The organism is Pseudomonas oryzagri, from assembly GCF_020831405.1.
Lineage (GTDB): Bacteria > Pseudomonadota > Gammaproteobacteria > Pseudomonadales > Pseudomonadaceae > Geopseudomonas > Geopseudomonas oryzagri.
Map to the genome: position 1 here is coordinate 56335 of NZ_JAJHPU010000039.1, position 55178 is coordinate 111512.

Annotated in this window: 54 protein-coding genes, 7 tRNA genes and 1 pseudogene (2 of these 62 only partly in view); 48 read left to right on the plus strand and 14 right to left on the minus strand. The window is 67.0% G+C overall.

Features of this window, described 5'->3' with window-relative positions; all coding sequences use genetic code 11:
- Positions 1-420 (minus strand): annotated as a pseudogene (locus LMJ29_RS13565) (cold shock domain-containing protein membrane protein) (it extends 263 nt beyond the left edge of the window).
- A gap of 412 nt (positions 421-832) precedes the next feature.
- Here LMJ29_RS13565 and aspS point away from each other — a divergent pair.
- The 17 genes from aspS to nadA all read left to right on the plus strand — a co-directional run bounded on the left by aspS (position 833) and on the right by nadA (position 14206).
- Positions 833-2608 carry an aspartate--tRNA ligase gene (gene aspS, locus LMJ29_RS13570; protein ID WP_229606051.1) on the plus strand — a complete coding sequence of 592 codons (1776 nt, stop codon included), beginning with the start codon at positions 833-835 and terminating at the stop codon, positions 2606-2608.
- Positions 2609-2699: 91 nt separating this feature from the next.
- Positions 2700-3449 (plus strand): YebC/PmpR family DNA-binding transcriptional regulator, encoded by a 750-nt coding sequence (locus tag LMJ29_RS13575; protein WP_229606052.1) that lies wholly within the window; start codon positions 2700-2702, stop codon positions 3447-3449.
- 209 nt (positions 3450-3658) lie between these two features.
- Positions 3659-4183, plus strand: coding sequence for a crossover junction endodeoxyribonuclease RuvC (gene ruvC / locus LMJ29_RS13580; RefSeq protein ID WP_229606053.1), 525 nt, complete (start codon positions 3659-3661; stop codon positions 4181-4183).
- 17 nt (positions 4184-4200) lie between these two features.
- Positions 4201-4806 (plus strand): Holliday junction branch migration protein RuvA, encoded by a 606-nt coding sequence (gene ruvA, locus LMJ29_RS13585; RefSeq protein WP_229606054.1) that lies wholly within the window; start codon positions 4201-4203, stop codon positions 4804-4806.
- An 18-nt stretch (positions 4807-4824) separates the two neighbouring features.
- Complete coding sequence (gene ruvB, locus LMJ29_RS13590; protein WP_229606153.1) at positions 4825-5874, plus strand: Holliday junction branch migration DNA helicase RuvB; 1050 nt, start codon at positions 4825-4827, stop codon at positions 5872-5874.
- 52 nt (positions 5875-5926) lie between these two features.
- Complete coding sequence (gene ybgC, locus LMJ29_RS13595; protein WP_229606055.1) at positions 5927-6370, plus strand: tol-pal system-associated acyl-CoA thioesterase; 444 nt, start codon at positions 5927-5929, stop codon at positions 6368-6370.
- A 2-nt stretch (positions 6371-6372) separates the two neighbouring features.
- Positions 6373-7068: a protein TolQ gene (gene tolQ, locus LMJ29_RS13600; RefSeq protein WP_229606056.1), complete on the plus strand. Its 696-nt coding sequence runs from the start codon at positions 6373-6375 to the stop codon at positions 7066-7068.
- 69 nt (positions 7069-7137) lie between these two features.
- A complete protein-coding gene (tolR, locus tag LMJ29_RS13605) occupies positions 7138-7590 on the plus strand; it encodes a protein TolR (RefSeq protein ID WP_229606057.1) in 453 nt (150 codons plus the stop codon).
- Positions 7587-8648 (plus strand): cell envelope integrity protein TolA, encoded by a 1062-nt coding sequence (tolA, locus tag LMJ29_RS13610; RefSeq protein WP_229606154.1) that lies wholly within the window; start codon positions 7587-7589, stop codon positions 8646-8648. Before tolR ends, tolA begins: the two co-directional genes overlap by 4 nt.
- On the plus strand, positions 8645-9943 hold the full coding sequence (tolB, locus tag LMJ29_RS13615) for a Tol-Pal system beta propeller repeat protein TolB (protein WP_229606058.1): 1299 nt from the start codon (positions 8645-8647) through the stop codon (positions 9941-9943). Before tolA ends, tolB begins: the two co-directional genes overlap by 4 nt.
- A gap of 58 nt (positions 9944-10001) precedes the next feature.
- On the plus strand, positions 10002-10502 hold the full coding sequence (pal, locus tag LMJ29_RS13620; RefSeq protein ID WP_229606059.1) for a peptidoglycan-associated lipoprotein Pal: 501 nt from the start codon (positions 10002-10004) through the stop codon (positions 10500-10502).
- A 6-nt stretch (positions 10503-10508) separates the two neighbouring features.
- Positions 10509-11315, plus strand: coding sequence for a tol-pal system protein YbgF (gene ybgF, locus LMJ29_RS13625; RefSeq protein WP_229606060.1), 807 nt, complete (start codon positions 10509-10511; stop codon positions 11313-11315).
- Between the two features lie 119 nt (positions 11316-11434).
- Complete coding sequence (gene queE / locus LMJ29_RS13630; protein WP_229606061.1) at positions 11435-12082, plus strand: 7-carboxy-7-deazaguanine synthase QueE; 648 nt, start codon at positions 11435-11437, stop codon at positions 12080-12082.
- A gap of 1 nt (position 12083) precedes the next feature.
- Positions 12084-12758 (plus strand): 7-cyano-7-deazaguanine synthase QueC, encoded by a 675-nt coding sequence (gene queC, locus LMJ29_RS13635; RefSeq protein WP_229606062.1) that lies wholly within the window; start codon positions 12084-12086, stop codon positions 12756-12758.
- 56 nt (positions 12759-12814) lie between these two features.
- Positions 12815-12889: transfer RNA gene (locus tag LMJ29_RS13640), tRNA-Lys, on the plus strand.
- Between the two features lie 71 nt (positions 12890-12960).
- Positions 12961-13035, plus strand: a tRNA-Lys gene (locus LMJ29_RS13645).
- Between the two features lie 112 nt (positions 13036-13147).
- Entirely contained in the window at positions 13148-14206 is a 1059-nt protein-coding gene (gene nadA, locus LMJ29_RS13650; RefSeq protein WP_229606063.1) for a quinolinate synthase NadA, read from the plus strand.
- 63 nt (positions 14207-14269) lie between these two features.
- Here nadA and LMJ29_RS13655 read toward each other — a convergent pair whose 3' ends face one another.
- Complete coding sequence (locus tag LMJ29_RS13655) at positions 14270-15703, minus strand: M48 family metalloprotease (RefSeq protein WP_229606064.1); 1434 nt, start codon at positions 15701-15703, stop codon at positions 14270-14272.
- Positions 15704-15810: 107 nt separating this feature from the next.
- On the opposite strand from LMJ29_RS13655, the gene LMJ29_RS13660 reads away from it, so the two are divergent.
- Entirely contained in the window at positions 15811-16062 is a 252-nt protein-coding gene (locus tag LMJ29_RS13660; RefSeq protein ID WP_229606065.1) for a sulfurtransferase TusA family protein, read from the plus strand.
- A 26-nt stretch (positions 16063-16088) separates the two neighbouring features.
- Here LMJ29_RS13660 and LMJ29_RS13665 read toward each other — a convergent pair whose 3' ends face one another.
- Both LMJ29_RS13665 and LMJ29_RS13670 read right to left on the minus strand, forming a co-directional pair.
- Complete coding sequence (locus tag LMJ29_RS13665; protein WP_229606066.1) at positions 16089-16562, minus strand: peroxiredoxin; 474 nt, start codon at positions 16560-16562, stop codon at positions 16089-16091.
- Between the two features lie 29 nt (positions 16563-16591).
- Positions 16592-17149: a glycine cleavage system protein R gene (locus LMJ29_RS13670; protein ID WP_229606067.1), complete on the minus strand. Its 558-nt coding sequence runs from the start codon at positions 17147-17149 to the stop codon at positions 16592-16594.
- Between the two features lie 168 nt (positions 17150-17317).
- Between LMJ29_RS13670 and dapA the strand changes: the two genes are divergently transcribed.
- The 5 genes from dapA (at position 17318) to LMJ29_RS13695 (ending at position 21414) form a co-directional block, all read left to right on the plus strand.
- Complete coding sequence (gene dapA, locus LMJ29_RS13675) at positions 17318-18196, plus strand: 4-hydroxy-tetrahydrodipicolinate synthase (protein ID WP_229606068.1); 879 nt, start codon at positions 17318-17320, stop codon at positions 18194-18196.
- A 17-nt stretch (positions 18197-18213) separates the two neighbouring features.
- Entirely contained in the window at positions 18214-18924 is a 711-nt protein-coding gene (bamC, locus tag LMJ29_RS13680; RefSeq protein WP_229606069.1) for an outer membrane protein assembly factor BamC, read from the plus strand.
- A gap of 87 nt (positions 18925-19011) precedes the next feature.
- Positions 19012-19884 (plus strand): phosphoribosylaminoimidazolesuccinocarboxamide synthase, encoded by an 873-nt coding sequence (locus tag LMJ29_RS13685; protein WP_229606070.1) that lies wholly within the window; start codon positions 19012-19014, stop codon positions 19882-19884.
- A gap of 96 nt (positions 19885-19980) precedes the next feature.
- Positions 19981-20070: transfer RNA gene (locus LMJ29_RS13690), tRNA-Ser, on the plus strand.
- Between the two features lie 282 nt (positions 20071-20352).
- Positions 20353-21414, plus strand: a complete 1062-nt coding sequence (locus LMJ29_RS13695; RefSeq protein ID WP_229606071.1) for an extracellular solute-binding protein — start codon at positions 20353-20355, stop codon at positions 21412-21414.
- A gap of 147 nt (positions 21415-21561) precedes the next feature.
- Here the strand turns inward: LMJ29_RS13695 and LMJ29_RS13700 are convergent, their stop codons facing one another.
- The 3 genes from LMJ29_RS13700 to LMJ29_RS13710 all read right to left on the minus strand — a co-directional run bounded on the left by LMJ29_RS13700 (position 21562) and on the right by LMJ29_RS13710 (position 24849).
- Positions 21562-22752 carry a YbfB/YjiJ family MFS transporter gene (locus tag LMJ29_RS13700; RefSeq protein WP_229606072.1) on the minus strand — a complete coding sequence of 397 codons (1191 nt, stop codon included), beginning with the start codon at positions 22750-22752 and terminating at the stop codon, positions 21562-21564.
- Positions 22753-22928: 176 nt separating this feature from the next.
- Positions 22929-24512: a glycoside hydrolase family 17 protein gene (locus LMJ29_RS13705; protein WP_229606073.1), complete on the minus strand. Its 1584-nt coding sequence runs from the start codon at positions 24510-24512 to the stop codon at positions 22929-22931.
- A 109-nt stretch (positions 24513-24621) separates the two neighbouring features.
- Positions 24622-24849, minus strand: a complete 228-nt coding sequence (locus tag LMJ29_RS13710) for a DUF2061 domain-containing protein (protein ID WP_229606074.1) — start codon at positions 24847-24849, stop codon at positions 24622-24624.
- Positions 24850-25120: 271 nt separating this feature from the next.
- Here LMJ29_RS13710 and LMJ29_RS13715 point away from each other — a divergent pair, with 271 nt between their 5' ends.
- From LMJ29_RS13715 to LMJ29_RS13725, 3 genes are all read left to right on the plus strand, one after another.
- Positions 25121-25435 carry a DUF485 domain-containing protein gene (locus LMJ29_RS13715; RefSeq protein WP_229606075.1) on the plus strand — a complete coding sequence of 105 codons (315 nt, stop codon included), beginning with the start codon at positions 25121-25123 and terminating at the stop codon, positions 25433-25435.
- On the plus strand, positions 25435-27093 hold the full coding sequence (locus LMJ29_RS13720; RefSeq protein ID WP_229606076.1) for a cation acetate symporter: 1659 nt from the start codon (positions 25435-25437) through the stop codon (positions 27091-27093). The genes LMJ29_RS13715 and LMJ29_RS13720 overlap by 1 nt, the downstream gene beginning before the upstream one ends.
- Positions 27094-27245: 152 nt before the next feature.
- Positions 27246-27674, plus strand: coding sequence for a hypothetical protein (locus tag LMJ29_RS13725; protein WP_229606077.1), 429 nt, complete (start codon positions 27246-27248; stop codon positions 27672-27674).
- Positions 27675-27701: 27 nt separating this feature from the next.
- On the opposite strand, the gene LMJ29_RS13730 is transcribed toward LMJ29_RS13725, so the two are convergent.
- The 4 genes from LMJ29_RS13730 to mnmC all read right to left on the minus strand — a co-directional run bounded on the left by LMJ29_RS13730 (position 27702) and on the right by mnmC (position 30883).
- Positions 27702-27932: a YheU family protein gene (locus LMJ29_RS13730; RefSeq protein ID WP_229606078.1), complete on the minus strand. Its 231-nt coding sequence runs from the start codon at positions 27930-27932 to the stop codon at positions 27702-27704.
- 59 nt (positions 27933-27991) lie between these two features.
- Positions 27992-28258, minus strand: coding sequence for a metal-sensing transcriptional repressor (locus LMJ29_RS13735; protein ID WP_090349244.1), 267 nt, complete (start codon positions 28256-28258; stop codon positions 27992-27994).
- On the minus strand, positions 28251-28808 hold the full coding sequence (locus tag LMJ29_RS13740; protein WP_229606079.1) for a Tll0287-like domain-containing protein: 558 nt from the start codon (positions 28806-28808) through the stop codon (positions 28251-28253). The genes LMJ29_RS13735 and LMJ29_RS13740 overlap by 8 nt, the downstream gene beginning before the upstream one ends.
- Positions 28809-28921: 113 nt before the next feature.
- Positions 28922-30883, minus strand: a complete 1962-nt coding sequence (gene mnmC, locus LMJ29_RS13745; protein WP_229606080.1) for a bifunctional tRNA (5-methylaminomethyl-2-thiouridine)(34)-methyltransferase MnmD/FAD-dependent 5-carboxymethylaminomethyl-2-thiouridine(34) oxidoreductase MnmC — start codon at positions 30881-30883, stop codon at positions 28922-28924.
- A 124-nt stretch (positions 30884-31007) separates the two neighbouring features.
- Between mnmC and pap the strand changes: the two genes are divergently transcribed.
- Positions 31008-32498 carry a polyphosphate:AMP phosphotransferase gene (gene pap / locus LMJ29_RS13750; RefSeq protein ID WP_229606081.1) on the plus strand — a complete coding sequence of 497 codons (1491 nt, stop codon included), beginning with the start codon at positions 31008-31010 and terminating at the stop codon, positions 32496-32498.
- Between the two features lie 44 nt (positions 32499-32542).
- Here pap and LMJ29_RS13755 read toward each other — a convergent pair whose 3' ends face one another.
- A complete protein-coding gene (locus tag LMJ29_RS13755) occupies positions 32543-32770 on the minus strand; it encodes a DUF6316 family protein (protein ID WP_229606082.1) in 228 nt (75 codons plus the stop codon).
- Between the two features lie 137 nt (positions 32771-32907).
- Here LMJ29_RS13755 and LMJ29_RS13760 point away from each other — a divergent pair, with 137 nt between their 5' ends.
- Entirely contained in the window at positions 32908-33834 is a 927-nt protein-coding gene (locus LMJ29_RS13760) for a DMT family transporter (RefSeq protein ID WP_229606083.1), read from the plus strand.
- 4 nt (positions 33835-33838) lie between these two features.
- Here the strand turns inward: LMJ29_RS13760 and LMJ29_RS13765 are convergent, their stop codons facing one another.
- Entirely contained in the window at positions 33839-35233 is a 1395-nt protein-coding gene (locus tag LMJ29_RS13765) for a class II fumarate hydratase (RefSeq protein ID WP_229606084.1), read from the minus strand.
- Between the two features lie 171 nt (positions 35234-35404).
- On the opposite strand from LMJ29_RS13765, the gene LMJ29_RS13770 reads away from it, so the two are divergent.
- The 20 genes from LMJ29_RS13770 to mgtE all read left to right on the plus strand — a co-directional run bounded on the left by LMJ29_RS13770 (position 35405) and on the right by mgtE (position 55074).
- Positions 35405-35719: a BolA family protein gene (locus LMJ29_RS13770; protein WP_229606085.1), complete on the plus strand. Its 315-nt coding sequence runs from the start codon at positions 35405-35407 to the stop codon at positions 35717-35719.
- A 61-nt stretch (positions 35720-35780) separates the two neighbouring features.
- Entirely contained in the window at positions 35781-36416 is a 636-nt protein-coding gene (locus LMJ29_RS13775; protein WP_229606086.1) for a DsbA family protein, read from the plus strand.
- Complete coding sequence (locus LMJ29_RS13780; protein WP_229606087.1) at positions 36409-38199, plus strand: ABC transporter ATP-binding protein; 1791 nt, start codon at positions 36409-36411, stop codon at positions 38197-38199. The genes LMJ29_RS13775 and LMJ29_RS13780 overlap by 8 nt, the downstream gene beginning before the upstream one ends.
- A gap of 126 nt (positions 38200-38325) precedes the next feature.
- The gene (locus tag LMJ29_RS13785; RefSeq protein WP_229606088.1) at positions 38326-39636 is read left to right on the plus strand and encodes an MFS transporter; all 1311 of its coding nucleotides are present in this window, start codon (positions 38326-38328) and stop codon (positions 39634-39636) included.
- Between the two features lie 97 nt (positions 39637-39733).
- Positions 39734-40039: an antibiotic biosynthesis monooxygenase family protein gene (locus tag LMJ29_RS13790; protein ID WP_229606089.1), complete on the plus strand. Its 306-nt coding sequence runs from the start codon at positions 39734-39736 to the stop codon at positions 40037-40039.
- A gap of 390 nt (positions 40040-40429) precedes the next feature.
- Positions 40430-41929 (plus strand): malate dehydrogenase (quinone), encoded by a 1500-nt coding sequence (mqo, locus tag LMJ29_RS13795; protein WP_229606090.1) that lies wholly within the window; start codon positions 40430-40432, stop codon positions 41927-41929.
- A 341-nt stretch (positions 41930-42270) separates the two neighbouring features.
- Positions 42271-43245, plus strand: coding sequence for a GlxA family transcriptional regulator (locus tag LMJ29_RS13800; protein ID WP_229606091.1), 975 nt, complete (start codon positions 42271-42273; stop codon positions 43243-43245).
- A 211-nt stretch (positions 43246-43456) separates the two neighbouring features.
- Complete coding sequence (locus LMJ29_RS13805) at positions 43457-44677, plus strand: aspartate aminotransferase family protein (protein WP_229606092.1); 1221 nt, start codon at positions 43457-43459, stop codon at positions 44675-44677.
- A gap of 40 nt (positions 44678-44717) precedes the next feature.
- Positions 44718-45734, plus strand: coding sequence for an arginine/ornithine succinyltransferase subunit alpha (gene aruF, locus LMJ29_RS13810; protein ID WP_229606093.1), 1017 nt, complete (start codon positions 44718-44720; stop codon positions 45732-45734).
- A 64-nt stretch (positions 45735-45798) separates the two neighbouring features.
- Positions 45799-46827 (plus strand): arginine N-succinyltransferase, encoded by a 1029-nt coding sequence (gene astA / locus LMJ29_RS13815; protein ID WP_229606094.1) that lies wholly within the window; start codon positions 45799-45801, stop codon positions 46825-46827.
- Positions 46828-46924: 97 nt separating this feature from the next.
- Entirely contained in the window at positions 46925-47224 is a 300-nt protein-coding gene (locus LMJ29_RS13820) for a GTPase (protein WP_229606095.1), read from the plus strand.
- A 68-nt stretch (positions 47225-47292) separates the two neighbouring features.
- Entirely contained in the window at positions 47293-48288 is a 996-nt protein-coding gene (locus LMJ29_RS13825) for a succinylglutamate desuccinylase (protein WP_229606096.1), read from the plus strand.
- Positions 48289-48441: 153 nt separating this feature from the next.
- The gene (gene alaS / locus LMJ29_RS13830) at positions 48442-51066 is read left to right on the plus strand and encodes an alanine--tRNA ligase (RefSeq protein WP_229606097.1); all 2625 of its coding nucleotides are present in this window, start codon (positions 48442-48444) and stop codon (positions 51064-51066) included.
- 91 nt (positions 51067-51157) lie between these two features.
- Positions 51158-52393, plus strand: coding sequence for an aspartate kinase (locus LMJ29_RS13835; protein WP_229606098.1), 1236 nt, complete (start codon positions 51158-51160; stop codon positions 52391-52393).
- Between the two features lie 182 nt (positions 52394-52575).
- Positions 52576-52761 carry a carbon storage regulator CsrA gene (gene csrA / locus LMJ29_RS13840; protein ID WP_090312814.1) on the plus strand — a complete coding sequence of 62 codons (186 nt, stop codon included), beginning with the start codon at positions 52576-52578 and terminating at the stop codon, positions 52759-52761.
- A gap of 72 nt (positions 52762-52833) precedes the next feature.
- Positions 52834-52924: transfer RNA gene (locus LMJ29_RS13845), tRNA-Ser, on the plus strand.
- A 65-nt stretch (positions 52925-52989) separates the two neighbouring features.
- Positions 52990-53066: transfer RNA gene (locus LMJ29_RS13850), tRNA-Arg, on the plus strand.
- Between the two features lie 68 nt (positions 53067-53134).
- Positions 53135-53211, plus strand: a tRNA-Arg gene (locus tag LMJ29_RS13855).
- Between the two features lie 64 nt (positions 53212-53275).
- Positions 53276-53352 (plus strand) — tRNA-Arg (locus tag LMJ29_RS13860).
- 279 nt (positions 53353-53631) lie between these two features.
- Positions 53632-55074, plus strand: a complete 1443-nt coding sequence (gene mgtE, locus LMJ29_RS13865; protein ID WP_229606099.1) for a magnesium transporter — start codon at positions 53632-53634, stop codon at positions 55072-55074.
- A gap of 56 nt (positions 55075-55130) precedes the next feature.
- Here mgtE and LMJ29_RS13870 read toward each other — a convergent pair whose 3' ends face one another.
- Positions 55131-55178, minus strand: partial view of an Arc family DNA-binding protein gene (locus LMJ29_RS13870; protein WP_229606100.1) — the final stretch only. 276 nt of this gene lie beyond the right edge of the window; the window shows 48 of its 324 coding nt (coding positions 277-324); its start codon lies beyond the right edge, outside the window — the gene reads right to left on this strand; its stop codon occupies positions 55131-55133.

Here is a 55178-nt window from a genome sequence, read left to right on the forward strand (position 1 = left end):
CGGCGTGGCGCTGGCCGCCACGGCCGGCGCGGCACGCGGCGCCGCCGGCGCCTTGGCCGGTTGGCTGGCGGCTGCCGGGGCACTGGCCGGCTGGCCGGGCAGGAGCTGGATCAGCGCGGCGGCGGCAACGGCCAGCAGGGTGAGCAGCGGTACCGGCAGGCCGGCCAGGCTGTCCAGTGGCACCAGCAGGGCGAGACACTGCACGGCCACGGCGAGCACCAGCAGGGCGCTGGCCAGGCGCTGCAGGCGACGGTTGGCGGCGTCGGCCAGCGGTGCGATCAGCAGGTTGGCCAGACCGGTGAAGGCCAGATAGAGCGCCTCGGGCTGCTGCAGCCAGGGCAGGGCATCGGCGCGCAGGCTGGGCACGAAGGACAGCAGCAGGGCGGCCGCGCCCGAGAGCAGATGGACGGTTTTCAGAATGCTCAAAGAAATCACCTTGGTAACGATCGGATACGTGAAGAACGCGTCCGGGCTTGACGGCGGCGAAGCGGAGGGGAGAAACGCCCTGGCGAACAGGTCAGGCTGGACGGTGCGGACACAGGCTCGGCGGATGGATGCGCCAGCGGTCGGATGCACCGGCTATTTAACCGCAAAAGCCCGTGCGCCCTCAATTCCACCGTGTTCCGCGGCAATTCGACCATGGTCGCGTGCCGGCCCGGTGGACGCTGCGCCGGGGGGATTTTTCAGGCTATAATCCCCGCCCTTTGTCACGGCATGACGCGTGTGCACCCGCAGCGGGCGCGCCGTCTGCGCCAGGGCCGGTCGTCGTGCGAGAAGCGCGCTGCGACCGCCGTCAGGATTTCAAGACCGACCTTCGAGAAGCGAACCGACCATGATGCGCAGCCACTATTGCGGCCAACTCAACGAAAGCCTGGACGGCCAGGAAATCACCCTGTGCGGCTGGGTCCATCGCCGTCGTGACCACGGTGGCGTGATTTTCCTCGACATCCGCGACCGCGAGGGGCTGGCCCAGGTGGTGTTCGACCCGGATCGCGCCGAGACCTTCGCCGCGGCCGACCGCGTGCGCAGCGAGTACGTGGTGAAGATCACCGGCAAGGTGCGCCTGCGCCCGGCCGGCGCGGTCAACCCGAACATGGCTTCCGGCGCCATCGAGGTGCTGGGCTACGAGCTGGAAGTGCTCAACCAGGCCGAGACCCCGCCGTTCCCGCTGGACGAGTACAGCGACGTCGGCGAGGAAACCCGCCTGCGCTACCGCTTCATCGACCTGCGCCGCCCGGAAATGGCCGCCAAGCTGAAGCTGCGTTCGAGCATCACCAGCAGCATCCGCCGCTATCTGGACGACAACGGCTTCCTCGACGTCGAGACGCCGATCCTCACCCGCGCCACCCCCGAAGGCGCGCGCGACTACCTGGTGCCCAGCCGCACCCACGCCGGCAGCTTCTTCGCCCTGCCGCAATCGCCGCAGCTGTTCAAGCAGCTGTTGATGGTCGCCGGCTTCGACCGCTACTACCAGATCGCCAAGTGCTTCCGCGACGAGGACCTGCGTGCCGACCGTCAGCCGGAATTCACCCAGATCGACATCGAGACCAGCTTCCTCGACGAAGCGGACATCATGGGCCTGACCGAGACCATGATCCGCAACCTGTTCAAGGAAGTGCTGGGCGTCGAGTTCGGCGAGCTGCCGCACATGACCCTGGCCGAAGCCATGCGTCGCTTCGGTTCCGACAAGCCGGACCTGCGCATCCCGCTGGAGCTGGTCGATGTCGAAGACCAGCTCAAGGACGTGGACTTCAAGGTATTCGCAGGTCCCGCCAACGATCCCAAGTGCCGCGTCACCGCGCTGCGCGTGCCGGGCGCTGCGTCCATGCCGCGCAAGCAGATCGACGACTACACCAAGTTCGTCGGCATCTACGGTGCCAAGGGTCTGGCCTACATCAAGGTCAACGAGCGTGCCAAGGGCGTCGAAGGCCTGCAGTCGCCGATCGTCAAGAACATCCCGCTGGACAACCTGAACGTGATCCTCGACCGCGTCGGCGCGGTCGATGGCGACATCGTGTTCTTCGGTGCCGACAAGGCGAAGATCGTCTCCGAAGCCCTGGGTGCCCTGCGCATCAAGCTCGGCCATGACCTGAACCTGCTGACCTGCGAATGGGCCCCGCTGTGGGTGGTCGACTTCCCGATGTTCGAGGAAAACGACGACGGCAGCCTGACCGCCATGCACCACCCGTTCACCGCGCCCAAGTGCACCCCGGCCGAGCTGGAGGCCAATCCGGCCGCTGCGCTGTCGCGCGCCTACGACATGGTGCTCAACGGCACCGAGCTGGGCGGGGGTTCGATCCGTATCCACCGCAAGGAAATGCAGCAGGCGGTGTTCCGCATCCTCGGCATCGACGAGGCCGAGCAGCAGGAGAAGTTCGGCTTCCTGCTCGACGCCCTGAAGTTCGGCGCGCCGCCGCACGGTGGCCTGGCCTTCGGTCTGGACCGTCTGGTCATGCTGATGACCGGCGCCAGCTCGATCCGTGAAGTCATCGCCTTCCCGAAGACCCAGAGCGCCGCCTGCGTGATGACCCAGGCGCCGGGCGTGGTCGACGCCAAGCAGCTGCGCGAACTGAACATTCGCCTGCGCGAGCAGCCCAAGGCCGAATAAGCCGCCTGCCAAGGAGCCTGGTCATGCCAGGCTCTTTCAGTTTCGGCGCGGCAAACGTAGCAGATCCACCAGTAACACGACGGAGAGAGTCATGGCAGGTCATTCCAAATGGGCCAACATCAAACACCGTAAGGAACGTCAGGACGCCAAGCGCGGCAAGATCTTCACCAAGCTGATCCGCGAGCTGACCGTCGCGGCCAAGCACGGTGGCGGCGTGCCGGCGGACAACCCGCGTCTGCGTCTGGCGGTGGACAAGGCGCTGACCGCCAACATGACCCGTGACACCATCGAGCGCGCCATCGCCCGCGGCGCCGGCTCCACCGAAGCCGACAACATGGTCGAGCTGAGCTACGAAGGCTACGCGCCGAGCGGCGTGGCGATCATCATCGAAGCGATGACCGACAACCGCAACCGCACCGCGGCCGAAGTGCGCCATGCCTTCAGCAAGTGCGGCGGCAACCTCGGCACCGACGGTTCGGTGGCCTACATGTTCGACCGCAAGGGGCAGATCAGCTTCGCTCCGGGCGTCGACGAGGAAGCTCTGATGGAGGCCGCGCTGGAGGCCGGCGCCGACGACGTGGTCGCCGAGGGGGACGGTTCGGTCGAGGTGTACACCTCCTTCGCCGATTTCCTGGCGGTCAACGAGGCGCTGACCGCCGCCGGCTTCAAGGGCGACGAGGCGGAAATCGCCATGATCCCCTCGATCACCGCGCCGATCGCCGATCTGGAAACCGCCCAGAAGGTGCTGAAGCTGATCGACATGCTGGAAGACCTCGACGACGTGCAGAACGTCTACCACAACGCCGAGATTTCCGACGAGATCATGGAACAGCTGGGCTGAGTCCCACGCTGCAGGTCTCGGGAGCCGGAAGGGGCTGGGCCTCTTCCGGCTTTTTTTCTGCCACCGGTTTTGCGCGCGGCGTCATGCTCTGGCGGCAGCCGGTCCGTCGTCGCGTGACGGGGCAGGGCGCCCGGCCTATACTCCCGGCTGGATAAATAGACAGTGAGCCAGGGCGGCGGCATTGTCGAACAAGTTCGGATGACCTCGGCATGACCCTTATTCTCGGTATCGACCCCGGTTCGCGCATCACCGGCTATGGCGTGGTGCGCGACACCGGGCGTGGTTGCGAGTACGTGGCCTCCGGCTGCATCCGCACCGGCGAGGGGCCGCTGGCCGAGCGCCTGCAGAAGGTCTATCGCGGCGTGCGCGAGGTGATCCGCCTGCACGGCCCGGTGATGCTGGGCATCGAGCAGGTATTCATGGCGCGCAACGCCGACTCGGCGCTCAAGCTCGGCCAGGCGCGCGGTGCGGCGATTGTCGCCGCGATGGAGGAGGGCCTGAGCGTGGCCGAATACACCGCCAGCCAGGTCAAGCAGGCGGTGGTCGGTACCGGCGGCGCCGACAAGCAGCAGGTGCAGCTGATGGTCATGCACTTGCTCGGCCTGGTGCAGAAGCCGCAGATCGACGCCTCCGATGCCCTGGCCATCGCCCTGTGCCATGCCCATCACCGGCAGAGCCTGCTGCCCCACGGTCTGGGCGCGGCCCGGCGGCGCGACGGGCGCTTGCGTTTGTAACCTGAGGATTAGCAATCTTGATCGGACGTTTGCGCGGAACCCTGGCGGAAAAACAGCCGCCGCACCTGCTGGTCGACGCCGGCGGGGTCGGCTACGAGCTGGAAGTGCCGATGACCACCCTCTATCGCCTGCCCAGCGTGGGCGAGCCGGTGACCCTGCATACCCACCTGGTGGTGCGCGAGGACGCCCATCTGCTCTATGGCTTTGCCGAGAAGCGCGAGCGCGAGCTGTTCCGCGAGCTGATCCGCTTGAATGGCGTCGGCCCCAAGCTGGCGCTGGCGCTGATGTCGGGCCTCGAGGTCGATGAGCTGGTACGCTGCGTGCAGGCCGGTGACACCAAGGCGCTGACCCGGGTGCCTGGCGTAGGCAAGAAGACCGCCGAGCGCCTGCTGGTCGAGCTCAAGGATCGCTTCCAGGCGTGGGAAGCGCTGCCGGGCATCGCTCCGCTGGTCGTGGAACCTGCGCGCGTGGCGGCAGTCTCAAGCGCTCAGGGCGATGCGATCAGCGCCCTGCTGGCGCTGGGCTTCAAGCCGGCGGAGGCCAGTCGCGCCGTCAGCCTGGTGGAGGAGGACGGCCTGTCCAGCGAAGAACTGATCCGCCGCGCCCTGAAGGGCATGGCCTGAACCCGTGAGTGATGCGTGATGATTGAAGCCGACCGTCTGGTCACCGCCAGCCCGCGCGAGCGCGAGGAGCAGCAGGATCGCGCCATCCGCCCGCTCAAGCTGGCCGAGTACATCGGCCAGCCGGTGGTGCGCGAGCAGATGGAGTTGTTCATTCGCGCCGCGCGCGGGCGCAGCGAGGCGCTGGACCACACGCTGATCTTCGGCCCGCCGGGCCTGGGCAAGACCACCCTGGCCAATATCATTGCCCAGGAAATGGGCGTGTCGATCAAGAGCACCTCCGGCCCGGTGCTGGAGCGCCCGGGCGATCTGGCCGCGCTGCTGACCAACCTGGAGCCGGGCGACGTGCTGTTCGTCGACGAGATCCATCGCCTGTCGCCGGTGGTCGAGGAGGTGCTCTATCCGGCGATGGAGGACTACCAGCTCGACATCATGATCGGCGAGGGGCCGGCGGCGCGTTCGATCAAGCTGGATCTGCCGCCCTTCACGCTGATCGGCGCGACCACCCGTGCCGGCATGCTGACCAACCCGCTGCGCGATCGCTTCGGCATCGTCCAGCGCCTGGAGTTCTACAGCACCGCCGATCTCTCGACCATCGTCGGCCGCTCGGCCGGCATCCTCGGTCTGCCCATCGACCCGGACGGCGCCTACGAGATCGCCCGCCGCGCGCGCGGTACCCCGCGCATCGCCAACCGGCTGCTGCGCCGGGTGCGCGACTATGCCGAGGTGCGCGGTCAGGGGGTGATCAGTCGCTATATCGCCGATCGTGCGCTGGACATGCTGGATATCGACGCCCACGGTTTCGACCATCAGGACCGTCGCCTGCTGCTGACCATGATCGACAAGTTCGACGGCGGCCCGGTGGGCATCGACAACCTGTCGGCGGCCATCGGCGAGGAACGCCACACCATCGAGGACGTGCTGGAGCCCTATCTGATCCAGCAGGGCTACATCATGCGCACGCCGCGCGGGCGGGTGGTGACCCGCCACGCCTATCTGCATTTCGGCCTCGACGTGCCGGGCCGGCTGGGCGAAGTCGGCGTCGCAGGGCTGTCGGCAACCGATGAGTGACGGAAAAATAGTTGCCATGGCCGTTGGCAACCGGGGGAGCCGGGACTAGAGTATGCGCGCGCAAAACAAGAGCCAGCCGTTCACCCACCGTTGTCGGGTCTATTACGAGGACACCGATGCCGGTGGCGTTGTCTATTACGTCAACTATCTCAAGTTCATGGAGCGGGCCCGCACCGAGCGGTTGCGTACATTGGGCGTCGCCCAGTCGCAACTGGCCGAGCAGGGCCTGCTGTTCGTCGTTCATTCGGTCGAGGCGCGCTACCTGGCGCCGGCGCGGCTCGACGACGAACTGGTGGTCAGTGCCGAGGTCGACGAACTCAATCGGGCCAGCCTGGTCTTTGCCCAGCAGGTTCGCCGCACGGCTGACGATGCACTGCTCTGTGAAGGACGGATCACGGTGGCCTGTGTGCGCGCCGACAGTTTCAAACCCCGGGCCATGCCCGAAGCGCTGCGCGCAGCCTTCGCTGGCGCGGGACAAATCCCTGCAGGAGAGTAAGCGTGGAAGCCAACGCCGTTGACCATATGTCCATGTGGAGCCTGATCAGCAATGCCAGTTTCGTAGTGCAACTGGTGATGCTGGCCCTGGTCGCCGCTTCGGTCACTTCGTGGATCATGATCTTCCAGCGCAGCACCATGCTGCGTGCCGCCAAGCGCGGGCTGGACAATTTCGAGGAGCGCTTCTGGTCGGGCATCGACCTGTCCAAGCTGTATCGCCAGGCCGGCAGCAGCCCCGACCCGGATTCCGGCGTCGAGCAGATCTTCCGCGCCGGCTTCAAGGAGTTCTCGCGTCTGCGCCAGCAGCCGGGCGTCGATCCGGACGCGGTGATGGACGGCGTCAACCGCGCCATGCGCGTCGCCATCTCCCGCGAGGAGGAGAAGCTCGAGCAAAGCCTGCCGTTCCTCGCCACCGTCGGTTCGACCAGCCCGTACGTGGGCCTGTTCGGCACCGTGTGGGGCATCATGAACTCCTTCCGCGGCCTGGCCCAGGTTCAGCAGGCCACCCTGGCCACCGTGGCGCCGGGCATCGCCGAGGCGCTGATCGCCACCGCCATCGGTCTGTTCGCCGCGATTCCGGCGGTGATCGCCTACAACCGCTTCTCCGCGCGCGGCGAGCTGCTGATCGGCCGCTACTACACCTTCGCCGACGAGTTCCAGGCCATCCTGCACCGCAAGGTGCACACCAGCGACGATTGATGCCGTCCTCCGATGCGCCAGGCCTTGCCCGGCGCATCGGACCAGGTTCTCCGACAGGTTCGATAAGACATGGCCAGAATTCGCAACAGACGCAAGCCGGTCGCCGAGATGAACGTCGTTCCCTACATCGACGTCATGCTGGTGCTGCTGGTGATTTTCATGGTGACCGCACCGATGCTCAACCAGGGGGTCAAGGTCGACCTGCCCAAGGTCAGCAGCGAGGCGCTGCCGCAGGACAACAATGCCCAGGTGCTGACCATCTCGATCAAGGCCGACAAGACCTACTACTGGAACATGGGTAGTGAAGTCGACGTCGATACGGTGCAGGACAAGGCGCTGACCCTCGAGGAAATGACCCGCGCGGTCTCCGCGATCATGAACCAGGGGCGCAGCCAGGGTAAGCAGATCCAGGTCTTCGTCCGTGGTGACAAGGCGGTGGACTACGGCGCGGTCATGGCGGCCATGGGCGGCCTGCAGCAGGCCGGCGTGGGCAATGTCGGGCTGATTACCGAGGCGCCCTGATGCAGCAACACGAGCGCTCCTCCTCGGAAAGCTACTTCTGGCCGGTCGTCTGGGCCGTGGCTCTGCACGCGCTGATCTTCGCCATGCTGTTCGTCAGCTTCGCCATGACGCCGGAGCTGCCGCCGTCGCGGCCGATCGTCCAGGCGACCCTCTATCAGCTGAAGTCGCAGAGCCAGGCGACGGTGCAGACCAACCAGCGCATCGCCGGCGAGGCCAAGAAGACCGCCGCTCCGCAGTACGAAACCGAGCAGATGGAGCAGAAGAAGGCCGAGCAGCAGCGCCTGGCCGCGGCCAAGGCAGCGGAGCAGAAGAAGGCTGCAGAGGCCAAGGCGGCCGAGCAGCAGAAGGCTGCGGAGGCCGAGCAGGCCAAGGCCGCCGAGGCGCAGAAACAGAAAGAGGCGGCCGCCGCCAAGGCCAGGGCGGATGCCGAGAAGAAGGCCGCCGAGCAGAAGCAGCAGGCCGATATCGCCAAGAAGAAAGCGGCCGAGGAAGCAGCCAAGAAGAAGGCTGCCGAGGAAGCCGCGAAGAAGAAAGCGACGGAAGAGGCCGCGAAAAAGAAGGCCGCCGAGGAACTGGCGAAGAAAAAAGCTGCCGAAGAAGCCAAGAAGAAGGCCGCCGCCGAGGAGGCGAAGAAGAAAGCGGCAGCCGACGCTGCGCAGGCGCGCAAGTCGCAGGAAGACAAGAAGGCTGCCGCGCTGGCCGAACTGCTCGCCGACGACGTGCAGCACCAGCAGGCGCTGGCCGACGAGGTCGGCGATCAGGTGGCCGGCAACCTCGACGACCTGATCATCAGTCTGGTCAGTCAGGAGTGGCGGCGCCCACCGTCGGCCCGCAAAGGGATGAGCGTGACCGTAACCATCCAGATGCTGCCCGATGGCACCATCACCAGCGCCAGCGTGAGCCGCTCCAGCGGTGACGTGGCCTTCGACAATTCGGCGGTAGCTGCGGTACGCAACGTCGGCCGCATCCCGGAAATACAGCAATTGGACCGCCCGACCTTCGATCGCATGTATCGACAGCGAGCGATGATCTTCAAACCGGAGGACTTGAGTCTGTGAACATCCTGATCCGCGTGGCCCTGCTGGGCCTGACGCTGCTCGCCGGTGTGGCGAGCGCGGCCGACCCGCTGGTGGTCTCCAGCGGCACCGACCGGGCGATCCCGATTGCCGTGGTGCCGTTCGCCTCCCAGGGCGGCGCCGTGCTGCCCGAGGACATGGCCGACATCATCGGCAAGGACCTGCGCAATTCCGGCTACTTCGAGCCGATTCCGCGGCAGAACATGATCAGCCTGCCGGGCCAGGCCAGCGAGGTGATCTATCGCGACTGGAAGGCCCTCGGCGCGCAGTACGTGCTGACCGGCAGCATGGTGCCGGGCGGCGCCGGCCTGCAGATCCAGTACGCGCTGTTCAACGTCACCACCGAACAGCAGATGCTGACCGGCACCGTCGGCGGCACCACCGCCCAGCTGCGCGACATGGCGCACTTCATCTCCGACCAGGCGTTCGAGAAGCTCACCGGCATCAAGGGCGCCTTCTCCACCAAGCTGCTGTTCGTTACCGCCGAACGTTTCTCGGTCAACAACACCCGCTACACCCTGCAGCGCGCCGACTACGACGGCGCCCGCGCGGTGACCCTGCTGCAGTCGCGCGAGCCGATCGTTTCGCCGAGCTACGCGCCGGACGGCCGCCGCATCGCCTACGTGTCCTTCGAACAGCAGCGCCCGCGCATCTTCGTGCAGAACATCGATACCGGCCGCCGCGAGCAGGTCACCAACTTCGAGGGCCTCAACGGTGCCCCGGCCTGGTCGCCGGACGGCAATCGCCTGGCCTTCACCCTGTCGCGTGACGGCAACCCGGAAATCTACGTGATGGACATGGGCAGCCGTCAGGTGCGTCGCGTGACCAACAATGCGGCGATCGACACCGAGCCGTTCTGGGGCAAGGACGGGCAGACCATCTACTTCACCTCCGACCGTGGCGGCAAGCCGCAGATCTACAAGACCAACATCGCCTCCGGTGCGGCCGAGCGGGTCACCTTCGTCGGCAACTACAACGCCAACCCGAAGCTGTCCGCTGACGAGAAGACGCTGGTGATGGTGCACCGTCAGGAGGGCTTCACGGTGTTCAAGGTGGCCGCCCAGGACCTGCAGCGCGGCAACCTGCGCGTGCTTTCGGAGACCAGTCTGGACGAGTCGCCCACTGTCGCACCCAATGGCGCCATGCTAATCTACGCCACCCGTCAGCAGGGTCGGGGCGTGCTCATGCTCGTGTCCACCAATGGACGCGTCCGCCTCCCGATCCCCGCAGCCCAGGGCGAAATTCGCGAGCCTTCCTGGTCACCCTATCTGAACTGAGGGCGGCCTCGCTTTGTTGTGTGTTTGATCTTATCTATGGGGTTTTAGGAGTAATACAATGGAAATGCTGAAATTCGGCAAGTTCGCCGCTCTGGCTCTGGCCATGGCCGTTGCAGTGGGTTGTTCCTCCAAGGGCGGCGACGCCGCTGGCGAAGGTGCCGTTGATCCGAACGCCGGCTACGGTGCCAACGCCGGCGCCGTCGACGGCAGCATGGGCAGCGAAGAGGCCGCTCTGCGCGCCATCACCACCTTCTACTTCGAGTACGACAGCTCCGACCTGAAGCCGGAAGCCATGCGCGCTCTGGACGTCCACGCTCGCGACCTGCAGGCCAGCGGCCAGCGCGTCGTCCTGGAAGGCCACGCCGACGAGCGCGGCACCCGTGAGTACAACATGGCTCTGGGCGAGCGTCGTGCCAAGGCCGTTCAGCGCTACCTGGTGCTGCAGGGCGTGTCCCCGGCCCAGCTGGAACTGGTTTCCTACGGCGAAGAGCGTCCGGTGGCCATGGGTAGCAGCGAAGAGAGCTGGACCCAGAACCGTCGCGTCGAGCTGAAGAAGTAAGACGCCATGCGCAAGCACTCCCGTCTCCTGACCCTGCTGGCCCTGGCCGCGCCGCTTTCGACCTGGGCCCAGGTGCCCGTCATGGAAGGTAGCAGCGGTTATCCGCCGTCCGGTTATGGGGCGACGGGAGCTGCCTATGCCGGCGGCGCAACCAATGCGGCTGCGCCGGCCTCGGCACAGGCTGAACTCTTCCTGCAGCTGCAGCAGCTGCAGGAAGAGGTCGCTCGCCTGCGGGGCACGCTGGAAGAGCAGCAGTACGAGATCCAGCGCCTCAAGCAGGAAAGCCTGGAACGCTACCAGGACCTGGATGGCCGTCTTTCCTCCTCCGCCCAGGCGCCCGCGCCGGCTCCGATGGCCCCCGCCGCTGCGCCGGGCGATGCCTCGCAAGCCCAAGCTCCCGCGGTCGCACCGGCCGGCAACGGCACGCCGGGCGATCCGGCCAAGGAAAAGCTGTTCTACGACGCTGCCTTCGATCTGATCAAGGCCAAGGATTTCGCCAAGGCCGACCAGGCCTTCACCGCCTTCCTGCGCAAGTACCCGAACAGTCAGTACTCCGGCAATGCCCAGTACTGGTTGGGTGAGGTCAAGCTCGCCCAGGGCGACCTGCAGGGCGCCGGCCGCGCCTTCGCCCAGGTCAGCCAGAGTTATCCGCAGCACCAGAAGGTGGCCGATTCGCTGTACAAGCTCGCCGACGTCGAGCAGCGCCTCGGTAACGCCGCCAAGGCCAAGGGCATTCTCCAGCAGGTGATCGCCCAGTATCCCGGTACTTCGGCAGCCCAGTTGGCCCAGCGCGATCTGGCCCGCCTGCCCTGACGAACTGCCGCTGACGAAGGAACCCGCGCCCGGCGCGGGTTTTTTCGTTAAAATCGCCGCCCTTTTCCACTTTCTGCAACGGAGGCGGATGGCCTGTTTCGCTATCACGCCCGTGGCTTATGACCCAGACACTGCGAATCACCGAAATCTTCTTTTCCCTGCAGGGGGAAGCGCGCACCGTTGGCCTGCCGACCGTATTCGTGCGCCTGACCGGCTGTCCCCTGCGTTGCGACTACTGCGATACCGCCTATGCCTTCAGCGGCGGCGAGCTGATGACCCTCGAGGCGATCCTCGATCAGGTCGCCGCCTACCGGCCGCGCTACGTGTGCGTGACCGGCGGCGAGCCGCTGGCGCAGCCCAACTGCCTGCCGCTGCTGAGCGCCCTGTGCGATGCCGGCTATGACGTTTCGCTGGAAACCAGCGGAGCGCTGGACATCGCGGCGGTGGACCGCCGGGTGAGTCGGGTGGTCGACCTGAAGACTCCGGGCTCGGGCGAAGTCGGCCGCAACCGCTACGAGAATATGGCCGAGCTGACCGGCAACGATCAGGTCAAGTTCGTCGTCTGCTCGCGCGAGGACTACGACTGGGCGGTGTCCAAGCTTATCGAGTACCGCCTGGACGAGCGTGCCGGCGAGGTGCTGCTGTCGCCCAGCCATCACCAGCTGGAGCCGCGCACCCTGGCCGAATGGATCATCGCCGACAACTTGCCGGTACGTCTGCAGCTGCAGCTGCACAAGTACCTGTGGAACGACGAGCCGGGGCACTGAGATGAGCGACAAGAAAGCGGTAATCCTGTTGTCCGGCGGCCTCGACTCGGCCACCGTGCTGGCCATGGCGCGCGCCGAGGGCTACGCCTGCTACACCATGAGCTTCGACTACGGCCAGCGCCATCGCGCCGAGCTGCAGGCCGCCGAGCGGGTGGCGCGCCAGCTGGGCGCGGTCGAGCACAAGGTGGTCGGCATCGATCTCAACGGCATCGGCGGCTCGGCGTTGACCGACAGCTCGATCGCCGTGCCGGAGCAGCCGGGCGAGGGCATTCCGGTGACCTACGTACCGGCGCGCAACACCCTGTTCCTGTCCCTGGCGCTGGGCTGGGCCGAGGTGCTCGGCGCCGCCGACATCTTCATCGGCGTCAACGCGGTGGACTACTCCGGCTATCCCGACTGCCGCCCGGAGTTCATCGACGCCTTCGAGCGCCTGGCCAATCTGGCGACCAAGGCGGGCGTCGAGGGCAACGGCTTCCGGATTCGCGCACCGCTGCAGTACCTGTCCAAGGCCGAGATCATCCAGGCCGGCATCGCCCGGGGCGTGGATTTCGCGCTGACCGTGTCCTGCTACCAGGCCGATGCCGACGGTCGCGCCTGCGGTCGCTGCGACAGCTGCCGCCTGCGTGCCGAGGGTTTTCAGGCCGCCGCCGTTGCCGATCCGACCCGCTATCGTTGAATGAATGCAGAATAAGGTTGAAATTCTGAATTAAATCAGTATGATGCGCAGGCGTTGGGTCGTTAGCTCAGTGGTAGAGCAGTTGGCTTTTAACCAATTGGTCGTAGGTTCGACCCCTACACGACCCACCACTTTTTTCGTCAGCCTCATGAAGGTCGAGAATTCTTGATTTGCTGAGGCTGATTAGTAGCATGCATCACCTGGGTCGTTAGCTCAGTGGTAGAGCAGTTGGCTTTTAACCAATTGGTCGTAGGTTCGACCCCTACACGACCCACCACTTTCCCCGCTCCTGTTTCTCCCCGTTCCACCTCCCGCTTGTTATCCCGTCTGGTGCTCTGGAACGGGGTTATACTCCGGTTCCCGCACCCAACCTTTCAGGTGCAGCGAACATGACGCAGATTTCCGAACGACTCCTGGTGCAGGCCCATCTGGATGCCAAGCAGCCGCGCGCGCTGACCGCGCAGGAGATCGCCGACTACCGCCAGGCCATCGCCGCCGAGCTCAAGGCCCGCGACGCCGTGCTGGTCGCCCACTACTACGTCGATCCGATCCTCCAGGCGCTGGCCGAGGAGACCGGCGGTTGCGTGGCCGACTCGCTTGAAATGGCCCGCTTCGGCAGCCAGCATCCGGCCTCGACCATCGTCGTCGCCGGCGTGCGCTTCATGGGCGAGACGGCGAAGATCCTCAATCCGGAGAAGCGCATCCTGATGCCGACCCTGGAGGCGACCTGCTCGCTGGATCTGGGTTGCCCGGTCGAGGAGTTCTCGGCGTTCTGCGATCAGCATCCCGAGCGTACCGTGGTGGTCTACGCCAACACGTCGGCGGCGGTGAAGGCGCGTGCCGACTGGGTGGTGACCTCCAGCTGCGCGCTGGAGATCGTCGAGAGCCTGATGGACAACGGCGAGAAGATCCTCTGGGCGCCGGACCAGTACCTCGGTGGCTACATCCAGCGCGAGACCGGCGCCGACATGCTGATCTGGCAGGGCGCGTGCATCGTCCACGAGGAGTTCAAGGCCAAGCAACTGCACGACCTCAAGGCGCTGTATCCCGAGGCGGCGGTGCTGGTACATCCGGAATCGCCGGAGTCGGTGATCGCCTTGGCCGACGCGGTGGGCTCCACCAGTCAGCTGATCAAGGCGGCGCAGACCCTGCCCAATCAGATCTTCATCGTCGCCACCGATCGCGGCATCCTCTACAAGATGCAGCAGCTGTGCCCCGGCAAGTCGTTCATCGAGGCGCCGACCGCCGGCCAGGGAGCGACCTGCCGCAGTTGTGCGCACTGCCCGTGGATGGCGATGAACACCCTGGAGCGCACCCTCGACTGCCTGCGCCGCGGCAGCAACGAGATCCACGTCGATCCGGCGCTGATCCCCAAGGCGGTCAAGCCGCTCAAGCGCATGCTCGATTTTACCCAGGCGGCGCGCCTCAAGCAGGGCGGCAACGCCTGACTCAGGCGGAGCAAGTCGAAGGCCCGGCCAGCAGCCGGGCCTTTTGTTTTCTCGGCTGCCGGCTCACTTGAGCAGGTCTTCGACCATGCGCTGCTCTTCCTTCAGTTCGCTGTAGCGGGCATCGATGCGCGCGGCCAGCTGGAAGTTGCTGCTGGCGCGGCGGCGGGCGAAGTCGAGTTGTTCGATGGCCTGCTTGTAGTCTCCGGTCAGTGCGAAGTACTCGGCGCGTGCCTGGTGCACGCCGATGATGTTGCCCGAAAGGCCGCGGGTTTCCGCCTGCTGGCGCCACAGCTCGGCGTCGCGCGGACGCTCCTTGAGCAGCGCGTCGAGCAGCTTCTCCGCCTCGGCCGGGCGGCCCTGCTTGATCAGCAGCTCGCTGCGCGCCTGGCGTGCCGGGTAATTGCCCGGGTATTGGTCGAGCAGGCGCTTGAGTCGCCGGTCGGCGGCGTCCAGCTGGTTGCCGGCGACGTCCAGTTCGACCTGCGCCAGGTTGTAGATGGCGTCGTTGGGCGCCTTGTCGAGCAGCGGCTGCAGCGTGGTGGTGGCGTTCTGCAGCTGGCCGCTCTTGATCTGCGCCAGCGCCAGGCCGTAGCGCGCCGCATCCAGGCGGGGATTTTCGTCGAGCAGGGCGCGGAAGCGCTTGGCGGCCATGCCCGGGGAGTTCTCGTAGGCCAGTTGCGCGCGCGCGCGCATCAACTGGTAGCGCAGGCTGTCGGTATTGCCGCCGGCGCCGAACTGGGCGGCGCGGTTGCGGGTGTCGGCCACCCGCGATTCGCTGAGCGGGTGGGTCATCAGGAATTCCGGCGGCACCCGGGTGTAGCGGTACTGGCGTATTAGCCGCTCGAACATGCTCGGCATGGCCTGCGGATCGTAGCCGGCCTGTTGCAGGTTGAGGATGCCGATGCGGTCGGCCTCCTGCTCGTTCTGCCGCGAGAAGCTGCGCTGGGCCTGAATCGCCGCCGCCTGGCTGGAGGCGATGGCGGCGATGCCGGCGTCGCCGGCACCGGCCGCAGCGGCGACCACGCCGGCGAGCATGGCGGCCATCATCGGCACCTGCAGGCGCTTCTGCTCCTCAAGACCGCGGGCGAAGTGGCGCTGCGACAGGTGGGCCAGTTCGTGGGCGAGTACCGAGGCATACTCCGCCTCGGTGTTCGCATGCAGGAACAGGCCGGCGTTGACGCCGATGACCCCGCCGGGAGCGGCGAAGGCGTTGAGCTCGGGACTGTCGAGCAGGACGAAGACCAGGCGGCGGTCCTGCAGCTGGCTGGTTTCCGCCAGGCGATAGACGCTGCTCTCGATGAAGTCCTCGAGCAGCGGATCGGGCAGGCTCTTCACCTGGCCGCGTAGGACGTTGAGCCAGGCGCGGCCGAGCTGGTATTCCTGGTCGGGAGAGACGATCGAGGAACTGGCGTCGCCGAGCTCCGGCAGCTCGCTGGCGAAGGTCGGGGCGGCGAGCAGGCAGGCCAGGGTCAGCAGGGTGGGGCGCAGGATCTTCATCGCACGGGCTCGTGACGGCGGGAGAGTTACTCTAGCCGCTGCCGGGCTCGGCTGGCCAGTCGCGCACCGGCTTGGGTATGCTGCGTCGCATTTGCCGGAGACTGACGATGACCGAGACCGCCGCGCTGCCGCCGGCCCACGACGCCGAACTGGATGCCAGCGGCCTGAACTGCCCACTGCCGCTGCTCAAGGCCAAGCTGGAGCTCAACCGCCTGCCCAGCGGCGCGGTGCTCAAGGTGATCGCCACCGATGCGGGCTCGCAGCGCGACTTCCGTGCCTTCGCCCGTCTGGCCGGGCACGCGCTACTCCACGAGGAAGAGGCCGCCGGCAGCTTTCGCTACTGGTTGCGCAAGGCCTGAAAGGGGCGCCGGCCGGCGCCTGCGACTCAGCCGGCGTGGAGTGCGCGGGCGGCGTCGAGCACCGCCTCGGCGTGGCCCGGCACCTTGACCCCGCGCCATTCCCGGCGCAGCACGCCGTCCTGGTCGATCAGGAAGGTGCTGCGGTCGATGCCCAGGTATTCCTTCCCGTACAGCTTCTTCAGCTTGATCACGTCGAACAGCTGGCACAGTTGCTCGTCGGCGTCGGAGATCAGCTCGAAGGGGAAGGCCTGCTTGCACTTGAAGTTCTCGTGCGACTTCAGGCCGTCGCGCGACACGCCGAAGATCAGCGTGTTGGCGGCGGCGAACGCCTCGTGCAGGTCGCGGAAGTTCTGCCCCTCGGTGGTGCAGCCGGGGGTGCTGTCCTTGGGATAGAAGTACAGCACCACCTGCCGGCCGCGCAGGGCGCTGAGCTGGACTTGCTGGCCGCTGGTGGCCTGGGTCTGGAAATCGGCGACGGGCGAATCGATGGCTACCGGCATGCTGAGCTCCTGGTCTGTGTCGGGGGGGCTTACGGATTCTGCGGGCGCCAGGGCTCGATCAGGGCATCCAGGTTGAGGGCGTCGGCGAAGTCGAGGAACTGGTCGCGCAGCCAGCTGATCTGGGTGCCCGGCGGCAGAGTCACGGTGATGGTGGCATTGAGCAGCAGGGTGCCGGTCTGCGGTGCCTGGTAGGTGTCGCAGGTCAGGCTCTCCAGCTCGACGCGCTGGTCGCTGAAGAACTGGCACAGCTCGCCGAGAATGTCCGGTCGGTAGGCGGCGCTGACGTACACCACGTACGGCAGCGCGTTGGGGCGCTCCTCCGCGGCGGCGCTGCGGATCAGGTTGAGGCTGAGCTTGTGGCGCTTGGCCAGCGGGCCGAGGTTGGCCTCGAGACGGGCCAGGGCGTCCCAGCTGCCGGAGACCTGCAGGACCAGAGCGCTGTATTCGCCATGACGGGTCAGGCGGCTGCTGGTCACGTTGCAGCGGCATTCCTGGGCGGCGCGACAGAGTACGCTGGTGAGCTCCATGGGCGCGGGGCCCAGGGCGCTGATCACGAGAAACTGTTCACGGGGTGGAAGGGTCGACATGCAGAATTCCTGGTGCAAAAAGAGGGCGGCGAAGACTTGCCGGCAAAGCCGGGAAGGGTAGCGAAAAGCGCCGACCAGGGGAATGCCCGGGCGCGGGCGCCAGCTTGTGCAAGGCCGGTAGCGACAGTACCATTACGCCTTTCTATATATAGCGGCAGGAGTGGTTGCATGATTGCGGGCAGTATGGTGGCACTGGTCACGCCCATGGATGCAGAAGGCCGTCTGGATTGGGACAGCCTGACCCAGCTGGTCGATTTTCACCTCCGCGAAGGCACCAACGCCATAGTCGCGGTCGGCACCACCGGTGAATCCGCGACCCTCGACGTCGAGGAGCACGTGGCGGTGATCCGCCAGGTGGTCAAGCAGGTGGCCGGCCGCATCCCGGTGATCGCCGGCACCGGCGCCAACTCCACCCGCGAGGCCATCGAGCTGACCGCCGCCGCCAAGCAGGCCGGCGCCGATGCCTGCCTGCTGGTGACCCCGTACTACAACAAGCCGACCCAGGAAGGCCTGTACCTGCACCACCGCAAGATCGCCGAGTCGGTGGCCATCCCGCAGATCCTCTACAACGTGCCGGGGCGCACCGCCTGCGACATGCTGCCGGACACCATCGCCCGCCTTTCCGAAGTGCCGAACATCATCGGCGTCAAGGAAGCCACCGGCGACCTGGCCCGTGGCAAGGAAGTGCTGGACAAGGTCGCCCCTGGGTTCCTGGTCTACTCCGGTGACGACGCTACCGCCGTCGAGCTGATGCTGATGGGCGCCAAGGGCAACATCTCGGTGACTGCCAACGTCGCGCCGCGCGACATGAGCGAGCTGTGCGCCCTGGCCATGCGTGGCGAGGCCGAGGCCGCCCGCGCCATCAACGAGCGCCTGATGCCGCTGCACAAGCTGCTGTTCTGCGAAGCCAACCCGATTCCGGTCAAGTTCGCCCTTTCCGAGATGGGCCTGATCCCCGCGGGCATCCGCCTGCCGCTGACCTGGCTCAGCCAGGGCTGCCAGGAGCCGCTGCGCCAGGCCATGCGCCAGGCCGGTGTACTGGCCTGATCGAGGGAGATCCACGCATGAAGCGACTGGCCGGACTTTCCGTGCTCGCCCTGATCGTCGGTAGCAACAGCGGATGCAGCTGGCTGTGGGGCGACGAGGGCTACTTCCGTGATCGCAGCGGCGACTACCTGGCGGCCCGCGAGACGGCGCCGATGCAGATGCCGCCGGATGTCGAGGCGCGCCGTATCGAGCCGCTGCTGCCGGTGCCGGCCGCGGTGTCGACTCCCGCCGCCGACGGCGAGTATGAAGTACCCCGCCCGCAGAAACCGCTGGCAGGCGACCTCGATCGCGCTACCGAGGGTGGCAGCGTGTCCCTGCTCTCCGAGCGCAGCTTCGATGCCCCGGAGCGGATCAGCCTGAATACCGACGGCAGCGGCAACCCGCTGCTGACCCTGGCTTCCGACTTCGATCGCGCCTGGTCGGCGGTCGGCCGTGCCCTGCAGGACGCCGACGTGCGCGTCGACGACATGAACCGCAGCCTGGGTATCTACTACATCAACCTTGCCGAAGAGGCGCAGAAGCCGGACGAGAAGCCGGGCTTCTTCTCCCGCCTGCTGGGCGGCGAGTCTGACGCCGAAGAGGTCGAGGCCCGCGCCGAGCGCTACCAGGTGCGCCTGACCACGGTCGGCGACAGCGTGCAGGTCTCGGTCGAGAAAAGCCTCGAGGCAGTGGCGCCGGCCGACGTGGCGCGCCGCGTGCTGGGGCTGATCCAGGACCACCTTGGCTGAGCGGGCCCGCAGAGCCCCGGCCCCACCAGCGATAGGCGAAACCCCCGGGTTTCGCCTGTTTTGTTTGCCAGAGACGGAAATGCCGCTATGACCAGCACTCCCACCACCCTGAGCCTGAAGAAGATCTACTCGGGCAAGGTTCGCGACCTCTACGAAATCGACGACAAGCGCATGCTGATGGTGGCCACCGATCGTCTGTCGGCCTTCGACGTCATCCTCGCCGAGCCGATTCCGGAGAAGGGCAAGATCCTCACCTCGATCTCCAACTTCTGGTTCGACAGGCTCAAGGGCCTGGTCCCCAACCACTTCACCGGCGACCGGGTCGAGGACGTGGTGCCGGCCGCCGAGCTGCCGCTGGTCGAGGGCCGCGCCGTGGTCGCCAAGCGCCTCAAGCCGGTGCCGGTGGAGGCCATCGTGCGCGGCTACCTGGTCGGCTCCGGCTGGAAGGAGTACCAGAAGAGCGGCACCGTCTGCGGGATCGCCCTGCCGGCGGGCCTGCAGGAAGCCTCCAAGCTGCCGCAGCCGATCTTCACCCCGTCGACCAAGGCCGCGGTGGGCGATCATGACGAGAACATCTCCTTCGCCCGCTGCGAGGAGATCGTCGGTGCCGAGCTGGCCGCCAAGGTGCGCGACACAGCCATCGCCCTGTACAGCGCCGCCGTCGAGTACGCGGCGAGCCGCGGCATCATCATCGCCGACACCAAGTTCGAGTTCGGCCTCGACGAGGACGGCACCCTGACCCTGATGGACGAGGCGCTGACCCCCGACTCCAGCCGTTTCTGGCCGGCCGACAGCTACGCGGAAGGCAGCAACCCGCCGAGCTTCGACAAGCAGTTCGTGCGCGACTGGCTGGAGTCGACCGGCTGGAACAAGCAGCCGCCGGCCCCGGCCGTGCCGGCCGAGGTGGCGCAGAAGACCGCGGACAAGTACCGCGAGGCGCTGACCCGACTGACCAGCTGAGTCGTGCGCGGCGCGCAAGCATCTGATCCTACGTGAAAAAATCCTCGCCAGGGGGTTCGCCAAACGGTTCGGAGCTGATATGATGCGCGCCGACTTGGGGAGATGCCGGAGTGGTCGAACGGGACGGATTCGAAATCCGTTGAACCAGCAATGGTTCCTAGGGTTCAAATCCCTATCTCCCCGCCATATATCCAGACAAAGCCCCGGACTTCCGGGGCTTTGTCGTTTCCGGGGGCTCCCCGTTTCCCACCTTCTGTTTTCGCGCCGGCGGACGCTCTTCGCCGGCGTCGCCTGCGCGCACTCACGCGCCACTAAAATCTGAAAAGATTTGTAGCTATTATGCATGTCGGGTTGGCACGGAACTATCATGCATATCCAGGAATGATCGCAGTTTTCGCCGGGCTTCCGGGGTGGGGGAGCGCTGGCCTCGATCAGGACCGGTCCCAACATTGAATGGAAGCATCCCTCTTGAACAACAAAAAATGGCTCACTGCGCCGCTGCTGGCGCTGTCGATTTCCGCGGCCCAGGGGCAGACCCTGAATGTCGCCAACTGGAACGACTATATCGATCCGCAGGTGCTGGAAACCTTCACCAAGGAAACCGGCATCGAGGTCAACTATCGCACCTACGAGGATGACCAGGAGGTCTATGACCTGCTGAAGCAGGGCGAAGCGCTAGATGTCGTGGTCCCGTCCACCGACAACTTCGGCAAAATGGTCGGCGAGGGGCTGTTGCAGCCGTACGGTGCTTCCGGATTGCCCGGCTACGAAGCGATGGAGCCGCTGATCGTGCGCCGCCTGACCGTGGCGGATCCGGCCAAGGCCTACGGCGTCCCCTATCTGTGGGGCAGCATCGGTCTGGCGGTCAACGTTCCGCAGGCGGAAGCAGCGCTGGGCGGTCCGGTGCCGAATACCTGGGGGCTGGTGTTCGACAAGACGCTGGTGGGTAAGCTGTCCAAATGCGGGGTCACCCTGCTGGATTCGCCCAACGACGTGCTCAGCCTGCTCGCCAACTATCGCGGCCGCAGCTTGAACGCCCTCAGCGCGGGCTATGCCGAGCGGCTGTTTGGCGAGCTGAACGAACTGCGCCCGCACTACCGCTACGTCGACAGCGAGCGTTACATCGAGGATCTCAATGCCGGCAAGACCTGCGTCAGCATGGCGTGGGTCGGCGACGCACTGGGCGCGGCGGCCAAGGGCCAGCCGATCAAATATCTGGTGCCCGATGAGGGCACCCTGGTGTTCGTCGATATCCTGGCCATTCCCAAGTCGGCGCAGCATCCGGAAGAGGCGAAGGCCTTCATCAGCTACCTGTTGCGGCCGGAGGTGTCGGCGCAGATCGCTCGCGCCACCTACTACCAGACGCCCAACGTCAAGGCTCGCCAGTTGCTCGAGTCCAGTGGCCAGGATTTCCATGCCGCCCAGTTGAGCACCGGGATGTTCGGCTTCGTGGAGCCCAAGCCAGAGGTGGAAAAGCTGGTCACGGACTTCTGGCCGCGACTGCAGAAGGACTCGCCCCAGGCTCGTTGAGTGCGACCTGCCTCTCGCCAAGGCCCCGAATGATCGGGGCCTTGGCATTTTCGGGGTGGAGGGTTTGTCGCTCTGCCGCGCCGGTCATTCCCGAGTGCGGCACGCGGCGCGCTGGTGCCCGTCTGCGCGCCTGCATGACCTGGGCGCTCAACGGGCGGAGCGTATCGTCGCCTGCTCGGCGGGAACCGCCAGGGTCCACAGGCCGCCCCACAGCAGGGCTCCTGCACCCAGCCAGAAGGCGCTGTGCAGGCTGCCGCCCATGCCCAGCCACTGGCTGGTGAGCCAGGGGCCGGCCAGCTGGGTGACGCTGTACAGGGCGATCAGCGCCGCCGAGATGCGCGGCCCCTGGTGCGGTTGCAGGCTGCGGCCCAGGCGCTGAGTGAGCAGCACCGTGCCGAGGAAGGTGCTGCCGACCAGCAGGGCGCAAAGCAGGATGCCGATGGCGCCGGGCAGCAGCAGGGTGGCCAGCACGCCGCTCAGTTGCACCAGATAGTTGGCCTGCAGGGCACGTTTGTCGCCGAGGATGGCGCCCAGGCGATTCCATAGCCAGGGACCGCCCAGGGTGGCCAGCGCCACTACCAGCCAGCTGCCGCCCACCAGGAAGCTGCCCGGTTCGAGCTGCAGGCGGGCCAGCATGGGCAGGAAGGTCATCGGCAGGATGTAGCCCATGCCGGCACCGGTGTAGGACAGGAACAGCGGAATGCTGCGGCGATCCAGCAGGCGTCCGCTGCTGCCGCGCGCGGTGGCCTGGGTGGCCGCATGCGGGGTGTCCAGGCGCGCCAGCTGCCGCCAGCCCCACCAGGCCAGCGGCAGGCTGAGCAGGGCCGCCGGCCACCAGCGGGCCGGGCCGTGCAGCCAGTCGGCGCTGAGGCTGACCAGGGCGCTGGAGACCAGCAGGCCGGCGCCGACGCCGAGGTAGACCAGCCCGCTGGCACTGGCGCTGTTATGCCGGGCCAGCCATTCGAGAATCAGCGCCGGGGCCTGGACGAACACCAGGCCGTTGCCGATGCCGTTGACCAGGCGCAGCGCGGCCAGGCTGTCGGCGTCGCCGGCCTGGGTCTGCAGCAGGGTGGAGACCAGGTGCAGCGCCAACCCCCAGGGCAGACTGCGGCGGATCTGGGCGATGCCATGCCAGCGGATCGCCAGCAGTGCACCGATCAGGTAACCGAGGTAGTTCCAGCTGGCGATGTCGGCGCCCTGCTTGAGGCTGAGCAGGCCGTCTTCCACCAGCCAGGGCAGCAGCGGCGTATAGATGAAGCGGCCCAGGGCGTGCACGGTAAGCAGTAGCAGGGCGCCGGCGAGAAGCACCGGCAGCAGGGCAGGGCGTAAGGCGGTCATCAGCGATCCTTGCGGCCGCCTGCGCGACGACCTGTTCTTCTCGTTGGATGCAGCGCGGGGCTGCGAGGGGGCAGCTTAGGCAGCCCCCTATGCGCAGGCAATACGCCCTTGGCCGGAGTGGCGGAAGGGCGCGGATCCCGGCCGCCGCGCGCGCCGGGATGGGACGGCCGATGCCTTCAGGCGGTCTCTTGCTGACCCTGCGGGGCGATGCTGCCGGCCGGCTGGCGGCTGCGCCACAGCACGCCGGTCAGCAGCAGGCCGACCAGCCCCCAGCCGAGCGCCTGGACGTTGAGCAGGGTTTCCTGCCACAGCATGATCGGCAGGCCCAGGCCGATCAGCACGGCCAGCAGGCCGAGTTCGTCCCGCGGGCCGCGCACCGGCCAGAGCGCGAAGGTCAGTGCCGGCAACAGCATGGCAAAGGTGGGGAAGCTGCGGTAGCGGGGGTCGAACACCTGGGCCATCATCAGCCAGGCGCCGGCCAGTGCGGTAGCTAACAGCAGGATGCCGGCCCGGTCCTCCAGCCAGGTGGCCAGCTCCGCCCGCCAGCCGGCCGCCGGCGGGTTGAGCTGCAACAGGCCGCGCGCGGCGGTGAACAGGCTCAGCATCAGCAGGGCACCGAACCACAGCCATTCGCCGAAGTGGCGGCTGTCGAGCCACAGCTGCAATGACCACAGCGCCAGGCTGGCGGCGGCGATGCCGGCGGCCAGTGGCAGCTGCCAGCTGCTGCGGCTGTCCCGCGGCGCACCGCCGAGCAGCAGGCCGGCGGCCAGCAGCAGGGCGCTCAGCCCCAGCCAGCGCGGCCAGTCGGGCAGGTTGGACACTGGGCCGGCCAGCACGCCCTTGTCGGCGCGCTGGGCGTCGAACAGGCCCCAATAACCGCCGACCGTGCCTTCGCTGATGCGCTTCCACGGCTGGTCGAAAGCCTCGATCAGGTTGTATTGCCAGCCATTCGCCTCGGCCATGTCGATCACGCCGCGGATGAAGCGTGCTTCGTTGACCCTGCTGGGCACGGCGTCCTCGCGCTGGCGACCTTCGCTCGGCCAGCCGGTTTCGCCGATGAAGATCTGCTTGGGCGCGTACTTTTCCTCGAAGATGTCGTGCACTCGCTTGACCTGGGCCAGCGCACCGTCGATGCCGGTGGGGTCGTCTTCCCAGTAGGGCAGCAGGTGGATGGTCAGGAAGTCCACCGCCGGAGCCACCTCCGGATGACGCAGCCAGAACTCCCAGACGTCGGCGTAGGTCACCGGCTGCTCGACGCGCGACTTCACTTCCTCGATCAGCGCGGTCAGGTGCTTGGCGGTGATTTCCCGGCGCAGCAGCGCCTCGTTGCCGACGATCACCGCGCTCACCACGTCCGGGTTGGCGTTGGCCATGCGGATCACCCGCTCGATCTCGCGCCGGGTCGCCTTGGGCGCGCGGCTGACCCAGGCGCCGATCATCAGCTTGATGCCGTGTTGGCGGGCCAGCTCGGGCAGGTAGTCGAGTCCGGTGACCGAATAGGTGCGCAGGCAATTGAAGCGTTGGGCGAGCAGGGCGACGTCGGCCTCGACCCGCTCGCGGCGGATATTCAACGGCTTGTTGAACGGCGACTGGTCATGGTCGAACGGGCTGTAGGACGCGCATTGCAGCTTGCCGTTGGCCAGGCGCGGATCGGGCAGGGCCTGGTCGCGGCCGAGGCCGTACCAGAGGCCGGCCAGGGCGGCCAGAACGAGCAGCAGGATAAGGCAGTAGAGGGGCAGGGAGCGCGATCGGGCGGTCATGGCGGCACGGGTCGAGAGGCGAAGCCGCGGATATTAAAGATCGTCCCGCCCGCACGCCAGAGGCGCGCACGAACTGTAACAGCGCGCAGCGAGTATGCCTTGACCCCGCTCAGGCATGGTGGTGGTGGTGCCAGACCCGTCGAGCGCATTGCTGCGTTGCCGGCGTCTGGCGCTCGATGCGCTGCCAGAGCTTTTCGTGAAGGAAGAAGCCGACCGAGTTGCACAGCGGCTCGACGACCGCCAGCAGGCCGCCGACCGCCACGCTGCCGGTCAGCGCATAGGCCACGGCGAAGGCGATACAGAAGTGCATCAGGGTGAAGGTCATGGTCTTGAGCATGGCGCATCTCCTCGGTCGCTGGATGAGAGCGGTTATCGCTTGGAAACAAGCATGAGCTGCAGCGTATGGGTAGGGAAATGGCCGTTGTCGATAGCGCGGATAGCGGCGCTCAATCGCCGGCGCCGGATTGCCTGCGCGGCTTGTCAAGAGGGATGGGCCGCTGGGGCGGGGACCGCGCGCACGACTAAAGTCGTCTGGTACTCGGCCGGCAGGGACCTAAAGTAGCGTACATGCCGCCCAATGGGAGGCTCGACTGACGTGGAGACCAACAATGAATAATGAAAACGTGTACCGGCAGATCTATGCCAACCCACGCTTCCAGGAGTTGGTGGCCAAGCGCGGGCGTTTCGCCTGGCTTTTGGCCATCATCATGCTGGTTGCCTACTATGCGTTCATCCTCGTGATCGCATTCGATCCCAAGCTCCTGGGCGCCCCCCTGAGCGAAGGCGGCATCATCACCTGGGGTATCCCGGCGGGCCTGGGCCTTATCTTCCTGTCTTTCATCCTGACTGGCATCTACGTGCAGCGTGCCAACGGTGAGTTCGACCGTATCACCCAGGAAATTATCAACGAGGCCCAAAAATAATGATCTCTCGTTTCCTGACCGCGGCTGCCCTGATGGCAGCCTCCCCGATGCTGCTGGCGGGCGAAGCCCTGACCGGCGCAGTCCAGAAGCAGCCGACGAACTGGACCGCCATCATCATGTTCGTGGTGTTCATCGTCTTCACCATGGGCATCACCAAGTGGGCGGCCAAGCGCAACACCTCCACCGCTGACTACTACACCGCCGGCGGCAGCATCACCGGCTTCCAGAACGGCCTGGCGATCGCCGGCGACTACATGTCCGCGGCGTCCTTCCTGGGTATTTCCGCCCTGGTGTTCACCAGCGGTTACGACGGCCTGATCTACTCCATCGGCTTCCTGGTCGGCTGGCCGCTGATCCTGTTCCTGATGGCCGAACGCCTGCGCAACCTGGGCAAGTTCACCTTCTCCGACGTGGCTTCCTATCGCCTCGGTCAGACCCCGATCCGCGTGCTGTCCGCCTGCGGTTCGCTGGTCGTGGTGGCCTTCTACCTGATCGCCCAGATGGTCGGTGCCGGCAAGCTGATCCAGCTGCTGTTCGGTCTCGACTACATGGTGGCCGTGATCCTGGTGGGCGTGCTGATGGTCTGCTACGTGATGTTCGGCGGCATGCTGGCCACCACCTGGGTACAGATCATCAAGGCAGTGCTGCTGCTCTCCGGCGCCAGCTTCATGGCCATCATGGTGCTCGTCTCCGTGAACTTCGACTTCAGCAAGCTGTTCGCTGACGCCGTGGCCCTGCACGCCAAGAAAGAGGCCATCATGGCTCCCGGCGGTCTGGTTTCCGACCCGATCTCCGCGATCTCTCTGGGTATGGCCCTGATGTTCGGTACCGCTGGTCTGCCGCACATCCTGATGCGCTTCTTCACCGTGTCCGACGCCAAGGAAGCTCGCAAGAGCGTGTTCTACGCTACCGGCTTCATCGGCTACTTCTACATCCTGACCTTCATCATCGGCTTCGGCGCGATCCTGCTGGTCAGCACCAATGCGGAGTTCAAGGACGCTACCGGCGCCATCGTCGGCGGCACCAACATGGTCGCCATCCACCTGGCCAAGGCTGTAGGCGGTAACCTGTTCCTCGGCTTCATCTCCGCTGTGGCCTTCGCCACCATTCTGGCAGTGGTTGCCGGTCTGGCGCTGGCCGGTGCTTCCGCCGTGGCTCACGACCTGTACGCTTGCGTGATCAAGCAGGGCAAGGCCACTGAAGAGCAGGAAATGAAAGTGACCAAGCGCACCACTCTGGCTCTGGGTGTGCTGGCCATCGTCCTGGGTATCGCCTTCGAGAACCAGAACATCGCCTTCATGGTGGGTCTGGCCTTCTCCGTGGCTGCCAGCTGCAACTTCCCGATCCTGTTCCTCTCCATGTACTGGAAGAACCTGACCACCCGCGGTGCTCTGATCGGTGGTGCGCTGGGCCTGGCTACTGCCCTGCTGCTCACCATCCTCAGCCCGACCGTATGGGTCGACGTCCTGCACTTCAAAGAGGCGATCTTCCCCTACAAGTACCCGGCTCTGTTCGCCATGATCGCTTCCTTCGCTGGTCTGTGGTTCTTCTCGATCACCGACAAGTCGAAGTCGGCTGCCGAAGAGCGCGAGCGCTTCTTCCCGCAGTTCGTGCGTTCGCAGACCGGTCTGGGCGCCACTGGTGCGGTTGCGCACTAAGCAACCAGAGGTCGCGTGACCTGAAAGGGGCAGCCTGCGGGCTGCCCCTTTTTTCGTTCGTGCGAAATAGGTCGGGCCGACTGGCGAGCAGTTCCTTTTCTGCCGCCGGCCGCTGTGATAGAAGGCGGCCCTGTTCTCATGGGAGTGTCTGCGTGGATCCGGAATCCATCGTCTATGGCTGCATCCGCGATTGCCCGTCCGGCGATCCGCAGGAGCACCGTGCGCGGCGCCAGCACAACCGGCGGGTGCTCGACGAGCTGCCGGAGATCGGCATGTTGTCGCTGCTCAGCCGGCAGATGTTCTCCTTCTGCCGCTTCGAAGGCGATGGTCTGTACCAAACCCAGGTGATCCACTTCGGCGCCAGCTATCGCGCCGTGGAGTACGAGTGGGCGGCCTGGCTCAAGCAGTTCGAGGCGCTACTCGGTCGCCTGTACTGGTCCAGCGCGGTGGTGCACCTGGACACCGAATTGCGCGGCTTTCACACCTTCCGCTGGGAGAGCGAGCAGGGCTGCCATCATCCCGGCGAAGGCGTGCTGCGCATGCGCTGCGCCTGGGAGCACGAGGGCGGCTTGCGCAGCTGAGGGGGCGCCTGGAGGCGAAAGGCGGTTTCAGTCGGCCAGCCATTCGGCCGGCACTTCACTGCGCAGGGCCAGCTGGCACTGCTGGCTGTCGGGATCGAAGACGATCACCGCCTCGCCGCGGGCGAGGGCGTGGCGGACCCTCGCGACGCGACTGTCCAGTGGTGTGTCGTCGCCGTTGTCGGTACCTTCGCGGGTGACGAAGTCCTCGATCAGGCAGGTCAGGGTATCGGCTTCGAGCAGGTCGTGGGGAATCAGCATGGCTATCTCGGCAAATCATCGGACACCGCAGCGTCCGTGCTGCCGTCAGCTTCCATGCCTCAAGTGTACTTGGTGAAGATGCTGCGCACCCGCGCCAGGGTGGCGCTGCTGTCCTGCTCGGGGTCGAGGACCGCCTCTTCCAGCAGGCAGGCGAGCAGCTCCTGGTAGGCGCGGTCGAGGGCCTTGCGTGCCGCGGCGAACTGCTGGGCGACGGCCTCGCAATCCTCGCCGCGACGAATCATCGCCTGCAGACCGCGTATCTGGCCCTCGATGCGGGCCAGACGCTTGAGCATGGCGTCCTGATGGTTCTGGCGGGTTTCACTCATTCCGGGTTTCCAGGGGGCGACGCAGGGTGAAGGCGCCACGCAGTTCGCCGAGAGCGAAGCCGCGGGCCTGATCCTGCGGATAGCGTTGGTCGATCACCGCGGCCAGTTCGGGCTTGATGTTCCGGCCATGGCAGGCGAGGCAGGGTTCGCCGGTGGGAATGGCCTTCATCAGACGGAACTCGCCATCGACCACCCCGGCATGCTTGAGGTCGGCGACCGGCTCGCCGGCGGCAGCGCGGGCGGCGAACTGCTCCAGCACCTGGCGTTCCCAAGCGTCCGGCGCGTTGTTCGGATTGCGCAGCTTAAGCGCCGTACGCCCGACTTTCCAGGGAGCCTGACTGTGCTGGGCAGCGATCTGCGCGGCCAGCAGCTGGCAGGCCTCGACGGCCTTGGCCGGCCCGCCGTCCTGCATGGCGGCCTTGACGGTGGCGAGCAGCTGCTGCTGGAACGGCGGGATCAGCGCAGCACCCTCGGCGGCGAGCTGCTGGCTGTCGGTGGCGTTGGCTTGGCTGGTGAAGGCGATCAGCAAGGCAAGGGTGGCGATGCGCATGGAGGCTCCTGGGCGGGCTTTCTGGGTACCCCCAGGAGTATCTTGAGCGGCCCGCGCAAATGCAATACGCCGATCCGCCATCTGGAGAGGTGCGGCTCTGCTGGTTGCTGGCCTCAGCGTCCGCGGATCAGCTCGCGCAGCAGGAAGCGGCTGGGATGACAGGCTTCAGCTACCGCGCGTGGCAGCGGCAGGGGTTCATCGTCCAGCCAGGCGGCGATCAGCTCGCCTGCCAGCGGCGCGCTGATCAGGCCGCGTGAACCGTGGCCGCAATTGACGTACAGCCCCTCCAGCCAAGGTGCCGGCGTATCGAGGCGGCGCGACGCGTCCTTGCCCAGGGCGGCATAGGCGAGGTTGAACGCCGTGGCGTCCACCAGCGGGCCGATCAGCGGCAGGTAGTCCGGCGTGGTGCTGCGGAAGGCGGCGCGGCCACCCAGGCTCGCCGGGTCGAGCTGATCGGCGTGCAGGGCCTGGGCAAGTGTCGGGGAGATCTGCCGAAGCATGCCGAGGTTATCGGCATGCTCCGCGGCGGACAGCGCGAGATCGTCGCGCTGGAAATTGAAGCTGGCGCCCAGGGTGTGCTCGTCGTTGCGAACGGGGGCGACGTAGCCCTCCGCGCAAAGCACGGTGCGCAGCGCGCGGCTGGCCGCGGTGGCCGGCAGGCGGCTGATCTGCCCGCGGATGCGCTTGAGCTTGAGGTGGGCGGCGGCGGGAAAGCGCAGCACCTCGCTGGCGGTGGACAGCACGGCGACCGGCGCGTGGGCCAGCAGTCGGCCGTCCTGGCGGGCCTGCCACAGACCGTCCTGGCGATGCAGCTCGAACGCCTCGCTGGCGGTCAGCACGCGGATGTTCGGATGCGCGACAAGGGCCCGACACAGCGCCGGCGGGTGCACCCAGCCGGCCTCGGCGAACCACAGGCCGCCCTGTTCCAGCGCCAGGCCGGCCAGTTGCGTGGCCTCGTCGGCATCCACCGGACGCAGCAGGTCGGCGGGGAAGGCGGCGGCCAGACGCTGCTGACGCTCGGCTTCCTTGGCGTCGAAGGCCAGCTGCAGCACGCCGCAGGCGCTCCAGTCCCGGCCGTCCGCCAGGCGTTCGAGTTGCCGGCGGGTGTAGCCGAAACCGCCGACCACCAGCTGCGACAGCGCGGTGCCATGGGCCGACAGCTTGAGATAAAGCACGCCCTGCGGATTGCCCGAGGCCTCCATCGCCAGCTCGGCGTGCCGCTCGAGCAGGGTGACCTGCCAGCCGCGCGCCGCCAGGCTCGCCGCGGTGGCACAACCGGCCAGGCCGCCACCGACCACCAGAACCTCGCGTGGACCTGGCACCTTCGGCGGACGCGCGTACCACGGCTTGCCGGCAGGCTGGGCGGATCCCTGAAAATGCCCGGCGAGCATCTCGCGCTTGTGACCGAAGCCCTTGACCCTGGCCATGACGAAGCCGGCGTCGCCAAGGCCGCGGCGCACGAAGCCGGCGCTGGTGAAGGTGGCCAGGGTCGCACCGGGGGCGGAGAGGCGGGCCAGCTCGGCGAATAGCGTCGTCGTCCACATCTCGGGGTTCTTCGCCGGCGAGAAGCCGTCGAGGAACCAGGCGTCGACGCGCGCGTCGAGCTGCGGCAGGCAGTCGTGCACGTCGCCGACCAGCAGGGTGAGAGTCACCCGTCCCCCGGCGAACACCAGGCGCTGGAAGCCCGGATGTACCGCCACATATTGGGCGAGCAACTGGTCGGCCAGCGGCGCCAGCTCCGGCCACAGCGCCAGGGCACGCGCCAGATCGGTGCGGCCCAGCGGGTACTTCTCGACGCTGACGAAATGCAGACGGGCGCCGGCTGCGGTCTCGCGCTCGAACAGCTGCCACGCGCAGAGGAAGTTCAAGCCGGTGCCGAACCCGGTTTCGCCGATCACCAGGCACTCGTCCGCCCCCAGCGCGGCGAAGCGCTCGGCCAGGCGGTTGTGGGCGAGGAACACATGGCGGGTTTCCTCCAGGCCCGACGCGCGGGAGAAGTAGACGTCGCCAAAGGCGCGCGACAGCGGCTGGCCCTGTTCGTCCCAGTCCAGCTGGGCGTGCGGTTGCTCGTTCATCGGTACGGTATGCGGCGAAAAAGGGCATCCATTCTAGCCGAACGGGCGTGCCCGGCAGGCAAAACCCTTGCATGGCGCCCCTACTCATCGGCTAGGCTGCTGTGGACCGCCAGGGAGAGCTCGCATGTTCGAATCCGCCGAAATCGGCCACCAGATCGACAAGGAAACCTATGAGGCCGCCGTTCCCGAGCTGCGCGAGGCGCTGCTCCAGGCGCAGTTCGAGCTGCGCGAACAGGCGCGCTTTCCACTGATCGTCCTGCTCAACGGCATCGAAGGGGCCGGCAAGGGCGAGACGGTCAGGCTGCTCAACGAATGGATGGACCCGCGCCTGATCCAGGTCGAGACCTTCGATCTGCCGAGCGACGAGGAACTGGCCCGCCCGCCTTACTGGCGTTACTGGCGGCGCCTGCCGCCCAAGGGGCGTACCGGCATCTTTTTCGGCAACTGGTACAGCCAGATGCTGCAAGGGCGGATACACGGGCGCATCGACGACGCCCAGCTGGACCAGGCCATCGACGGCGCCGAGCGCTTCGAACGCATGCTCTGCGACGAGGGCGCGCTGATCTTCAAGTTCTGGTTCCATCTCTCCAAGCAGCAGATGAAGGCCCGTCTCAAGGCTCTGCAGGACGACCCGCTGTACAGCTGGCGGATCAGCCCGCTGGACTGGCAGCAGTCGAAGACCTACGACAAGTTCGTGCGCCACGGCGAGCGGGTGCTGCGCCGCACCAGCCGCGACTACGCGCCCTGGTACGTGGTGGAAGGCGCGGATGAGCGCTACCGCAGCCTGACTGTCGGGCGCATTCTGCTGGAAGGCCTGCAGGCGGCGCTGCAGATGAAGGAGCGGCCCAAGCGACAGCCGCACGCCGCGCCGGTGGCGGCCAGCATCGACAACCGCGGTCTGGTCGACAGCCTGGACATGAGCCAGGCCCTGGACAAGGAAACCTATCAGCAGCAACTGCTGAGCGAGCAGGCGCGCCTGGCCCGCCTGCTGAGCGACAAGCGCATGCGCCGCCAGGCGCTGGTGGCGGTGTTCGAGGGCAACGATGCCGCCGGCAAGGGCGGGGCGATCCGTCGTGTGGCCGGTGCGCTGGATCCGCGCCAGTACCGCATCGTGCCGGTGGCGGCGCCGACCGAGGAGGAGCAGGCCCAGCCCTACCTGTGGCGCTTCTGGCGGCATATTCCGGCGCGCGGTCAGTTCAGCATGTTCGACCGTTCCTGGTACGGACGCGTGCTGGTCGAGCGGGTCGAGGGATACTGCTCGCAGGCCGACTGGCTGCGCGCCTACGGCGAGATCAACGACTTCGAGGAGCAGCTCACCGACGCCGGGGTAGTGGTGGTCAAGTTCTGGATGGCCATCGACCAACAGACCCAGCTGGAGCGCTTCAAGGCGCGCGAGGAAACCTCGTTCAAGCGTTTCAAGATCACCGGAGACGACTGGCGCAATCGCGACAAATGGTCGTTATACGTCGATGCGGTCAATGACATGGTCGACCGCACCAGCACCGAGATTGCGCCCTGGACGCTGATCGAGGCCAACGACAAGCGCTTCGCCCGCGTCAAGGTGCTGCGCACGATCAACGAGGCGCTCGAGGCGGCCTTCGAGCGCTCGCGCTGAGCGCCCGTCGCGCGCAGCAGTGATACTGCGCGGACCTGCCTCGTTCAGTAGCTGCGCTGCGGCTGCACGGGGTTGCCGAGGGCGGGCTGGGCGAGGCTCATCAAGTTGTCGACATAGCGATTGGCCGCTTCCTGGGCATCGAAGCGAGTGAAGAACGGTCCCTCCAGGGTTCCCTCGCGCGTGGCGAAAAAGTACTGGCCGTCCACTGTGTTGATGCGGTCGCTGCGGTAGTGGGTGGCCGGTGCCGAATCGTTTTGGCGTTTGACGAACATGGGGGCCGCTCTCCGACAAGTGACGTTAACTTTTCAAGTCTAGTCGCTGCTGCGGTGGCGGGGTGATCATGCGACCAGTGGCTGACGGCGCAGGAGGGGATGTCTAGAATCGCGCTTTGCCCGCTTTCGGACTGCCCATGCACATCTCTTCCGGCCGTTGGCTGTACGGTCTCTTCCTGACCCTGGTGACCACCCTGCTGTGGGGCGTGTTGCCGATCATGCTCAAGCAGGTCCTGCAGACGATGGACCCGGTGACCGTCACCTGGTACCGCCTGCTCAGCTCGGGGCTCATCCTCCTGGTCTGGCTCGGCGCCTGCCGGCGTCTGCCGGCGCTGCAGCCGCTCAAGGGTAACGGCCGGTGGCTGCTCGGGCTGGCGGTGTTCGGTCTCACCGCCAACTACGTGCTCTACCTGCTCGGCCTCGAGCGGCTGAGCGCCGGCACCACCCAGCTGTTGATCCAGACCGCGCCGATCATGTTGCTGCTGGCCAGCCTGGTGGTGTTCCGCGAGTCGTTCAGTGGCGGCCAGCTGGCTGGCCTGCTGGTGCTGCTGCTCGGTTTCGGCCTGTTCTTCAATCAGCGTCTGGACGAGCTGTTCGGCTCGCTCGGCAGCTACACGCTGGGCGTGCTGACCGTGCTCGCCGCCGCGCTGGTCTGGGTATTCTATGGCCTGGCGCAGAAGCAGCTGCTCACCGTGTGGAGTTCGGCGCAGATCATGATGGTGATCTACCTGGCCTGCGCACTGCTGCTCACCCCCTGGGCGCAGCCGCGCCAGCTGCTGGCGCTGAACAGCCTGCAGCTATGGCTGCTGGTCGGTTGCTGCCTGAATACCCTGGTGGCCTACGGTGCCTTCGCCGAGGCGCTGGCGCATTGGGAAGCCTCGCGGGTCAGCGCTGCGCTGGCGCTGACTCCGCTGGTCACCCTGCTGGCCGTCGCCGCGGCCGCCGGGTTGTGGCCGGCCGCGGTGCAGGCCGAGGCGCTCAACGCGCTGGCCTATGGCGGCGCGCTGCTGGTGGCCGCCGGCTCGGCGCTCGCCGCGCTGCTCAAGGCGCGTCCCCAGGCCTGAGGGTTCAGCCTTCCGCGCCGGGCTGCAGCATCCGCTCGGCGCGTACCCAGTTGTCGAACTCTTCGTTGCTGAGATAGCCCAGGGCGAGGGCGGCCTCGCGCAGGCTGAGGCCCTCGGCGTAGGCCTTCTTGGCGATCTGCGCCGCCTTGTCGTAACCGATGTGCGGGTTGAGCGCGGTGACCAGCATCAGCCCGCGCTCCAGATGCTCGGCCATGCGCGTCGCATCCGGCTCCATACCGCGGATGCAGTGCTCGTTGAAGTTGCGGCAGCCATCGCCCAGCAGTCGGATCGACTGCAGCAGGTTGTAGACGATCACCGGCTTGAACACATTCAGCTGCAGGTGGCCCTGGCTGGCGGCGAAGCTCACCGTGGCGTCGTTGCCGAGCACCTGGCAGGCGAGCATCGACAGCGCCTCGCACTGGGTCGGGTTGACCTTGCCGGGCATGATCGAGCTGCCCGGCTCGTTGGCCGGCAGGCGCACCTCGGCCAGGCCGCCGCGCGGCCCGGAGCCGAGCAGGCGCAGGTCGTTGGCCAGCTTCATCAGCGCCACCGCAAGGGTCTTCAGCGCGCCGGAGAGGGCGACCAGCGGTTCGTGGCCGGCGAGGGCGGCGAACTTGTTGGGCGCGCTGACGAACAACTGTTCCGACAGCTCCGACAGCTCGCGGGCGATCTCCTCGGCGAAGCCTTGCGGGGCGTTCAGGCCGGTGCCCACCGCGGTGCCGCCCTGGGCCAGCTGGCAGACCGCCGGCAGCGTGGCGTGGATGGCCTGGTCGGCCAGTTCCAGCTGGGTGACGAAGGCCGACAGTTCCTGGCCGAAGGTGACCGGCGTGGCATCCATCAGGTGCGTGCGGCCGGTCTTGACCAAGCCGGCGTGGCGCCGGGCCTGCTCCTGCAGGCCGCCGTGCAGCTCGAGCAGGGCCGGCAGCAACTGCTCGTGCACCGCCAGCACTACGGCGATGTGCATGGCGGTGGGGAAGCAGTCGTTGGAACTCTGCGAGCGGTTGACGTGATCGTTGGGGTGCACCGGGCTCTTGCCGCCGCGACCCTGGCCGGCCAATTCGTTGGCCCGTCCGGCGATCACCTCGTTGACGTTCATGTTGCTCTGCGTGCCGCTGCCGGTCTGCCACACCACCAACGGGAACTGGTCGTCGTGGCGGCCGGCGAGCACCTCGTCGGCGGCCTGCTCGATCAACGCGGCGATATCCTCCGGCAGGGTGCCGCTGCGTGCGTTGACTCGCGCGGCGGCCTTCTTGATCAGTGCCAGGGCGTGGATCACCGCCAGCGGCATGCGTTCGCCGCCGATGGCGAAGTTGATCAGCGAGCGCTGGGTCTGCGCGCCCCAGTAGGCCTCGTCGGGGACCTCGATCGGCCCCATGCTGTCGGTTTCGATGCGGCTCATCGCAGGGTCTCCGCGGCGGTTTTTCCCCAGTCTAGGCCGCCGCCGGCGGGGCCGTGGCCCCGTCCGTCCCGCTGCTGCGACAGTGCCGCGCTTGAGCGGGGCGGGCGATCTGCGCAGAATGACCCCATCCTCTCGCCGCCGCCGGCGGCCCCATGCATTTCGGAGCTCCCCATGTCGAAACAGGAACAGATCCAGCAGGCGCTGGCCGCCCTCGAGCCGCAGCACCTCGAAGTCCACAACGAGAGCCACATGCACAGCCGTGGCGAGGAAAGCCACTTCAAGGCGGTGGTGGTCAGCCCGCAGTTCACCGGCCTGAATTCGGTCAAGCGCCACCAGAAGGTCTACGCCACCCTCGGCGAGCTGATGGGCAGCTTCCACGCCCTGGCGCTGCACACCTACACTCCGGAGGAGTGGGCCGCGCAGGGCGCCGCGCCGGACTCGCCGGCCTGCCTGGGCGGCAGCAAGCACGACCGCCACGCCCACTGAGTCGCCCGCGCTTGCCCGCCGGCAGGCGCGCTCCTTGCTGAATACCGCGCCCGGAGGCCGGATGAACGCCCGCCTGCTCTACGTGATGGACCCCATGTGCTCCTGGTGCTGGGGCTTCGCGCCGGTGTTCGAGGCCCTGCTCGCGCAGGCGCGTGCCGCCGGCGTCGAGGCGCACCTGCTGGTCGGCGGCCTGCGCGCCGGCACCCGCGAGGCCCTGGATGCCGGCAGGCGCGGCTACATCCTCGAACACTGGCAAGCGGTGCACGCCCGCACCGGGCAATCCTTCCGCTTCGAGGGCGCGCTGCCCGCGGGCTTCGTCTACGACACCGAGCCGGCCTGTCGGGCGCTGGTCGCGGTGCGCCAGCTCGATCCTGCGCGGCTCTGGCCACTGTTGCGCGCCATCCAGCAGGCCTTCTATGTCGAGGGACGCGACGTCAGCCGGGCGGACGTGCTGGTCGAACTGGCCGAGGCGGCCGGCGTGGCGCGCCCGGCCTTCGCCGCCGCCTTCGACAGCGCCGCGCTGCGCGAGGCCACCGCGGCCGACTTCCAGCGGGTGCAGAACCTCGGCATCGCCGGCTTCCCGACCCTGCTCGCCGAGCGCAATGGCCAGCTGGCGCTGTTGACCAACGGCTACCAGCCGCTGGACGCCCTGGCCCCGCTGCTGGGGCGCTGGCTGGAGCATCTGGCTCATGGCTGAGCCGGCCGGCGACCGCCTGGGCTGGGCGGAGATCCGCCGGCTGGCGCTGGGCCACCGGCGCGCGCTGCTGATCGCCAACGGGGTGGCGGTGCTGGCCACCCTGTGCAGCGTGCCCATCCCGCTGCTGCTGCCGCTGTTGGTCGACGAGGTGCTGCTCGGCCACGGCGACGCCGCGCTGCGCTTCATGGATCGCCTGCTGCCGGCGGCCTGGCAGCAGGCCGCCGGTTACATCGGCCTGATCCTGTGCACCACCCTGCTGCTGCGCGGCGCCGCGCTGGCGCTCAACGTGCTGCAGGCGCGTCTGTTCGCCGGGCTGTCCAAGGATGTGGTCTACCGCCTGCGCCTGCGCCTGATCGAGCGGCTCAAGCGCATCTCCCTGGGCGAGTACGAAAGCCTGGGCAGTGGCACGGTGACCGCACATCTGGTCACCGATCTCGATACCCTCGACAAGTTCGTCGGCGAGACCCTGAGTCGCTTCCTGGTGGCGATCCTGACCCTGGCCGGCACCGCGGTCATCCTGCTGTGGATGCACTGGCAGCTGGCGCTGCTGATCCTGCTGTTCAACCCGCCGGTGATCTACGCCACCGTGCTGCTCGGCAAGCGCGTCAAGCACCTGAAGAAGCTGGAGAACGACAGCACCGCGCGCTTCACCCAGGCGCTCGCCGAGACCCTCGAGGCGATCCAGGAGATCCGCGCCGGCAACCGCCAGGGCTTCTTCCTCGGCCGCCTCGGCCTGCGTGCCCGCGAGGTGCGCGACTACGCGGTGGCCTCGTTGTGGAAGAGCGATGCCGCCAACCGCGCCAGCGGCCTGCTGTTCCAGTTCGGCATCGACGTGTTCCGCGCCGCGGCCATGCTCACCGTGCTGTTTTCCGACCTGTCGATCGGCCAGATGCTCGCGGTGTTCAGCTACCTCTGGTACATGATCGGCCCGGTCGAGCAGCTGCTCGGCCTGCAGTACGCCTACTACGCCGCCGGCGGCGCGCTGAGCCGGATCAACGAACTGCTCGCCCGCGCCGACGAGCCCCGCTATCCGGGCAGCGTCGATCCCTTCGCCGGGCATGCCACCGTCGGCATCGAGGTGCGCGGCCTGCGTTTCGCATACCGCGACGAGGCAGTGCTCGATGGCCTCGATCTCGCCATCGCGCCGGGCGAGAAGGTGGCCATCGTCGGCGCCTCGGGCGGCGGCAAGAGCACCCTGGTGCAGCTGCTGCTCGGTCTCTACACGCCGCAAGCCGGCAGCATCCGCTTCGGCGGCGCGACCCTCGAGGAGATCGGTCTGGAGCGGGTGCGCGAGCAGGTGGCGGTGGTGCTGCAGCACCCGGCGCTGTTCAACGACACGGTGCGCGCCAACCTGAACATGGGCCGCGAGCGCGACGACGGCGCCTGCTGGCGGGCGCTGGAGATCGCCCAACTGGCCGACACCGTGCGCGCCCTGCCGCAGGGCCTGGACAGCGTGGTCGGCCGCTCGGGGGTGCGTCTCTCCGGCGGCCAGCGCCAGCGCCTGGCGATCGCCCGGATGATTCTCGCCGAGCCCAAGGTGGTGATCCTCGACGAGGCCACCTCGGCGCTCGATGCCGCCACCGAGTACGCCCTGCACCAGGCCCTCGGCCGCTTCCTCAGCGGGCGCACCACGCTGATCATCGCCCACCGCCTGTCGGCGGTGAAGCAGGCCGACCGCGTGCTGGTGTTCGACGGCGGGCGAATCGCCGAGCAGGGCGGCCATCAGCAGCTGATCGCCGAAGGCGGGCTGTACGCCCGCCTGTACGGCCATTTGCAGCATTAATCGACCTTTCCCGGTGAGGGGTCGCTGCGCTGCGGGCCGCCGGCGGCAGGGGAGTGCTGCCCGGCGGGGCGTAATTTGCTAAGGTGCGCCCGCCGTTCCCCTGCCCATCGCCGAGAAACCACCCTCATGTCCGTCGAGCATTCCAGCGCTGCGCCCGCGGCGCGCCCGTTGACCCGCAGCGACGTCAAGACGCTCTCGCTCTCCGCCCTGGGCGGTGCGCTGGAGTTCTACGACTTCATCATCTTCGTGTTCTTCGCGGCGGTGGTCGGCAAGCTGTTCTTCCCTGCCGAAATGCCCGACTGGCTGCGCCAGTTGCAGACCTTCGGCATCTTCGCCGCGGGTTACCTGGCGCGACCGCTCGGTGGCATCGTCCTCGCCCACTTCGGCGACCTGCTCGGGCGCAAGCGCATGTTCACCCTGAGCATCTTCCTGATGGCCGTGCCGACGCTGTGCATGGGCCTACTGCCGACCTACGCGCAAATCGGCATCTGGGCGCCGCTGGCACTGCTGGTCCTGCGCGTGATCCAGGGCGCGGCGATCGGCGGCGAGGTGCCGGGCGCCTGGGTGTTCGTCGCCGAGCACGTGCCGGCGCGGCGCATCGGCTTCGCCTGCAGCACCCTGACCGCCGGATTGACCGCCGGCATCCTGCTCGGGTCGCTGACCGCCACGGCGATCAACCGCCTGTTCAGCGCCGAGGAGCTGGCCGCCTGGGCCTGGCGCGTGCCCTTCCTGCTCGGCGGCGTGTTCGGCCTGTTCTCGGTCTACCTGCGCCGCTGGTTGCACGAAACCCCGGTGTTCGCCGAGCTGCAGCTGCGCCAGTCGCTGGCCGTGGGGCTACCGCTCAAGGCGGTGGTGCGCGAGCACCGGCCGGCGGTGCTGCTGTCGATGCTGCTGACCTGGGTGCTGTCGGCCGGCATCGTGGTGGTGATCCTGATGACCCCGACCCTGCTGCAGACCGTCCACGGCTTCGCCGCGAGCGAGGCGCTGCAGGCCAACAGCCTGGCCATCGTCGGCCTCAGCCTGGGCTGCGTGCTGGCCGGCCTGGCGGCGGATCGCTTCGGCCCCGGGCCGACCTTCGTGGTCGGCGGCCTGACGTTGTTGTTCTGCTCCTCGCTGTTCTACGCCAGTCTCGCCAGCCACCGCGACCTGCTGGTGCCGCTGTATGCGCTGGCCGGCCTGAGCGTGGGCACCATCGGCGCCATTCCCATGGTGCTGGTCAAGTCGTTCCCGGTGGCGGTCCGCTTCTCCGGGGTGTCGTTCTCCTACAACCTGGCCTACGCCATCTGCGGCGGCCTGACGCCGATCCTGGTCAGCCTGCTGCTGAAGTGGAGTCCGCTCGGCCCGGCCTGGTATGTGGGGGCGCTGTGCCTGCTGTTCATCCTCACCGGTATCGCTCTGGGGCGGCGCAGCGCGGCGGCCCTGGCGCCGGCCGGCTGAGTGGCAGCGGCCGGAGGCGGCAGCGGCGTGCCGACGTGTCGGCGCGGCGCTGCATGTGCGTAGAATGGCCGCTTCCCGACCACTTGGAGTCCCGCCCATGTTCCTTGCCATGAACCGCTTCAAGATCGCCCGCGGCCACGAGGAGACCTTCGTCGAGCACTGGCGCCAGCGCGAGAGCTATCTCGACGAAGTGCCCGGCTTCCTGCGTTTCCACCTGTTGCAGGGGCCGCAGACCGAGGAGTACACCCTGTTCTCCTCCTATTCCGAGTGGACGTCCGCCCAGGCCTTCGAGGACTGGACCCATTCCGATTCGTTCCGCAAGGCGCACGCCAACGCCGGCAAGAGCCCGCGCGAGATCTACCTGGGGCCGCCGCAGCTCGAGCTGTTCGACTCGGTGCTGTAATGCCGCCGCTCTGCTCCGGGCCTGGCGGCCCGGAGCGCGGGTCCGGTCGCAGGCTGTCAGCAAAGTGTCGACAATCTTGCGCAGCCGTCTGCGCCGCGGCATCGAGCGCGTCGACGGCTGTAGTGCCCGCCAATTTTCCCTACCGCCGCTCGTCGCATGACCCTTTCGTTGCGGCCGCTCAGGGCCGGCGCCCGTCCTAGACTTTTTCGCCCTTACCACCAGGAGCTACTGGCGTTGTGCGGCGCACCCCGTTAGGATTGCGCCGCCTTCGCCTGCCCCCATATCCGGGGGGTATTCCGGGGAGCGTGTAGTACCTTGGTCGGACGGACTACAGTACGCGTCTGTAGACGATCCGGGGTAAAATGCGAAACCTGTGTCTCAGGAGCATGAATGATGCAAACTGGTAGTGAGCAGCCGGATCTGGTATTCGTCGGGGCAGGCGTCATGAGCGCAACCCTGGCCGTCCTGCTGAAAGAGCTCGACCCGAGCCTCAAGATCGAAGTCCTGGAACAGCTCGAGTCCGGGGCTACGGAAAGTTCCTTCCCGTGGAACAACGCGGGAACCGGCCACGCTGCACTGTGCGAGCTGAACTACACCCCGGAAGGTCCGGATGGCTCGGTGAACATTGCCAAGGCAGTGAACATCAACACGATGTTCGAAGTGTCGCGGCAATTCTGGGCCTACCTGGTGGAGCAGGGCTACTTCAAGTCGCCCAAGGACTTCATCAACCCCGTTCCGCACATGAGCTTCGTGCGCGGCGAGAAGGGGGTTTCCTACCTGCGCAAGCGTTTCGATGCCCTGAAGTCGCACCACTGCTTCAGCGACGACATGGAATACAGCGAGGATCGCAAGACCATCGGTAGCTGGGCGCCGCTGCTGATGCAGGGCCGCAGCGACAACGAGCCGCTGGCCGCGACCCGCGCGATGGGCGGTACCGACGTCAACTTCGGTGCACTGACCCAGAAGCTGCTGCAGCACCTGCAGAACAGCGAAGGCTGCCAGGTGGCCTACAACCAGAAGATCACCGACCTGCACCGCGAGGCCGATGGCCGCTGGCGTCTGATCGTCGACGACAAGGCGCGTGGCGGCAGCCGCGAGCTGGTCGCCCGTTTCGTCTTCCTGGGCGCCGGCGGCGCCGCGCTGACCCTGCTGCAGAAGTCCGGCATCGAGGAAGGCAAGGGCTTCGGCGGCTTCCCGGTCAGCGGCCAGTGGCTGCGTTGCGACAACCCGGAAATCGTCAAGCAGCACCAGGCCAAGGTCTACAGCCAGGCCGATATCGGCGCACCGCCCATGTCCGTGCCGCACCTGGACACCCGCGTGGTCGACGGCAAGGCATCCCTGCTGTTCGGTCCGTTCGCCGGCTTCTCCACCAAGTTCCTCAAGCAGGGTTCCTTCCTCGACCTGCCGCTGTCGATCCGTCCGAACAACCTCGGCCCGATGCTGGCCGTGGCGCGCGACAACATGGATCTGACCAAGTACCTGATCAAGGAAGTCCTGCAGTCCGACGACCAGCGCCTCGAGGCCCTGCGCAAGTTCTTCCCGGCGGCACAGAAGGAAGACTGGCGTCTGGAAATCGCCGGCCAGCGCGTGCAGATCATCAAGAAGGACGCCAAGAAGGGCGGCATCCTGCAGTTCGGCACCGAGATCGTCGCCGCTAACGATGGCACCATCGCCGCACTGCTCGGCGCCTCGCCGGGTGCTTCGGTGTCGGTGTCGGTGATGCTGGAAGTGATCGAGCGCTGCTTCCCCGAGCAGTACAAGAGCGCTGCCTGGCAGGAGCGCCTGGGCAAGATCTTCGAGGCCGACGAGAAGGCCCTGGAGAAGGACGGCGATCTGCTGCGCCGCGTGCGTGCGCGCACCAGCCAGGTCCTCGAACTCCAGCCGCGCTGATCTGCACCCGTGCCCGCCGTCCTGGACGGCGGGCAGTCAACGCCGCGTTGCGACGAACGCCCTGCCGGGACTCGTCGGGCGCGGCGTTGATGTTTCTGCCGGGTGGTTCGTCGGCGCGGCGTCGTTGTCCCGGGCTCCGGCAGGGCGGTCGGCTCCGCCGCATGGCTATTCCAGACGCGCTCGCCCGGCGGGCGAACGAAGTCGTCAACCGGGATGGCCGGCTCTACTCTTGGGCGGATCGTTGCCCTTTTTTGGTGCATTTGCCGGCGGTTCCGGGTAAATTGCCGCGGCTCCCACCGCCTGCCTAGCCTTGCGCCCGCAATCCGGCCACACTGCCGCCCATGACTCCCCTACATCTCGCATTCCTCTACTGGCCGGACGTGCGTCCACTCACCCTGAGCCTGATCGACGAAGCCCTGCAGCTGGCGGCTCGCCTGCATCCGGAGGCCGGCTACGAGGTCAGCTTCCTGCAGGCCGAGGCGCCGCGCGAGGGTGGCTGGCCGCTGCCGGGGCGGCCCTGGGCCGGACAACTGGGCGACGCCCGGCGGCTGTTCCTGCTCGCCGAGGAGCCGCCGGAGCTGGCGCCGGAACTGGCCGCCGCGCTGCGCCAGTCGGCCAGTCAGGACAGCCTGCTCGGCGCCGCCGGCGCCGGCCTGTATCCGCTGGCCCAGCTCGGCCTGCTGGATGGCTACCGGGTGGCGTTGCACTGGCGCTGGCAGGACGACTTCACCGAGCAGTTTCCTCAGGTGACCGCCACCAGCCAGCTGTTCGAGTGGGACCGCGAGCGGCTGACCACCTGCGGCGGACTGGCGGTGCTGGACATGCTGCTCGAGATGCTCGCCCGCGACCACGGCAGCGAACTGGCCGCGGCAGTCGCCGAGGAGCTGGTGCTCGAGCGCATCCGCGAGGGCAGCGAGCGCCAGCGGGTGCCGCTGCGCAATCGCCTGGGCGCCAGCCACCCGAAGCTGACCCAGGCGGTGCTGCTGATGGAGGCCAACATCGAGGAGCCGCTGACCACCGACGAGATCGCCCAGCACGTCTGCGTGTCGCGCCGGCAGCTGGAGCGGATCTTCAAGCAGTACCTTAACCGGGTGCCCAGCCAGTACTACCTCGAGCTGCGCCTCAACCGCGCCCGCCAGCTGCTCCAGCAGACCAGCACCTCGATCATCCAGATCGGCCTGTCGTGCGGATTCTCCTCCGGGCCGCACTTCTCCAGCGCCTACCGCAACTTCTTCGGCGTCACCCCGCGCGAGGACCGCAATCTGCGGCGCAGCGCGACCGCCGGGTCGGTGGCGGGCGCGGCCGAGCGCGGCTGAGCGGATTTGCACCATGGCGGAACTTCAGCTGGTCGCGCCGAGCCTATACACTGCGTCTTTTCCGCGGCCGGCAGCCTGCCGCCGCGGTTCCGCTTCCGGAGCGCTTCCGCCGGCTGTACGAAGATGTCGCATGCCTGCAATGCCGATCCGGCCGTTGTCTCTACAATCCCTTTCACTCCCATCCCGTTAGCCGCCCAGGCAGGAGAGTTCGATGTCCGTTCCGCACGCGCCGGTGCAACGCGCCGATTTTGACCAGCTGATGGTTCCCGTTTTCGCCCCCGCCGCCTTCATCCCGGTGCGAGGCGAGGGCAGCCGCGTCTGGGATCAGAGCGGCCGCGAACTGGTCGACTTCACCGGCGGCATCGCCGTGAACGTGCTCGGCCATGCCCATCCGGCGCTGGTCGAGGCACTGACCGAGCAGGCGCAGAAGCTCTGGCACGTGTCCAACGTGTTCACCAACGAGCCGGCCCTGCGCCTGGCCAAGCTGCTCACCGAGGCGACCTTCGCCGAGCGCGTGTTCTTCGCCAACTCCGGTGCCGAGGCCAACGAGGCGGCCTTCAAGCTGGCGCGCCGCTACGGCCACGAGGTCGCCGGCCCGCAGAAGTGCGAGATCATCTCGGCGGTCAACAGTTTCCACGGGCGTACCCTGTTCACCGTCAGCGTCGCCGGCCAGCCCAAGTACTCGGACGGCTTCGGGCCTAAGATCGAGGGCATCAGCCATGTCCCGTACAACGACCTGGAAGCGCTGAAGGCGCGTATCTCCGCCAACACCTGCGCGGTGGTGCTGGAGCCGATCCAGGGCGAGAGCGGCATCCTGCCGGCCGACCAGGCCTACCTGGAAGGCGTGCGCCAGCTGTGCGACGAGCACAACGCGCTGCTGATCTTCGACGAGGTGCAGACCGGCGTCGGCCGTACCGGCAAGCTGTACGCCTACATGCACTACGGCGTGACCCCGGACATCCTGACCAGCGCCAAGAGCCTGGGCGGCGGCTTCCCGATCGGCGCCATGCTCACCACCGACGCGGTGGCCAAGCACTTCGGGGTCGGCGTGCACGGCACCACCTACGGCGGCAACCCGCTGGCCTGTGCGGTGGGCGAGGCGGTGGTCAGCATCGTCAACACCCCCGAGGTGCTCGACGGCGTCGCCGCGCGCAGCGCCCGCTTCACCCGCGAGCTGACCCGCCTGGGCGAGCAGTACGGCGTATTCAGCCAGGTGCGCGGCATGGGCCTGCTGCTCGGCGCGGTGCTGACCGAGGCCTGGAAGGGCCGCGCCGGCGAGTTCGTCACCACTGCCCAGCAGCACGACCTGATGATCCTGCAGGCCGGCCCGGACGTGGTGCGCTTCGCCCCCAGTCTGGTGATCAGCGACGCCGATATCGACGAGGGCCTGGCCCGCCTCGAGCGCGCCCTGGCCAGCCTGACCGCGGCCTGAACCCGCCTGCTGCGATGATTGCCGACAAGGAGTGACCCCGATGCTGATCATGCGCCCGGCCCGGATGGGCGACCTGCCCGAAGTCCAGCGCCTGGCGGCGGCCAGCCCGATCGGCGTCGCCTCCTTGCCGGACGATCGCGAGCGGCTGGCCGAGAAGATTCGCGCCTCCGAGGCTTCGTTCGCCGCCGAAGTCGGCTACAACGGCGAGGAGAGCTACTTCTTCGTCCTCGAGGACACCGCCAGCGGCAAGCTGCTCGGCTGCTCGGGGATAGTGGCGACCGCCGGCTTCTCCGAGCCGTTCTACAGCTTCCGCAACGAGACCTTCGTGCACGCCTCGCGCGAGCTGAAGATCCACAACAAGATCCATGTGCTGTCGCTGTGCCACGACCTCACCGGCAACAGCCTGCTGACCAGCTTCTACGTGCAGCCCGAGCTGCGCGGCACCCCCGCCGTCGAGCTCAACTCGCGCGCTCGCCTGCTGTTCGTCGCCAGCCATCCGGAGCGCTTCGCCGACGCCATGGTGGTCGAGGTGGTCGGCTACAGCGACGCGGCCGGCGATGCGCCGTTCTGGGATGCCATCGGCCGCAACTTCCTCGCCATCGGTTACGCCGAGGCCGAGCGGTTGTGCGGGATGAAGAGCCGCACCATGCTCGCCGAGCTGATGCCGAGCTACCCCATCTACGTGCCCCTGCTGCCGGACAGCGCCCAGGAGGGGATCGGCCAGGTGCATCCCGACTCGCAGGAGGCGTTCGCCATCCTGATGCGCGAGGGCTTCGAGACCGAGCACTACGTCGACATCTTCGACGGCGGTCCCACCGTGCATGCGCGCACCGCCAGTCTGCGCACGGTCGCCCAGAGCCAGCGGGCGACCGTGCGCCTCGGTGCGCCGGCGCCGGGCGGGCGTCCCCATCTGCTGGCCAACGAGCAGGTGCAGGACTTCCGCGCCCTGCTCGCCGAACTGGACTGGGAGGCGGGCCAGCCGCTGATTCTGGCGCCGGCGCAGGCCGAGGCCCTGGGGGTCGGCGAGGGCGACAGCGTGCGCCTGGTGGCGCTATGAGCGGCTCTCGGGCACATCGACGTTTCGACACGCGGCCTTCTGCCGGCCGCGTTCTGGAGGAGTCATGATCGTTCGTCCCGTGCGCAGCAGCGACATGCCCGCGCTGATCGCCATGGCACGCAGCACCGGCGCCGGCCTGACCTCGCTGCCGGCCAACGAGGAGCGCCTGGCCCAGCGCATGGCCTGGGCGGAGCAATCCTTCCGCGGCCAGGCCGCGCGCGCCGACGCGGATTACCAGTTCGTCCTGGAGACCGACGAAGGCGAGGTGGTCGGCATCAGCGCCATCAACGGCGCGGTCGGTCTGCGCGAGCCCTGGTACAACTACCGGGTCGGCCTGACCGTGAGCGCCTCGCGCGAGCTGGGCATCCACCGCGAGAACCCGACGCTGTTCCTGGCCAACGACCTGACCGGCAACACCGAGGTGTGCTCGCTGTTCCTCGACGCCAAGTACCGCCATAACGGCCTCAGCGGTCGCTTGCTGTCCAAGGCGCGTTTCCTGTTCATCGCCGAATTCCGCGAGTTGTTCGCCGACAAGGTGATCGCCGAGATGCGCGGCATCTCCGACGACAACGCGCGCTCGCCGTTCTGGGAGAGTCTCGGTCGGCATTTCTTCAAGATGGAGTTCTCCCAGGCCGACTATCTCACCGGCGTCGGCAACAAGGCCTTCATCGCCAAGCTGATGCCCAAGTTCCCGCTCTACACCTGTTTCCTCTCCGAGGAAGCGCGCGCGGTGATCGGCCGCGTGCACCGCGACACCGAGCCGGCGCTGACCATGCTGCGCGCCGAGGGTTTCACCCACCAGGGCTACATCGATATCTTCGACGGCGGGGCGGCGCTGGAGTGCGAAACCGCCAACATCCGCGCCGTGCGCGAGAGCCAGACGCTGGTGCTGGCCATCGGCACGCCGGGCGACGAGGCGCCGCAGTTCCTCATCCACAACCGCAAGCGCGAGGATTGCCGCATCACCGTCGGTCAGGCGCGCGCGGCGTCCGGCGCGCTGGTGGTGGACGCCACCACGGCCCGCCGCCTGCGCCTCGCCGCCGGTGCCCAGGTGCGTGCCGTGCCGCTGTCGGCCCAGGTCGGCTGGCGCTGAGGGCGCGGCCGTCCCGGCGGGGACTGGACGCGCCGGCGCAAATCCTTAAGCTGAGCGTCGTTTATCCTTTCCTGTCTGTCCTAGCGAGTCATTTCCTATGCGCGAAAGCCTGCCCTTGATCCTCGAAGATGCCCACGGCGAACGTCGGGAAACCCATAGCGCGCGCGTCGCCGTGCGCCTCGAAGGCCGCGAGCTGTGGCTGGAGGCCGACGGTGCCGGTGGGGTGACCATCTATGCCGAGTCGTTGGAAGGCGAAGCCGAGATCCCGTTGCTGGTGGTGCGTCCCCAGGCGGTCAACCAGCTGTCGCTGAGCGTCGAACTGGAGGCGGCCGAGGCGCACGAGCACGAGGAAGAGCACGAGCACGGCGCCGATTGCGGCTGCGGCCACTCCCACTGAGGCGTCGTTCGTCCGGCGGTGTCGGCAGCTATGCTTGGGGTGACCTCCTGCCGTAGGACGTGCGCCTCATGCTTGCCTTGGGCAAACTGCTCGAGCTGACCCTGGCCGGTCGCGAGCCGTCGGAAAAGATCCAGCTCTGCTCCTCGGGCGCGCGCCTGCAGTGGAAGATCGACGGCGTATTGGAGGTCGATCCGCCGGCCGGGCACGACTCGGGCGTCGACCTGTTGTTGTCGGCCGGCATCCATGGCGACGAGATTGCGCCGGTCGAACTGCTCGAACACCTCCTGCACGCCATCGCCGCCTGTCGGCTGCAGCCGGCGGTGCGCCTGCTGGTGGTGCTGGGCAATCCGGCCGGCCTGCGCCGCGGCGAGCACTTCGTCGGCCACGACCTCAACCGCTTGTTCGGCGGCCTGCAGCCGGCGGTCAGCGGACCGGAGGCGTTGCGCGCGGTGGAGTTGGAGTTGCAGGCCGAGCTGTTCTTCAATCGCCCGCAGCGGCGGCGCTTGCATTACGACCTGCATACCACCCTGCGTCCCTCGCGTTTCGCCCGTTTCGCGCTGTGGCCCGCCAGCGCCGGGCCGCCCACCCGCGAGCAGCTCGCCCGCCTGGAAGGCGCCGGCCTGCAGGCCCTGCTGCTGCACAGCCGGACCCTCGGCACCTTCTGTGCCTTCACCGCCAGCCGCTTCGGCGCCGAGTCCCTGACCTTCGAAGTCTGCCCGCCAGCCGCGGGACAGGGCGTCGATCTGCAGCTACTGGAGGACTGGTTGCACGCGCTGATCGAAGGCCGCGAGCCGCCGACCACCGCGGGCGAGCCGCTGCAGCTGTTTCGTGTCGAGCGCGAGATCGTCAAGCACAGTCCGGAATTTCGCCTGCATCTGAACGGCGTGCTGGATAACTTCGCCGAGCTGGTGCCCGGCAGCCTGCTGGCCGAGGACGCCAATGGTCAGAGCTGGTGGGTGAGCGAGCCCGGCGCGCGCCTGCTGTTCGCCAATCCCCAGGTCAAGGTGGGGCAGCGTGCCGGCCTCATCGTGGTGCCGGTCGGCGTCGACGAAGCCTGCTCCTGAGCGGTCTTGCCCGCGATTGTCGATTCTTCCTCCTCGGAAAGCGCGCGTGCCGATGCAAGTCGGCGCGGGTTGTTTATATAATGCCCGTCTTTGCCGGCAGTACGCGCGGCAGTCAGGCATTGCCGCTGAGGCACAGTTTCCCGAGACGAATTCATGAAAAGCGCTGAAATCCGTGAAGCCTTCCTCCGCTTCTTCGAAGAGAAGGGGCACACCCGCGTCGCCTCCAGTTCGCTGATCCCGGCGAACGACCCGACCCTGCTGTTCACCAACGCCGGCATGAACCAGTTCAAGGACTGCTTCCTCGGCCTGGAGAAGCGCGCCTACACCCGCGCCACCACCAGCCAGAAGTGCGTGCGCGCCGGCGGCAAGCACAACGACCTCGAGAACGTCGGTTACACCGCGCGCCACCACACCTTCTTCGAGATGCTGGGCAACTTCAGCTTCGGCGACTACTTCAAGCGTGACGCCATCGCCTACGCCTGGGAGTTCCTCACCTCGCCGAAGTGGCTGAACCTGCCCCAGGAAAAGCTCTGGGTCACCGTCTACGCCAGCGACGACGAGGCCTACGACCTGTGGACCCGCGAGGTCGGCGTGCCGGCCGAGCGCATGGTGCGCATCGGCGACAACAAGGGCGCCCCCTACGCTTCCGACAACTTCTGGGCGATGGGCGACACCGGCCCGTGCGGTCCGTGCACCGAGATCTTCTACGACCACGGCGCGGACATCTGGGGCGGCCCGCCCGGCTCGCCGGAGGAAGACGGCGACCGCTACATCGAAATCTGGAACAACGTGTTCATGCAGTTCAACCGTACCGCCGACGGCGTAATGCACCCGCTGCCGGCCCCCTCGGTGGACACCGGCATGGGCCTCGAGCGGATCAGCGCCGTGCTGCAGCACGTGCATTCCAACTACGAGATAGACCTGTTCCAGAACCTGCTGGCCGCTGCCGCGCAGGCGATCGGCTGCGCCAACGACGGTGCGCCCTCGCTCAAGGTGGTCGCCGACCACATCCGCTCCTGCGGCTTCCTGATCGCCGACGGCGTCACCCCGTCCAACGAGGGACGCGGCTACGTGCTGCGCCGCATCATTCGCCGCGCCTGCCGGCACGGCAACAAGCTGGGTGCCAAGGGCGCGTTCTTCCACAAGATCGTCGCCGCCCTGGCCGCCGAGATGGGCGACGCCTATCCGGAACTCAAGCAGCAGCAGGCGCAGATCGAGCGCGTGCTGAAGAGCGAGGAAGAGCAGTTCGCCAAGACCCTGGAGCAGGGCCTGAAGATCCTCGAGCAGGACCTGGCCGAACTGCAGGGCAAGGTCATCCCCGGCGATGTGGTGTTCAAGCTGTACGACACCTATGGCTTCCCGGTCGACCTGACCGCCGACATCGCCCGCGAGCGCGAGCTGTCCGTCGACGAGGAAGGTTTCGAGCGCGAGATGGAGGCCCAGCGCGAGCGCGCCCGCTCGGCCAGTGCCTTCGGTCTGGACTACAACAGCCTGGTCAAGGTCGACGCCGACACCCTGTTCACCGGCTACGAGGGCACCTTCGGCCAGGGCCAGGTGCTCGCCCTGTTCAAGGGCGGCGTCGCCGTCGAGCAGCTGGGCGAAGGCGAGGAGGGCGTGGTGGTCCTCGACCGTACCCCCTTCTATGCCGAGTCCGGTGGCCAGGTCGGCGACTGCGGCTACCTGAACGACACCAGTGCCGCGCGCTTCGACGTGCGCGACACCACCAAGGCCGGCGGCGCCCATCTGCATCATGGCGTGGTCGCCAAGGGTGCCCTGCGGGTCGGCCAGGTCCTCGAGGCCCAGGTCGACGCCTCGGTGCGCGGCGCCACCGCGCTCAACCACTCGGCCACCCACCTGCTGCATTCGGCCCTGCGCCAGGTGCTCGGCGAGCACGTGCAGCAGAAGGGCTCGCTGGTCGACAGCCAGCGCCTGCGTTTCGACTTCAGCCACTTCGAAGCGGTCAGCACCGAGCAGCTCAAGGCCCTGGAGACGCTGGTCAACAGCGAAATCCGCAAGAACAGCGGGGTGGAAACCGAGGTCACCGACATCGACACGGCCAAGCGCAAGGGCGCCACGGCGCTGTTCGGCGAGAAGTACGGCGACAGCGTGCGCGTGCTGAGCATGGGCGACTTCTCCATCGAGCTGTGCGGCGGTACCCACGTCAAGCGCACCGGCGACATCGGTCTGTTCAAGATCGTCAGCGAGGGCGGCGTGGCTGCCGGCGTGCGCCGCATCGAGGCGGTGACCGGCGCCGGGGCGCTGGACTACCTCAACGGCGCCGAGGAGCAGCTCAAGGAGGCAGCTGCCCTGGTCAAGGGCAGCCGCGACAACCTGCTCGACAAGCTCGCCAGCCTGCTCGAGCGCAACCGCCAGCTGGAGAAGGATCTCGAGCAGCTCAAGGCCAAGGCGGCGAGCGCCGCCGGTGACGACCTGGCCAACTCGGCCAGCGAGGTGGCCGGTGTCAAGGTGCTGTCCGCCCGTCTCGACGGCCAGGACGGCAAGGCCCTGCTGGCGCTGGTCGACCAGCTGAAGAACAAGCTGGGCAGCGCGGTGATCCTGCTCGGCGGCGAGTTCGACGGCAAGGTGGTGCTGGTAGCCGGGGTGACCCAGGACCTGACCGGCAAGCTCAAGGCCGGCGACCTGATGAAGCAGGCCGCTGCCGCGGTCGGTGGCAAGGGTGGCGGCCGTCCGGACATGGCCCAGGGCGGCGGCAGCGACGCCGGCCAGCTCGGCGCGGCGCTGGCGCTGACCGAGCCGTTCGTGGCGGCGGCGTTCTGATCTATCCGGGGCCTGCCAGGCCAGCGGCTCTTGGCAGGCTCCGGTCCGACATGTTTAATGAGCGACTTTTTCGCGGTTAGGCGGTATCCAAATGGCATTGATCGTACAGAAATTCGGGGGCACTTCGGTCGGCAGCGTCGAGCGCATCGAGCAGGTGGCCGAGAAGGTGAAAAAGTTCCGCGCAGCGGGGCATGACATCGTGGTCGTGGTGTCGGCCATGAGCGGCGAGACCAACCGTCTGATCGATCTGGCCAAACAGGTCATGCCGCAGCCGGATCCGCGCGAGCTGGACGCCATCATCTCCACCGGCGAGCAGGTGACCATCGGTCTGCTGAGCATGGCGCTGATCAAGCGCGGCGTGCCGGCGGTGTCCTTCACCGGCAATCAGGTACGCATCCTCACCGACAATGCCCACACCAAGGCGCGCATCCTCGATATCGACGATCAGCGCCTGCGTGCCGAGCTGAATGCTGGCCGCGTGGTGGTGGTCGCCGGCTTCCAGGGCGTCGACGAGCAGGGCAACATCACCACCCTCGGTCGCGGCGGCTCCGACACCACCGGCGTGGCCCTGGCGGCGGCGCTCAAGGCCGACGAGTGCCAGATCTACACCGATGTCGACGGTGTCTACACCACCGACCCGCGCGTGGTGGCCAAGGCCCAGCGTCTGGAAAAGATCACCTTCGAGGAAATGCTGGAAATGGCCAGCCTCGGCTCCAAGGTGCTGCAGATCCGCTCGGTGGAATTCGCCGGCAAGTACAACGTTCCGCTGCGCGTGCTGCACAGCTTCCAGGAGGGTCCGGGCACCCTCATTACCATCGATGAAGAGGAATCCATGGAACAGCCGATCATCTCCGGCATCGCCTTCAACCGCGACGAAGCCAAGCTGACCATCCGTGGCGTGCCGGACACCCCCGGCGTGGCGTTCAAGATTCTCGGTCCGATCAGCGCCGCCAACATCGAGGTGGACATGATCGTGCAGAACGTGGCGCACGATAACACCACCGACTTCACCTTCACCGTGCATCGCAACGAGTACGAGAAGGCGCTCGCCGTCCTCAAGCAGACCGCCGAGTCGATCGGTGCCCGCGAGGTGTCCGGCGACACCAACATCGCCAAGGTGTCCATCGTCGGTGTCGGCATGCGCTCCCACGCCGGCGTCGCCAGCCGCATGTTCGAGGCGCTGGCCAAGGAGAACATCAACATCCAGATGATCTCCACCTCGGAGATCAAGGTCAGCGTGGTCGTCGAGGAGAAATACCTCGAGCTGGCCGTGCGTGCCCTGCACACCGCTTTCGATCTGGACGCCCCGGCCCGACAGGGCGAGTGACGCCTCCCGAACAAAAGGCGCGGACTTCCGCGCCTTTTGTCGTTTTTGGTCTGGCGAAAGACTTTTATTCCGTCGGAGCTGGTCAATACTTTGGCAACAGCCTGGCGACTTCGGGTTGCGCAGGCCTTTAGCCGTTTTTCTTGCAGACAGCTGTCCTGAAACATACGTAAAGGAGAAAAGGAATGCTTATTCTGACTCGCCGGGTGGGTGAGACCCTGATGGTTGGTGACGACGTGACTGTGACCGTGCTAGGCGTGAAGGGGAATCAGGTACGTATCGGCGTCAACGCTCCCAAGGAAGTCGCGGTGCATCGCGAGGAAATCTACCAGCGCATCCAGAAGGAGAAGGACGAAGAACCAAGCCATTGATTTTTTTTCGATTTTTTATCGAATGAGGCTTTGCAAGCGGGGTTGGCTTGGGTATAGTACGCCCCGTGTTGCGGAGAGGTGGCCGAGTGGCCGAAGGCGCTCCCCTGCTAAGGGAGTACACCTCAAAAGGGTGTCGGGGGTTCGAATCCCCCCCTCTCCGCCATTGTTCTTTTCTCCTCAGCCTGTCAGGCTGGTGGAGTGACAGCCTGGCAAGACAGGCAGCCCTGCGCACTCATAGCTCAGCTGGATAGAGTACCCGGCTACGAACCGGGCGGTCGGAGGTTCGAATCCTCCTGAGTGCGCCATTTTCAGGATTGCATGGCTTGTGCCGTTCGGTCCGAACCAGCGGTGAACTGGTCAAGCACCACCCCGCGCACTCATAGCTCAGCTGGATAGAGTACCCGGCTACGAACCGGGCGGTCGGAGGTTCGAATCCTCCTGAGTGCGCCATTTTAGAGGTTGCGTCATCTGGCGGCGGCCTCAAACCAGAGGTGATCTGGCTAAACATCACAACGCACTCATAGCTCAGCTGGATAGAGTACCCGGCTACGAACCGGGCGGTCGGAGGTTCGAATCCTCCTGAGTGCGCCATACCCAAAGGGCCTGCAGCGATGCAGGCCCTTTTTTTCGTACGCCGCGAGGCTGCCGGACAGGCAGCACGCGGCGATCGATGCCGCTCCCGCCGGCGATTTGTTGCTCGTGGCGGGGCGGCCGAATGGTAACATTACACCTATCGCCCCCAGTGGGTTGTGTGGACATCCAGCCATGGACTTACCCAGTAGTCATACCGAACCGCGATTGTTCGTCTGCATCTTGAAAGATTGATCGCCCTTGGCGCGCGTCCCGCCGCTGGGGGACAGGGAGTGCGCAATGACTGAAGCAGAAGCCAAGAAGCCTCAGGAAAGCCTGCAGGACCGCCTGGCCCAGGTGGTCGATCTGCTCCACCGCCACCGCCTGGTGGAAGGCCTGGCCCACCGCCAGGAAGGGGAGCACCAGGAGCTGGTCGAGAGCCTGGTCCACCGTCAGAACCTGGCCGAGCTGCAACGCAAGCTCGAGGATCTGCACCCCGCCGATATCGCCCACATCCTTGAAGCCTTGCCGCTGGAAGACCGCCTGAGCGTCTGGCAACTGGTCAAGGCCGAGCGCGACGGCGACATCCTCCTCGAAGTGTCCGACGCGGTGCGCGAGTCGCTGATCGCCGACATGGACGATCACGAGATCCTCGCCGCTACCCGCGACCTGGATGCCGACGAGCTGGCCGACCTGGCGCCGGAACTGCCGCGCGACGTGGTCCACGAGCTGATGGAGTCGCTCGACGCCCAGCAACGCGAGCGGGTGCGCTCGGCGCTGTCCTACGAGGAGGACCAGGTCGGCGCGCTGATGGACTTCGAGATGGTCACCATCCGCGACGATGTGACCCTCGAGGTGGTGCTGCGCTACCTGCGCCGGCTCAAGGAGCTGCCCGGTCACACCGACAAGCTGTTCGTGGTCGACTACGACGGCATCCTGCAGGGGGTGCTGCCGATCAAGCGTCTGCTGGTCAACGACCCCGACAAGAAGGTGGCCGAGGTGATGGCCACCGACCCGGTGACTTTCCACCCCGACGAGGACGCCTACGACGCGGCCCAGGCCTTCGAGCGCTACGACCTGATTTCCGCGCCGGTGGTGGATCGCAACGACAAGCTGATCGGCCGCCTGACTATCGACGAGATGGTCGACCTGATCCGTGAGGAAAGCGAAACCGAAGTGCTCAACATGGCCGGTCTGCGCGAGGAAGAGGACATCTTCGCCTCGGTGTGGAAGTCGCTGCGCAACCGTTGGGCCTGGCTGGCGATCAACCTGATCACCGCCTTCGTCGCCTCGCGGGTGATCGGTCTGTTCGAGGGTTCGATCGAGAAGCTGGTCGCCCTGGCCGCGCTGATGCCGATCGTCGCCGGCATCGGCGGCAACTCCGGCAACCAGACCATCACCATGATCGTGCGCGCCATGGCGCTGGATCAGGTGGGTACCGGCAACACCGTACGGCTGCTGCGCAAGGAGCTGGGGGTGGCGCTGATCAACGGTGTGGTGTGGGGTGGGGTGATCGGCGGCGTCGCCTGGTATCTGTACGGCAGCTGGTCGCTGGGTGCGGTGATGACCGGCGCCATGACCCTCAACCTGCTGCTCGCCGCGCTGGTGGGGGTGCTGATTCCGATGACCCTGCTGCGTCTCGGACGCGACCCGGCGATGGGCGCCAGCGTGATGATCACCGCGGTCACCGACAGTGGCGGCTTCTTCATCTTCCTTGGCCTGGCGACCCTGTTCCTCATGTAGCGAGTCCCGGCAACGAAAAAGCCGCCAGAAATGGCGGCTTTTTCGTTGGCGAGGAATCAGTTTTCCTGATTGGCGGCGCTGTGGCCGAGCAGCGCGATCAGCGC

Coding starts and splice junctions, on each gene's coding strand:
- ruvC (WP_229606053.1), top strand. CDS start 3,659: ATGACCCTTATTCTCGGTATCGACCCCGGTTCGCGCATCACCGGCTAT.
- nadA (WP_229606063.1), top strand. CDS start 13,148: ATGACGCAGATTTCCGAACGACTCCTGGTGCAGGCCCATCTGGATGCC.
- ybgC (WP_229606055.1), top strand. CDS start 5,927: ATGCGCGCGCAAAACAAGAGCCAGCCGTTCACCCACCGTTGTCGGGTC.
- ybgF (WP_229606060.1), top strand. CDS start 10,509: ATGCGCAAGCACTCCCGTCTCCTGACCCTGCTGGCCCTGGCCGCGCCG.
- LMJ29_RS13780 (WP_229606087.1), top strand. CDS start 36,409: ATGGCTGAGCCGGCCGGCGACCGCCTGGGCTGGGCGGAGATCCGCCGG.
- LMJ29_RS13790 (WP_229606089.1), top strand. CDS start 39,734: ATGTTCCTTGCCATGAACCGCTTCAAGATCGCCCGCGGCCACGAGGAG.
- LMJ29_RS13740 (WP_229606079.1), bottom strand. CDS start 28,808: ATGCGCATCGCCACCCTTGCCTTGCTGATCGCCTTCACCAGCCAAGCC.
- LMJ29_RS13665 (WP_229606066.1), bottom strand. CDS start 16,562: ATGCCGGTAGCCATCGATTCGCCCGTCGCCGATTTCCAGACCCAGGCC.
- pap (WP_229606081.1), top strand. CDS start 31,008: ATGTTCGAATCCGCCGAAATCGGCCACCAGATCGACAAGGAAACCTAT.
- LMJ29_RS13730 (WP_229606078.1), bottom strand. CDS start 27,932: ATGCTGATTCCCCACGACCTGCTCGAAGCCGATACCCTGACCTGCCTG.
- LMJ29_RS13760 (WP_229606083.1), top strand. CDS start 32,908: ATGCACATCTCTTCCGGCCGTTGGCTGTACGGTCTCTTCCTGACCCTG.
- tolR (WP_229606057.1), top strand. CDS start 7,138: ATGGCCAGAATTCGCAACAGACGCAAGCCGGTCGCCGAGATGAACGTC.
- aruF (WP_229606093.1), top strand. CDS start 44,718: ATGCTGATCATGCGCCCGGCCCGGATGGGCGACCTGCCCGAAGTCCAG.
- LMJ29_RS13685 (WP_229606070.1), top strand. CDS start 19,012: ATGACCAGCACTCCCACCACCCTGAGCCTGAAGAAGATCTACTCGGGC.
- ruvB (WP_229606153.1), top strand. CDS start 4,825: ATGATTGAAGCCGACCGTCTGGTCACCGCCAGCCCGCGCGAGCGCGAG.
- dapA (WP_229606068.1), top strand. CDS start 17,318: ATGATTGCGGGCAGTATGGTGGCACTGGTCACGCCCATGGATGCAGAA.
- LMJ29_RS13775 (WP_229606086.1), top strand. CDS start 35,781: ATGAACGCCCGCCTGCTCTACGTGATGGACCCCATGTGCTCCTGGTGC.
- LMJ29_RS13660 (WP_229606065.1), top strand. CDS start 15,811: ATGACCGAGACCGCCGCGCTGCCGCCGGCCCACGACGCCGAACTGGAT.
- LMJ29_RS13825 (WP_229606096.1), top strand. CDS start 47,293: ATGCTTGCCTTGGGCAAACTGCTCGAGCTGACCCTGGCCGGTCGCGAG.
- LMJ29_RS13700 (WP_229606072.1), bottom strand. CDS start 22,752: ATGACCGCCTTACGCCCTGCCCTGCTGCCGGTGCTTCTCGCCGGCGCC.
- LMJ29_RS13710 (WP_229606074.1), bottom strand. CDS start 24,849: ATGCTCAAGACCATGACCTTCACCCTGATGCACTTCTGTATCGCCTTC.
- LMJ29_RS13765 (WP_229606084.1), bottom strand. CDS start 35,233: ATGAGCCGCATCGAAACCGACAGCATGGGGCCGATCGAGGTCCCCGAC.
- LMJ29_RS13670 (WP_229606067.1), bottom strand. CDS start 17,149: ATGTCGACCCTTCCACCCCGTGAACAGTTTCTCGTGATCAGCGCCCTG.
- aspS (WP_229606051.1), top strand. CDS start 833: ATGATGCGCAGCCACTATTGCGGCCAACTCAACGAAAGCCTGGACGGC.
- LMJ29_RS13720 (WP_229606076.1), top strand. CDS start 25,435: ATGATCTCTCGTTTCCTGACCGCGGCTGCCCTGATGGCAGCCTCCCCG.
- LMJ29_RS13575 (WP_229606052.1), top strand. CDS start 2,700: ATGGCAGGTCATTCCAAATGGGCCAACATCAAACACCGTAAGGAACGT.
- pal (WP_229606059.1), top strand. CDS start 10,002: ATGGAAATGCTGAAATTCGGCAAGTTCGCCGCTCTGGCTCTGGCCATG.
- mnmC (WP_229606080.1), bottom strand. CDS start 30,883: ATGAACGAGCAACCGCACGCCCAGCTGGACTGGGACGAACAGGGCCAG.
- LMJ29_RS13820 (WP_229606095.1), top strand. CDS start 46,925: ATGCGCGAAAGCCTGCCCTTGATCCTCGAAGATGCCCACGGCGAACGT.
- alaS (WP_229606097.1), top strand. CDS start 48,442: ATGAAAAGCGCTGAAATCCGTGAAGCCTTCCTCCGCTTCTTCGAAGAG.
- mgtE (WP_229606099.1), top strand. CDS start 53,632: ATGACTGAAGCAGAAGCCAAGAAGCCTCAGGAAAGCCTGCAGGACCGC.
- bamC (WP_229606069.1), top strand. CDS start 18,214: ATGAAGCGACTGGCCGGACTTTCCGTGCTCGCCCTGATCGTCGGTAGC.
- LMJ29_RS13755 (WP_229606082.1), bottom strand. CDS start 32,770: ATGTTCGTCAAACGCCAAAACGATTCGGCACCGGCCACCCACTACCGC.
- LMJ29_RS13785 (WP_229606088.1), top strand. CDS start 38,326: ATGTCCGTCGAGCATTCCAGCGCTGCGCCCGCGGCGCGCCCGTTGACC.
- csrA (WP_090312814.1), top strand. CDS start 52,576: ATGCTTATTCTGACTCGCCGGGTGGGTGAGACCCTGATGGTTGGTGAC.
- LMJ29_RS13800 (WP_229606091.1), top strand. CDS start 42,271: ATGACTCCCCTACATCTCGCATTCCTCTACTGGCCGGACGTGCGTCCA.
- LMJ29_RS13835 (WP_229606098.1), top strand. CDS start 51,158: ATGGCATTGATCGTACAGAAATTCGGGGGCACTTCGGTCGGCAGCGTC.
- LMJ29_RS13770 (WP_229606085.1), top strand. CDS start 35,405: ATGTCGAAACAGGAACAGATCCAGCAGGCGCTGGCCGCCCTCGAGCCG.
- astA (WP_229606094.1), top strand. CDS start 45,799: ATGATCGTTCGTCCCGTGCGCAGCAGCGACATGCCCGCGCTGATCGCC.
- queC (WP_229606062.1), top strand. CDS start 12,084: ATGAGCGACAAGAAAGCGGTAATCCTGTTGTCCGGCGGCCTCGACTCG.
- LMJ29_RS13655 (WP_229606064.1), bottom strand. CDS start 15,703: ATGAAGATCCTGCGCCCCACCCTGCTGACCCTGGCCTGCCTGCTCGCC.
- LMJ29_RS13805 (WP_229606092.1), top strand. CDS start 43,457: ATGTCCGTTCCGCACGCGCCGGTGCAACGCGCCGATTTTGACCAGCTG.
- mqo (WP_229606090.1), top strand. CDS start 40,430: ATGATGCAAACTGGTAGTGAGCAGCCGGATCTGGTATTCGTCGGGGCA.
- LMJ29_RS13715 (WP_229606075.1), top strand. CDS start 25,121: ATGAATAATGAAAACGTGTACCGGCAGATCTATGCCAACCCACGCTTC.
- LMJ29_RS13705 (WP_229606073.1), bottom strand. CDS start 24,512: ATGACCGCCCGATCGCGCTCCCTGCCCCTCTACTGCCTTATCCTGCTG.
- LMJ29_RS13735 (WP_090349244.1), bottom strand. CDS start 28,258: ATGAGTGAAACCCGCCAGAACCATCAGGACGCCATGCTCAAGCGTCTG.
- queE (WP_229606061.1), top strand. CDS start 11,435: ATGACCCAGACACTGCGAATCACCGAAATCTTCTTTTCCCTGCAGGGG.